The sequence below is a fragment of the Acinetobacter sp. UBA991 genome (assembly GCF_002292065.1).
Classification (GTDB): domain Bacteria; phylum Pseudomonadota; class Gammaproteobacteria; order Pseudomonadales; family Moraxellaceae; genus Acinetobacter; species Acinetobacter higginsii.
Window position 1 is genome coordinate 57,672 of record NZ_DBBF01000010.1, and the last position, 57,102, is coordinate 114,773.

Here is a 57,102-nt window from a genome sequence, read left to right on the forward strand (position 1 = left end):
CTCAATTTGAGCATTCTGGACATTTCAATGTTATTGGCCTACCAAGAACAGACCTCTTTTATCCGGGCATTTAAGTCATGGACTGGGATGAGTCCGTTACAATATCGGAAGAAAAAAATTTTAAATCATCGTTCTTGATTCTGGCATGTTCCTACTGCAATGTTGCTGTGTAGGAGGTTCAACTTTAGGCCATCTAGCCAATACTTGTCCTAATCATCACTTATTGGCTATATATCAAAAGCATCATAAGTGGGGCACAAATCAAATTCTGAAAATAGTTAATCTCTACTTCAATGATTGAAACAAAAACAATTGCAGTACAACGGATGAGAGCATTTTAGATGTCTTAAAAATTCTATCGATCCATTTACATTTATTTAAATGCAAGTGATAATCAATATTGTTTGTGTCGTTTTATTGAATTGAATGAGATACCTTCCCTCAATCCTCCTCGACAGCAGTTGATTCATCGTCGTTCTCCACAGAGCGACGTCATACTGCTGTCAGACGCTAGTCAATTAGGTTTGCAGTCTGAATGATTTGGCGTTTGCTGCAAGCGCTTTATTGAAGCTTAATTTTTATTATTTTTTATATCGTTAAGACGTCGATTATTTTAGGACCTCGTTTAGGTTGCTGATGATTTTTATCTTCTGGTGAAGTTTATGTCCCAATCTCCCTCTCAAACAAAGGTGATTAAGCCTCTTGTACTGGCTATTGCTTTATCTATGTATGCCTCGACCATACCTGTTTATGCAGATAATACCAAGGTTGTTCTGGCAAACACCGTCACAAAAGTACCGACCGTACAAGACACATTGTCTAAGAGCAATGCTCAGAATCAAATTTATCAAATGACGCCAATTGTTGTACAGGCGGATAAGGAAGATACCATCCAGTTTGGTCAGAGTGTGTTAAATCAAAAGGCCATTGACCGTTATCAAGCCAACAATGTTGCACAATTGCTGGACCATATGCCAAGTGTGGGTTCGGCAGGTTCACCGCGACCAGGTGGGCAAACCATTAATATCCTTGGTATGGGCGGGGTTGAGGATGTTCCGATTACCTTGGATGACTCGGTTAAAAGTTTCGATAAATATCGACAAGGCTCAGTGTTTATTGAACCCGAACTGTTAAAGAAAATTACGGTCGATAAAGGTCCACATAATGTTGAAGTTGGAAATGGTGGTTTTGGAGGGAAAGTCACCTTAGAAACCAAGGATGCCGCTGATTTATTGGTTGATGATAAAAATATCGGTGCTTTTTTGAAATATTCGCGATTCTCCAATAATTCACAAAATACCTATACAGGTGCTGTGTATGGAAAGAGTGAAAATGGTGTCATGGATGGGATGTTCTACTATACCAATCGAGATAGTGGCGATGTTCAACGCCCTGATGGCAGCAAGTTTTTGTATTCTGCGCAGCAGCAGGATACGTATTTGGCCAAACTCAATTTTCATCCGACAGACAGCCAAAAAATTAGTTTGAATGCGATGCAAAGTGGGCATAAGGGCTGGGAACCTTTTGCAGCAATGCGTGATCAAGATGCCGTTCCAACAGAAGCGGATATTAAAAAATATGGATATGAGGAGGCATGGAAACGTCGTTTGGTCTATCGCGATCAAAACGATAGCAGCTATTCAGTTGGATATGAATTAAATCCTGAATCAAATCCTTATGTAAATTTAAAAGCAACAGCATCGTATTCAAAGACCGATCAACATGATCAAAGATTACCGAGCGTGACTGGATCGGCGGCTACACTGGGCAATGAAAGCTGGGTAACTTATACCAATACAGCGTTTAAGCTTAGTAATATCAGTGATATTACAACTGACTATGGCACACATAAATTAAAAGTTGGGGCACAATATCAAAAGATGGAGCAGAACTCACTCATCTATGATAAGAACAACGCCAAAAAACCAGACTATAATTTTGGTTATTATGAGCCAAATTATATGCCTTCAGGCAAACAGCAAATGTTGAGTACATTTGTAGAAGATCAATACCAGATTGATAATTTCACGATTACCCCATCGCTTCGCTATGATCATATTACCAATACAGGTCATCCAAACCGAGCATCACGTTATAATGACCCAAGTGCAGGGCATGATTATTCCAGCAAGACCTATACAGGCTGGTCACCACGTTTGGCCTTGGCGTGGAAGCAAGCAGATTATCTCACTTGGTTTGCCAATATCAGTAAAACATGGCGCGCCCCTCGTGTTGATGAGCAATATTATGTGCAATCGGCAATGACCTCTGTGCCATCAACCAGTCGCTATTTATTGCCTGAAAAGATGTTGGCGATCCGTCTGGGCAATGAAATGAATTTTGATGATATTTTTTCAGAACAAGACCATCTGCAAGTCCGGTTGACTTATCACCATAATCGGGGGGGCGATGAAATTTTCCGCAATCGATCAACCTTTTGTAAGGCACAAGCGGAAAATAATGCCAATGGTGGAAATGGCAGCATTAATGACTGTAATGGAAACTATAAGCATGGCTTTTACCGTAATGTCACTGACTATACCATCAAAGCCTATGAGGCCGAGATTTTCTACAATCAGCCGACTTGGTTCACAGGTTTAACCTATTCTTATATCCGTGGTCAACGTGATAATTCACCTGTAAACCCATGGTTTGAACAAAAAACATGGATGACGGATATCCCTCCGAAAAAAGCAACAGCAACCTTAGGTGTGAATGTGCCTGAGCATCATTTAACAATGGGCTGGCGAGGGATATTTGTTGCTAAACAGGATCGTAGCCTGTCTGATAATGATAAATCGATTGCAGCATCCTCTTTTTCATTACCCAAAACTAAAGGATATTCACTGCATGGTATTTATGCGGATTGGCAACCTGTTGGAGAAAAAGGGCCTACTTTAAATTTCTCAATCGACAATCTATTTAATCGAGACTATAAAATGTATTTAGGTGAATATATGACCGGTACAGGTCGTGATTATAAGCTCAGTATTTCACAGCGATTCTAGTGGTCGTAAAGAGTCGTATTTAGCGTGAATTTTAGCATTTATCCAGCGGGTACAGATGTGAAGGAGTATCTAAGCATCTGTACTTTTCATTTAGAATATAACAATGTCCTAATATGATTAAATATTTAAATTTTCACTAAATGATAATTTTTTAATGCTTTGATGTTAATTTTTCAGTGAATGCTTTTTATACAATAAAGGGAGCTTTTTGCAGAGCATTGATAATGAAAAAATGGATTTGCTTGACCTGTGGAAAGTACAAAAAAATTGACCCAGATAATTTGAAAACAGGCCAAATTGTTTTCTTTTATCAGTTTAAAATTGATGCAGAAGAAATTCAGAAAATAATAAAACACGGCATTATCTTAAAACGGAAAAACAAAATTTTAACCATATTGGATGAAGGAGAAATTTTTTACTTACTTGATCGGGATGTATATCCGATCGATGCACCTGTTGATTTTATTTATAATATGTTCGGAAAATGTAGCTGTTCCCTCCATGACTAATAAGAATAATAGCATTTTGATATTAAATAACATTATTGGGGATGACTGGGATCAAAAAAGGAACTACTTAGTCGCTTAATGCTGGATGTAGTGTGTGCCGTAATCGCGGAATTGAAAAATCTAAAAAGAGTTTTGTTGCCAATAAAATATTTTCTCGTGTTGGTATAAGTGCATTCACTAAAGATGCTTGAGGTGACCATGGCGAATCAGGTTTAAAGACATTTACAAATTGGCCAGAATTCAATTCATGAGCACATAAATACCAGGGCAGAACAGCAGCTCCCATGCCTTGTTGCACAGCCGATTTAAGTACTGACATATTGCCACAACTGATATAAGGCTCGAGCAATACTGTATTTAAGTCATTATTTTGACTGGTGAATATCTGAGAAGTTAGGTTCTTTTGCACGCCTAAAGCAATGAAATTTAACTGTTTGAGTTGTTCTGGAAGCTCAATTTTTTCTTTATCACTCATATAATCCTGACTGGCAACCAGTATCATCGGTAAATCACAGACAGGGCGAATAATTAAACTCGAGTCATTGAGGAGTTTGGAAGAGATTCGAAAAACCAGATCGACTTGTGCACTGATCAAATCAATATTGTGATCTGATGTGTTGATGATCAGGCGTATCTTAGGATATTTTTGTAAGAACAAATCAAGAATAGGCAGCAATGCTTCTTGTGCAAATGTTGAGGAACATCCGATTCTTAATGTCCCTTTAGGGTCGCCAGCAAGGTCTGTTGCAACCGCAAAAGCATTTTGTGCAGCTTGTTTTAATGCTTTTGCATGAATATAGACTTCTTCACCTGCTGGCGTCAGAACAACATTTCGGGTATTGCGATGTAATAAACGGACACCAATTCTATTTTCCAGTTCTGCAATATGTCGACTGAGTTTAGAGCGCTGTACGCCTAAATCACGTGCCGCAGCTGAAAATCCAGCATGCTCGACCACCTCAACGAATAATAAGAGATCATCCAGTTTTTGCATGGCGGCCCAATCCATTATTGTTGCTAATTTTAGGACAGTATATTGTGGATTTTGTGGGTTTTGTCAGAGGCCTGAACTTGTTAGATTGATCTCCGTGAAATCTATGCAGGGTTTGTCGGTGAGCACGTTTAAAAATCAAATAATTAGGGTATTTTTGAGCTATAAATTTTTTGTAGCATTATTGCTGTCATTGCCTCTAAGCCCTGTTTTTGCGAAAGATAATGGGATTGCCGTAGATCAATCTATCTATCGGAATCGTGCTGTGTTAGCGGATTTTACCGCGGCATCCTGTCCAGATAATCCAAGAAGCTTAACGCAAGTCAGAGGTAATCTGTACCGACATACTACGGGTGCAGGCTTAGCCGTACATAGCGGTTTAGTTTTGATCACTAAAGAAGGTGCTTTGGTGATTGATCCAGCGATGACCTGCACATCGACATGGCTAAAAGATGAAATCAAGAAACGTTTTGATGTGCCTGTAAAATATGTGGTTTATACCCATGCACATGCGGACCATATCAGTGGTGGGCAAATCTTTAAAGCAGATGGTGCAACTATTGTTGCTAATCAACGTAGTCTTGAACCGATCGTGGGGGAGAAGTTAGCCACAGCATTACCAGATCGCGTTTTTGATCAGGACATGAAAATTAGTTTAGGGGGCGAGGAGGTTTTATTACATTACGTTGCACCGAGCCATTCAGACAGTATGGTCATGGTACTGTTTCCAAAATATAAAGCACTGCAATGTACCGATGTGTGTGAAAGTAAAAGCATGCCATACAATGATTTTTTAGATTTTTATTACACAGGCTGGATTGATAGCCTGGATTGGGTGATCAAGCAAGATGTCGATTTTATTGATGTTGGACATTATAGCCCTGCCACACGTGAAGATCAGATCGCATTGCGTCATTATATTGTCGACTTGCATCAACAAGTTTTGGATTTGGTTCGTGCAGGACAGTCGTGGGATCAGCTCTATCGTAATGTCAAAGTTAGCCCCGAAGTTCAGGACTGGATCGGTTTCAGTACGATGAAAATACCGAATATTCAAGGCATGTATCGTTGGGTAGCCAATCATCGTCGGGGGAACTGGTAGCCATATGGTCAGATAAAATAAGGGCTTTTCTGTTGAAGCAGGAGTTTGTATCGAGTCTGATGATTTGGTCTGAATAGGCAAATTCATGTGATGCATTATGCTGAAATGTAAAACCAGTGATGGAATTGATTTGGAACGCGTCTGAACAACAGATGAATGAGTGTTAAAGTGTTAGAAATTAAAGATTTAGAAACGTTTATATATGCTGTTGAAAACTCTTCTTTAACTGTAACTTCAGAAAAGCTAGGTATTGATCAATCTACGGTAACCAAACGCATCAATAATATTGAGAAAAAACTAAAAGGAAAGCTATTCAATCGTAAAAGCCGACCTTTGCAGCTTACGCATTTGGGAGAGCAGGTATACTTTAAAGGTCGTTATATCCTCGAGCAAATGGAACAATTAGAGTATTTTCATCAGCAAGAGGTTCTTCCAAATCAAGAAAAAGTGAGCATCGGTGTTCCAATTACCTTGGTGGATGATCTCTCTGAATATATTTATGAAAGGTATAAGCACGACCATTATTTGACAGGTGTTGAGATACAAAGTGGTTGGGGGCGAAGTCTAATTCAGCGAGTCGCTGAGAGTGAGTTACCGCTTGCCATTGTGATGATTCCTTCCAATCTTAATCTTGCGAACCATTTATCTTTCTTGAACATTGGGACTTTACCTTTAGTCGTGGTTTCGGCCAGAACTGGCGTGAAAGAACATACCAGTTTGGAGCGATGCAGTAAGAAAGGTTGGGTGATCCACCCTGAAGGATGTTGCTTTAGAGAATGCTTAAATAAAGAACTAAAGGAACGAAAGTTGTTCCTATATGCCAATAAAGAAATCTTCGGGATAGAACCGCAGTTACACAGTATTTTAAATGGAGATGGTTTGGGGATTTTTCCAAAGCCGTTTATAGATCAGCACTCGGCATTTAACTCTGACCTTGAAATTGTGGCGCTCGAAGATTTTAATGTTAGTGTTAATGTAGGCATTATTTATGCTGATCAGCGTCATTTGAAAGAAGTGAATTATTTCGCAAAAATTGTGAAAGAGCGATACTTCTAGCCAGTTAGCATGGCAAAGATTGGACTTGCTCTTTTAAGAAAAAAGCTCAAATGCTGCAAATTGGGGGATAAGATTTAAAGCAATAAGCGTAAGCACACATGTTAAGATAAAGCATCAAAATTAAAAACAAGCTAGGGCTTGAGCATGAGAAGAACATTAGGTTTGATGTCTGTTCTGATCGCATCAACGGGGATTTTTGCAACTGAACTACCAGTGGAACAGCAGGGTGAGCGAGTTGCTCCTATTCATTCAGCATTACAAAAAAGCAAGGATTCTCTGATTAAACAGTCTACGAAAAAAGCAGATATTGATGAAGAAGTTGATACTCAGGCTTTGAAATTAGGTGGGATTCATCGTCGAGAAGATGCTAGACAATACCTTGAGTTAAAAAATGAAATAGAAGAGAGCCGTGAACAGCCCGATGATAAAACCAAAAATCAGAAAGAAATATCCAATGTGATGACACAGAAGTAGATTTTATTTGATGTCTGGGGACAAATTAATTCTGTAGCTATCAAGCTGTTCACGCCAGTGCCATAATCACCAGATAATTTTTCATTTCGCTGATGCTGGAGTGTCCGATTAGCGCTGAGAAGGAACTCAAATGAGCAGAAATTATTGGGAAGAAGTGTATCAATCCAAACAAGCTGACCAAGTGAGTTGGTATCAGCAACACCCAAGTAAAACAATTGAGTTGATGCAATCTCTGGATGTGCCGTTGCATGCCAAGCTGATTGATGTGGGCAGTGGCGCCTCTCTCTTGATTGATCATCTGCTTGAAGCTGGATATCAATCTTTATATGTGCTTGATTTATCCGAAACTGCATTAGATATAACCCGTGCAAGGTTAACTGCAAAGAGCTTAGACAGTCGCCATGTGCATTGGTTAGTTGCAGATGTGTGTACGGTTGCACTTGCGTCTCAATTTTTTGATGTGTGGCATGATCGTGCGGTATTTCATTTTATGCTGACAGAGATACAACAGGAACAATATCTACACAATCTACGTCAAACATTAAAGCCAAGCGGATATCTGATTTTGTCTACTTTTGCTGAAGATGGGCCAACACAATGTAGTGGCTTAACGGTAGAGCGTTATAGTTTGGCTAAGTTGAGTCACAAACTGGACAAGGATTTTATATTGCTACATCACGAGATAGAGCTACATATTACCCCTTGGGGCACAGAGCAAAAATTTCTCAATACGATCTGGCAATTCAGAAACTAATATTTTAAAAGATCTACCGCTCATTTAAATGATGACGAGAGGTGAATTATTTTGAAACGTTTTAAACGTAAATGTAACTCGATGGTTAATTAAATATTAACGGAATTTATAAATTAAAAGTTAATTTCAATGGCTTAGCGGTTTAAACAATAAAAAGATAATACTTATAACTCTTGTTACAACGATTTTATCGACAAGTTATCGAAAATTTCCCATAGTCCTATGAACCTATAGATATTGGGAGAACTGTTATGGATAAGATTACAGTCATCGTCAAGGACCAAGAAGAAAACGAATCGATTGTCGTTGCACAGCTGAATGATTTAGAAGATCGTGATATTCCTTTTTTTAAACGGGTTGAACATATTGAAGTAGAAGGAAATATCATTTTTCCGAATATTGACTTACTTTTTGAAAGTGATACTGACGGTAAAATTTATAAGTTGGTTGCACCTGTGAATGACAAAAGATTTATCTGAATTTAAACCGATGATTCAACCTTATAAAAAGGCCCACTGATGCGATTGCAATCTGTGGGTTTTTATTTGAGAGTATTAAAATAATGTACAAGTTGAAGCGTATTTAAGTTGAAAATAAAGAGCTTGTTGAGTGAGATCATGGTACAAGCTCTTTTTATAGCGCAAGGTCATATTGAATCGATATGTTTTTATCAATGAATGGGGTTAAGACCTTTAACAATGTCATTAAACTCTGAACCATTTAACCAAAAAGATTTCTTTAAAAAAAGTGTGGTCATAATACTTTCTGCGGCTTCACTATTTTGGTTGTCACAAAATAGTCCGTAGCTATCACCTAACACAGTATTGTTCTCGATCAGGCGAATAAAGAAAGCATGTTGTTCGTCAGCATAACCAAGAATAGCATCACGTCGATTGTTCATTTTTCATGTCTCCACATCAAAAATATTTGAATAAAACTTAACTGCTGAGAGATCAAATAGATTAATGAATTAGATCAATGGCTTAACATTTTTGAGCTGAGTAAAAATAAGATAAGTCATTCATTTAAAACATTAATTTTAGTTTGTCTTATACATCCTTGTCTAAGTTAAACAAGCTAAAATCTGATCTATGGATTCATTGTTATGCAAAATTAATTGTACGTCAACTTGAATTTGTAACTTTTTCAAGTTAAATTATTTGAAAGTATTTTAAGCTTGGGTAGGGGGAAGTTATGTCCAAAAAAACTGAATTTGAGCATGGAGGGGCAAGAAGCAATGCTGGGCGGAAGGCACAGTTCACTGAGCCGACCAAAGTCATCCGTGTTCCCGAATCTCAAGTTGATTTCATCAAAAATTGGTTACTGAATAATGTCAAAACTGGTACTCAAACTGATTTGACGACATCAATGAAAATACAGAATGTCCAAGCTAAGAATGATCGACTTTATCACATTCCATTGGCAACGGAACGTGTTGCCGCCGGTTTTCCGTCGCCTGTCCAAGACCATGTTGAACAAGCTTTAGATTTAAATGAATTTTTAATTCGTAACGAAAATTCTACTTTCATTGTGAAAGCAAATTCACTTTCAATGTTAGATGCAGGCATTGATATCGATGATCCTTTGGTGGTAGATCGTAGTCTTCCTGCCAAATCTGGGGATATTGTAATTGCCTTGATTGACAATGATTTTACCGTGAAGCGTTTAATGGTTGATCACCATTTCAGCCCACCTAAAGTGTGGTTAAAAGCTGAGAATCCTGACTACCAGAATATTTATATTAGCGAGGGACAAGAGTTACTGATCTGGGGTGTTGTGACCTATAACCTGAAACCGATGAGATAAGCCCATGAGTCTGCCACAACGTATTTTTGCTTTGATTGATGTAAATAACTGCTATGTTAGTTGTGAGCGCGTGTTTAATCCAAAGCTGGAAAATCGTCCTGTGGTGGTGTTGTCCAATAACGATGGTTGTGTGGTTTCCCGTTCTTATGAGGCGAAACAGCTCGGTATTCGGATGGCTGTGCCTTTTTTTCAGATTGAAGAGATTATTCAACGGCATCAAGTCGAAGTTTTTTCAAGTAATTATGCCTTGTATGCGGAAATGTCGCGCCGTTTCATGAATATATTGGGCAGCTTTGTCGATCCATGCGAGCAGGAAGTGTATTCAATAGATGAATGTTTTCTAGAGTTAACCGCCTATCAACAAAGTTATGATCTTACTGCTTATGCGCATCAGATTTTAGATACCGTCAAAAATTGGTTAGGCTTGCCGTGCTGTATCGGGATTGGTTATTCCAAAACTCAAGCAAAACTCGCCAATAATCTCGCCAAAACCCATGCCTGTTTTAATAGTGTCTGTAATATCGTTGCTGAAGATCCCTGCGTGATTGAAGATTTGTTGCAGCATATGCCCGTAGGGGAAGTGTGGGGTGTGGGTCGTAAGATTCGACAACGTTTGGAAAAAATGAATGTCTACTCGGTGATGGATTTGCTGCAAGCAGATGCAAAAATGATGGGAAAGTATTTTTCAGTGCTGATGGAAAATACCGTCAAAGAATTACAAGGTATGGCTTGCTTAGAACTTGAGGATGTTGTGACAGACCGTCAACAGGTGTTGAGTAGTCGTTCATTTGGACAGCCGATTCAGGAGAAAAGTGATTTAAGTGGCGCACTGACTGAATTTAGTTTACGTGCCATAGAGCGCTTACGCCATCAGAAACTATTATGTAAGGCGGTTGGGGTAAGTATTCGTACTAACCGCTTTAATAAGGATCAGTATTATCGACCTTATACGGTCGTCTATTTGCCTGACTACAGTGATGATCGTTTAGAGATTATCAAAGCGGTACAGCAGGGGCTTGATCGCATTTTTCAAGCTGGGCATCGTTATAAAAAAGCGCAAGTGATCTTGTTAGACATCATTCCGCAACATAGCCATGCTGTGGATTTATTTCATGATACCGATGAACTGATTGCTCGTCGTAACCTCTCTACAACTTTCGATGGAATTAATGAAAAGTTCGGACGGGACACCATGACGTTGGGGCGTTTAATCACCCCTCATGGGAGGGCATGGCGTATGACGCAAAATCATAAATCACCAAGTTATTTGACTAATTGGGATCAAGTTTTAAAGATTGGATAATGATTTTTGTATAGATGGGTGGTTAATTGGCACTGAGCTGAGATGGGAATACCGCGACCAACAGATCAATGGCTAAACGCGTTTTAAGTGGCATATAGCTTAAAGCAGGCCAAACCACATGAATCGGGAAATCGACACTGGAAAACTCTGCCAATACCTGAACTAAACTGCCATCCTGTAGTTCTTTATGAATCAGCCAGTCAGGAAGCCATGCAATTCCTTGATCTAATAACACTGTATTTTTAATCGCCTGCATATCATTTAACAGCAATTTTGCTTTGGGTTTGATGGCATACAGTTGTTTGTTTTTATCTTGAAGATGCCATTTCGGTGGGGACCCAGAATAAGGATAAGCAATGGCCGTGTGCTGTTGTAGATCATCCAAGTCCTTCACTGTGCCTGATTGCTGTAGATATTTGGGTGTGGCACAGAGTAGCATCCGATGATCGCCTAGCTTTCTCGCAATCAAATGATGGCTATCTGGTAAAGCGCCGATACGAATAGCTAAATCAAAACCATCTTCGACCAAATCGACAGTTCGGTCATTAAAAGAGAGTTCTACCTGCAAATCAGCATGCTGTTGCGCCAGTTCAATCATCATTGGGGCAACATAGAGTTGTCCAAACAGAACTGGGGCCGAAATTCTTAATAAGCCCGTTGCACTGATTTTACCCTGATCCAACAAGCTTTCAGCGGCATGGATTTCTGCAATAGCACGCTGACTGTGCTCATAAAACAGCGTACCTTCGGCTGTTAAGCTGAGGGTTCGAGTAGTACGCTTAAATAAAGTCACGCCCAAACGTTGTTCTAAACGCGCAATGCTTTTACTCACAGCCGAGCGGGTCAGATGTAGTTGTTCAGCAGCATTGCTAAAGCTTCCTGCCTCGACCACCGTCACAAAGATTGAAATCGTACTCAGCTCAGTTTGCATGATTGTAGAATTTTTGGAATCAATTCACTGAAATAGTATCACTACTGGCGATTAAAATGTAATAGTAAGATAGCTCCATCAAGATATGGAGAACAAACATGGCGAAAGTGTTGGTATTGAAATCAAGCATTATGGGTGATCAATCACAGACGAGCCGTTTGATCGATGCATTTTTAAAACAACGTGCAGAAGCAGGCGTACAGGATGAAGTAATCATTCGTGATTTAACCACGCTTAACTTACCTGTACTGGATGCTGAAATTTTCCATGCACTGCGTGGTGCAGAACACGTTGCAGCGCCGATACAAAAGATTGTCCAGTTATCGGATGAGTTGATTGCAGAACTTAAAGCAACGGATCTATTGTTGATCGGCGCGCCGATGTACAACTTGAATGTGCCAACACAGTTGAAAAACTGGTTCGATTTGGTGGCGCGTGCCCGCCATACTTTTAGATATACCGAAACTTATCCTCAAGGTCTGGTTGAAGGTGTCAAGGCAATCGTGATGAGCAGCCGTGGTGGTATTCACCTTGGGCAAGTGACGGATGCAGTAACGCCTTATCTACAGTCTGTTTTAGGCTTAATGGGGATTCATGAAGTGAGCTTCGTTTATGCGGAAGGTCTGGATATTCCTGCTTTAAAGGTGGATGCATTAAAAGATGCACATCTAAAAGCCCAACAGGTTGCTGTTTAAAAAAATACCCCTTACTACCGAGACTTGGTAGGATCGGACACGCAGGGTGCCTGTTTGTCCGATTTTTTCATATTTAGATGAAATAAGGTTGATCGGCATCTGAGTGTGGTTTATTGAGCCCTAAGTTTTTTCTAGAGGCTAATGCTGGCGTTTGAATAATTTTCACCACGAAGGCAGCGACACTTTTACGTGAGATGACCGTGCCTTTAAAATGCTCATGGCGTTCCGTTGTTTCATAGTCAATTTCATCTTCATCCATGAGTCACGCCGCACGCAAAATACTATAATCCAGATCAGAGGCTTCTAATAAATCTGCTGCTTTACGATATGGGCCAAGGTATTTGCCGATTTCATTGCGATTCCATTCACCAAATTTACCTTTGACTTCATCATAAATGCCTAAGGAGTTGATCAGAATAATACGTTTAACGCCTGCGCCGTGCATAGCTTCAATGATATTCTGTGTTTGCTGTTCTAATTCACCAGCAAGGTTGGCATAAACAATATCTTGACCTTGGACGATCTGTTTTAATTTTTCCAGATCTAAAACATCCGCTTCAATGACTTTTGCATTGTTCGGCAAATCAGTGCCTAATTTTTTTGCATCACGGAGTAATAGCGTTTGAGTCAGTTCAGGCTCGTTGGCTAACATGTTAATGACCCATTGAGCAATTTGACCTGATGCGCCAAGAATTAATACTTTTTTCATTTTGAACTACCTTTATTTCACTTTTTCATTCAAGAAAACACATGTGAATGTCATTTTCTTGATCTTTGATGATTTTATTTAAGCTTAAAAATACGAAAAGGATTGACCTGAAATGCTCAGTTGTTTGCCTAATTTGATGAGCTTGTCGATTTTTGCAGTATCCATAAAAAAGCCCCATCGAAATGAGGCTGATATAACAATTATGATTGAATTAGCGAATATTCTTCCACCACTGTTTAAACGGTTGCTGTTCATTATCCAGCTCAACCAATTCTCCAATCATCGGCGTCGCAAGGCGATATTTTCTGCTTTTTGAATATTCAACAATACGGGTAATCGGTTCATACCAAGCATGCTTGGCCAAACTGAATTTTGAATGGTGTACAGGAATCATATTACGCGCATTCAGTTCTTCAGTGGCTTGGGCAACCTCATCAGGATGGCAATGTACTGAACGCCAAGCGGCGTCATATTGCCCATTTTCCATTAATGCCCAATCAAAGGGACCGTATTTCTGTCCAATCTCGACAAAGTGCTTGTCATAACCACCATCACCGGTGTAGAAAATCTTTTTATTCGGGGATTGAATCACGAAAGAAACCCATAAATTCTTACCACCATCAAAGGCACGTCGTGAATCATGATGGGTGGTTTCAGTGATAATGCTAATCCCATCATCAAACTCGATTCGATCACCCCAATCTCGCTCGATCAGTTTATTTTTGGGATAACCCCAGTATTCAAAGTGTTCACCGACGCCTAGACCAGTAATCACGTATTTAACTTTGTCTTTGAGTTTAAGTGCCGTTTCATAATCTAAATGGTCATAGTGATCATGCGAAATCAGCAAATAATCAATCTCAGGTAAATCCTCAACCCGATAGATATCAGTCCCTTTATAGGCGCGTGTGCCCCAAGGGAAAGGAGAGGCTTTGCCACTCATAACAGGGTCGATCAAAAAGGTTTTACCATGCAACTGCATAAATACCGATGAGTGTCCAAACCAGATCATGACATCTTGTTTTGGATCAAGAGCAAGTAGATTGGTTTTAATGGAAGGAATGGGATCAATCGGATTACGATGAGGAATGGTTTTAATAAAGGTTTTATAGAGTTCAACCGCAATACTAGAGCCTTCGCTCATGCCTGATTTTTCAATTAAATTTCGAAATTGACCTTGGCGATAGTTGGGAGAGCTTTCAATGACTTGTAGTCGTTCACCAGAAGGGATTCTACCGAATAAGGGTTGTTGTGCATATATAACACTCGCTGCAATAAGCAGGGCCACGGCGATCGCAACAAAAAGAATAAGCATAAATGGAGTCAACCTTTTCATTTGAGCATTCGATACGATATTAATAAAAACTAAAAGCGACAAAATGATGAAATATTGTCTAAAAGTCGATGAATGAAAACTTGCCTATTGTTATTGAATATTTGCCTAAACGAACGAGAATTGAATGTGTATTGATGTGATTGAGCAAAAGGAAGTCATTTAGCAGGACTTGGTTTATGCTAGACTATGCAAGGTTACAGTGTTGTAAATCACTGTGAGTCAAGACAACGAGTAGGTAGCATGATCGGGCAGCAAAGAAACATATTGGCAACTTTAGGAATAGATGTTTGGATTCCTAGAGAAGTGGTATGTCAAAAAAATACTGCACCGAACCTATGGCGAGATCAAATTGTTGAAGAAGCTTCGCAACCGTTGACACCGATATTAGATGTCGTACCAACGCCAAAAGAAATTCAAGTTGCATCGCGACCAACATTAGCGATCACTGAAAAAGAAATTCCTCAGCCTACAGAAATTATTGCCAAGCCTGTTGTAAAAGAAGCTGTTGTTGAAAAAGAACAGATTGTTATTACAACGCAGATTCAGGCATTTGAACTGCAAATGTATGTTTTAGAAAACTGTGCCATTTTGTTGGAAAGCAGTCAGCTCAGCGATGCACAAAGGCAGCTCTGGCAAAATATTCAAAAGGCACGATTGGGTCAATACGCAGAGTTGAAATGGCCATTTCCCTTGGCTGCATTTCAAGAGAGCAGAGGACTACCATCCTATATTCAAGGCTTTCTGGATGCTACTGCAAGCGGCAGAAAGATATTATGCTTAGGTCAACTGGACTTTATTCAGCATTCTAATATATTACATTTAGCGAGTTTAGAAGAAATGCTGGCTCAACCTGTCTTGAAAAGACGATTGTGGCAGCTCATGCAATAAAGAACGGAAATCGAATCATGAAGAAAGTCGTTGTATTCAGCCAAATAGATCAGGACGTGATAGCGCAGTTACAGCAAGATTATCAGGTGGTGGTGCTCAATCCTAAGCTTGGTGATATCAATGAACAGATTCGGGCCGAAGTCGTTGATGCCGATGCCATGATAGGTGCAGGGCGTTTACTCAATGAAAGCAACTTAGCACCTGCACAAAAACTTAAAATTATTTCGACCGTGTCGGTTGGCTATGATAATTATGATGTCGCCTATCTCAATCAAAAGAAAATTTGGCTTGCCAATACGCCACACGTTTTAACGGAAACCACAGCCGATCTAGCCTTTAGCTTGTTACTGAGTGCCGCACGTAAGATTCCACAATTAGATGCTTGGACTAAGCAAGGGCAGTGGAAGCGTACCGTTGCGACGGAACAATTTGGGGTAGATGTTTTCGGCAAAACCCTTGGTATTATTGGCTTGGGTAATATTGGAGCCGCGATTGCCCGTCGTGGTTTTTATGGTTTCAATATGAATGTTTTGTACCATAATCGCCGTGAAAAGATTGAGGTGGCTCAGGCCTTCAATGCACAGTATCGTGATTTAGATCAGTTATTGCAGCAATCTGATTTCATTGTAGTGGCCGTTGATTTGAATACTGAGTCTAAAGCACTGATTGGTGCAGAACAGTTTGATTTAATGCAGAAACATGCAGTGTTTGTGAATATTGCTCGCGGTTCGGTGGTGGATGAACATGCATTGATTGAAGCATTACAGCAAAATAAAATCTTTGCCGCAGGTTTGGATGTGTATGCCAAGGAACCACTACAAAGTTCTCCATTATTTGAGCTAGCAAATGCCGTGACTGCACCACATATCGGTTCGGCAACTGCTGAAACACGTCAGAAGATGGTCAACCTTGCCTATCAGAATTTGATTGATGCATTAGAAGATCGTACACCTCGCTATTTAGTGAATCCGAAGTTTGAATAATTGCTTACAATGCTGATCATTTGATTGCTGCATTATTGTGCGGCCTCATCTTTTTAAATTGATTAATATTGGTACACTTGCGCCCTTTGTGACTTCGTCTTGGGGTGTCTGGTGTTCGAGAAATTAGCTGAACAAAGTTTGGGTTTAATGGGCTGGGAAATTGACAATCATTGGGATTTAAATATTGACCAATGCGTCATGATTGCGGCCCCGCATACCAGCAATTGGGATGCTTTATATGCCCGTTTAGCATTGAAAGCCTTGGGTGTTAATGTGCGCCTGACCATCAAAGACAGTTATATGAAATTGCCATTTGGTCCTTTTGTGCGTGCAATGGGGGGGATCGGTATTGATCGTCGTGCCAAGCATGAAGGTCAAGAACGTCCAAGTATGGTTCAGCTGATGAGTGATTTATTTAAGACGCACCCTAAGTTAGTCATGCTAGTGACTCCAGAAGGAACGCGTGCTAAACAAGAGCAATGGAAAACTGGTTTTTATCATTTGGCAATAACAGCGGGTGTACCGATTGCACTTGCGTATATGGACTATGCCAAGAAAAAAACAGGTGTAGGAAAAATTGTTTATCCTACAGGGGATTATGAAAAGGATATGACCGAGATCATGTCTTTTTATGCCACGATCAATGCGAAATTCCCAGAGAAATTTAGTGTAGATCAGCGTTACGTCGCGGCAGAGTAATTCAGTCGATTTCAAAAATCATAAAGTAAGGCGGGATTTTCCTGCCTTTTATAACACTTTGTTGCAAATTTCTCCTTTTTTCAATGCTATATTAAATTTCTTTATTAAAATCATAGAGAAACCACTTGAGATCGTTCCTGCTCGCCTGTGGCCTTTTCGCCACAACTCAACTGAGTCACACTGAGGTTTTTTTGCCTGCGCATAGTGCTGGGCAAACAGAAGTGCCTGAAATTGGCAGCGGTATAGGTTTACTCGATCAACAAAAAGAAAAATTTATTGGCGAAAAAGTCTATCGTGAAGTACATCGTCAAATGCCAACGGTGCAAGATGCATGGTTGGAGGATCAGTTCTTGCAGGTCTTTTCAGGTATTTTAAGTCAGACTCAACTTGGTCAACCGATTGGCTTGGTGATTATTAAAGATCCTCAAATTAATGCCTTTGCCGTTCCTGGTGGTTTATTTGCATTGAATACAGGTTTGATTACTTCAGCTAAAAATCTGGATGAGATTGCTGGGGTTATGGCGCATGAGATTGCACACGTTGCACAGCGACACTATAGCCGCTCTCAAGAAGCATTTAAGGGGCAAGGTTTGCTTGCATTGGCGGGGATTCTTGTTGGGGCTGCCATTGCATCTCAAGCCGATGGCAATGCGGGTGCAGCGGTAATGATGGGGACCCAAGCGGCATTGATGGATAAGCAGTTGAGTTATAGTCGTAATCAGGAACGTGAAGCGGATCGTATCGGGATGCAGTTTATGTATGCTGCAGGTTATAACCCACAGAGTATGGCAGATTATTTTGAAACCATGCATCGTGCCACCAGTCGTGTTAGCTTTTTACCAGACTTCTGGTTTACCCATCCTTTAACCACTGAGCGGATGAGCGAAGCACGTTTACGTGCTAATCAATTACCGAAAGTGAAGTCAAAAATTTACGATCTCGATTTTGAAATTTTAAAACTCTATACCTTAGTGGTTTCAAGTCAGGCCACTGAACTTCAATTACAGTCAATGGCAAATCAAAAAAATACAGCTGCACAATTGGCATTGAGCAAGTTCTATCTTGAACAAGGTGACTACGCACAAGCACAGGCCAATTTGGATTTAGTAAAGCCGAAACTCAAGAATCATGTGCTGATTCCTTTGATCCAAACTGATATTTATTTGGGCCAAAATAAGTTAGATCAGGCCTATGCCACAATTAATCCGATTCAAAAGACCATGCCGGAGAATAGAGCCTTGTCCTATAAGTTGGCGGAAGTTTTGATTCGCCAAGGGCAAGTTGCACAGGCACAAACTTTGGTACAACGCTTTATCCACAAAAACCAGCGTGATATAGAAGGCTGGCAATTACTGCAACAAGCCACCAATTTAGATAAGAGTTCACCATTACAAGCAGTCAATGTATTGGGTTATCGTGCAGAGGCAGAGTATTGGTCGGGTTACGAAGAAAATGCAATTAAATCGATGTTACACGCACAACGGTTGGCGAAAGGGAATTTAGCCATGTCAGCCAAGATTGATGCGCGTTTAAAACAGATGCAAGATGAACGCCGTATGCGACTGTAATCGACTTCCTTAGTTGATATTTACTGAGACGTATTCAGTTTAGAAAGAGTAATAACGATATGGAAATCAAACTAGAAAAATTTCATAGGCATGACTTTAAGCTTTATTACCAACTGGTTGGAAATGAAAAAGTTATGGCGATGATTACAGAAAGAGCGATTCCTGAAGAAGAGGCGATGAAAGATTTTCAGTTGCTTATCGTCAATAATCGATTACATCCGAAATTTGGTCATTTTAAAATATTAGATGTGAATACTAATGAATATATAGGCTTAGCGAAATTGGAAATCAAAAACTTGAATGACAATGAGGTTGAGTTGGGGTATATGCTTTTACCAAGTTATTGGGGAAAAGGTATAGCTCGTAAAGTTAGTCAACAGCTACTGAGTGATGCCAAAAAGCAAAATTCAATTCATCGGATATTTGCGATTATTGACCCTAACAATATCGCATCACGTAAAATTTTAACAAGTCAGGGATTCATTCATACAGCGTTCAAAGATTATGATGGGCTTGCTGGTGAAATACTTGAACTAAAGCAGAGCCTTATTTAACTTATATCAAACCATAAAACTTAAAGACGACTTATATTTATAAAACTGAGGGGAAAATTGTTATGATCAAAGGGCAATGTTTGTGTGGTGCTGTGCAGTATCAATATCATGCAGAAATTGAAAACAGCATTTTATGTTATTGCAGTCATTGCCAACAGGCACAAGGTTCAATTGCAGGGTGGAACAGCCCGATTGAGCAAAGCAAATTTGAGTTAATTTCTGGGCAAGAGCAACTGAAAGAATATTTTCATACAGTTAACAAGGCGCGTGTATTTTGTCAAAATTGTGCCAGTCCGCTCTATTCTTATCGAAAGGATTTGCCTGATGTAATTCGTTTACGCCTAGGCACTGTGACAGAAGGTAATATACCCGCACCGAAGGAAGAATTTTTTCTGGAGCATAAACCAAAATTTATTGAATTAAGATAAGATGACGTGCGTAAGCAATTGCTGAGAAGTTAGAACATTTATGAAGAAAATTTTAGTTTTTATTTTTGCGATCAGCAGTGTGGGGATCAGCTCAGCAGCATCGATTGAGCAATATGCAAACTCAGTGGATAAAATTCGTGGTGTATATGCACAGGATATCCGCAGCTTTTTACGGAGTCTGAATCCACAAACGTCACAATTTACGCCTGAGCAGCAAGCAAAGTACTGTCAGATTAATCAGCGTTATATTCAGGATATGTCTGATGCGATTGAACAAAATCGTTCATCATTACCAACGCAATATGCCAACATGAGCAAGCAGGATTTAATCAAGCAGGTGGTTGAATCAAAAGAAATGCAAATGCTTGCGAAATATAATGTTCAGTGTGATTTTAAATAATATGGTGATATCAGAACAGCTTGAAAATATTTTTACAGAAGAAATTGTATTTAAAGATGTAAGAGGCCACTTGGTGGGTTTCTTAAAAGAATCAAAAGCGAAAACTATCGTTTTAAATTATGATGATGTGGGCGAAAAAGTCACAAATAAGAGTTGTATAGATGAAATAGATTTTAAGATTGAAGCGATTGTTTACCAAAATAATTGTCTACTTGGATATAGTACTGTCAGAATATATGTAGCTTTAGGTGAATGTCATATAGAAAAAGCGAGTGGAGTCGTATCTTCAGAATTGGGAAATTTAATTTTGTATTATAGTATGGACAGCGTAGAAGAAGGCGAAATATACGCATATTCTTCAGATCTTATTTATCAGTCTACTTAAATTTGCTGATCTGTAAGTAAATATAAATAGATCTAGTAAGACAAAAAAGTGTTTGGAACTAACACAAAAGTAAGCATTAAAATTTTGGCTTAGCTTAATTTTGCTTTAATTTTAGCAGATACTTGTGCAGGATCGGCACGCCCGGCTATGATCGGACGTAGAGAATTCATCACCTTACCCATATCTTTCATGCTAGTAGCTTCTTGAGCAGCAATCGTTTGCTCAATGATGGAATCAAGTTCTTCCTCAGTCATAGCTGCTGGTAGAAATTGAGAAATAACCTCAACTTCGGCTTGTTCCTTACTAGCTAAATCATCTCGACCAGCGCCAGAAAAGGCCTTGATCGATTCTTTACGTTGTTTAATTTGCTTTTCAATGACCGCAAGAACCTGAGCATCGTCAAGCTCAATGCGCTCATCGACTTCGATTTGCTTAATTGCTGCTTGTACACCACGAATAACCGTTACTGTTGCCATATCTTTGGCACGCATTGAATTTTTTAACACGTCAGTAATTTGGTTTTTTAAAGTATTCATAGTCTCTTCAGCAGTCAATCACAAATTAATTAGTAAAGGCGAGTAGTACGTACAGATTCGCGAGTCAATTTCTTTTGATAACGCTTAACTGCAGCAGCTTTTTTGCGCTTACGTTCTTGAGTTGGTTTCTCATAGAATTCGCGCTTACGAACGTCAGCTAAAACACCCGCTTTTTCGCATGAACGTTTGAAACGACGGATAGCTACGTCTACTGGTTCGCCTTCTTTCAACTTAACTTGTGGCATGTAAAATCCTCTAAGATGATGGATAAGATCTAACGCACTATTGCACTAGATCGCAAGTGAAGGTCAGTATTTTACTCATTTACAACTCAGATCACAAGTCTATAATAGCTCAGATATTACTTTTGATCGTTGTAAAGGCAGTTTAATGATTGTTTTGGGCTTAGAAACTTCGTGTGATGAAACTGGGTTAGCACTCTATGATAGCGAGCTCGGCTTACGTGGACAGGTTCTATATAGCCAGATTAAATTGCATGCCGAATATGGTGGCGTCGTTCCTGAATTGGCTTCACGTGACCATGTTCGCAAGATGATTCCTTTGATTAATCAACTGCTTGAGCAAAGTGGTGTCAAAAAACAAGAAATTGATGCAGTTGCCTATACTCGTGGTCCTGGACTGATGGGCGCACTAATGACAGGTGCTTTATTTGGCCGCAGTTTGGCATTTGCATTTAATAAACCTGCGATTGGTGTGCATCATATGGAAGGTCATATGCTTGCACCATTACTTTCGGAAACTCCACCGGAATTTCCGTTTGTGGCTTTATTGGTTTCAGGTGGGCATACTCAATTAATGGCGGCCTATGGCATCGGTCAATATGAATTGCTTGGTGAATCGATTGACGATGCAGCGGGTGAAGCCTTTGATAAAGTCGCAAAAATGATGAAGCTGCCTTATCCGGGCGGTCCAAATATTGCGAAGTTAGCCTTGCAAGGTGATGCAAAAGCATTTGAATTCCCAAGACCAATATTGCATCAAGGTTTGGATTTTTCTTTTAGTGGTCTTAAAACTGCAGTTTCAGTACAACTGAAAAAGTTAGGTGAAGAAAATCGTGATGCGGATGTGGCTGCATCTTTCCAAGAGGCAGTTGTAGATACACTCGCTAAAAAATCAGTGAAAGCTTTAAAACAAACGGGTTTAAAACGTTTGGTGATTGCTGGCGGTGTCAGTGCAAATCTGCGTTTGCGTGAACAATTAGAAACTTCACTGGCAAAGATCAAGGCACATGTTTATTATGCCGAGCCCGCATTGTGCACAGACAATGGCGCCATGATTGCCTTTGCTGGATATCAACGTTTAAAAGCAGGGCAACATGATGGTTTGGCGGTGACGACAACACCAAGATGGCCAATGACTGAGTTACAACCAACCTAAATGCAACGCATTCTTCTAAATTGATCCTTAGATTATGGATCAATTTAGACCATTCTTATATTTAAAAATCAAATTCTTGATTTATGTACATGGCAAAGAGTTAAAGTCGACGCTATCGTATTAGAGTATTGGATAAATTATTTATTTTTGATGAGCTAAAACTCATTGTGGAGTACAAAAGTTGAAAATTTCTTATATTTTTACATGTGGCCGATTAGAGTCTTTATTTAAGATTCTCTGCCTCACTCAACAAGGTGAGAAAAAGGTCGAGTCAAAAGAAAAAGTCGTTGAACAATATAGAAAAGATATCGCTTTAGGGCGTCCTTTTGAAGAAACTGAACTTTATCAAATAATTGAAAAAAGTGAAGAAAAAATTGTCATTAATCGCTTGAGCAATATTCTTCGAGAAAAACCTACTCAGCAGAAGAGTAGCTTTGATGCAGACGAATATAAGACAGGTGCATGGTCTGAGTTTAGTGATTATAAGCTGGCAGTTCGATTTTCAAATGCGAAAACTGAGTTAAGTGAAAAACACTTTGCGAAAACTGGTGAATACATGACCAGTCGTGGTGTCGCAAAATTGACAGGTTTCAATCCAAGCAACATTAAGAATATGTTGCATCATAAAAGAAGTGTAGTGAGAAAAATGCTCACCACATTGGAAAAATTAGCCAGAGAGTATTGATCTTTAAATCTTGAAATGGATGCAGAGGAAATCTATTGCTCTGCATCTTTTATAATTAATATTTTAATTATCAAATAATTATATTGTATTTTTTTAATAATATATAAATAAAAAGGAGTGAATCATGTGGGTGGTTAAAGCAGCCAATGGCTGTGCATGGTTAAGTATTCTGCTTATTATTGCGGCTACAGGCTTTTCAATCTATGTTCTCAGTATTCCATGTACAACGGATCGAATCTGTGAAATGCCCCCAATTCATTTATTCTTTTTTTTGGTACTGTTGGTCTCGACTGTTTGTAATCTTATTGGCATGGTACTGTCTGCGATAGCAAAGGATGGCGAGCAACCCGTTAAAGAATCAGCAAAAGCAGCATTGTTCTTTAACGGGAAAGTGATTGCATTTAACTTGGTATGTACAATATTCCTACTTTTTATTTTAATGGTCTAGAACATCTTTTAGCTGATTTGTTTTGAACGATCTGCTTTTGACAATACTGCCAGACAAACAAAAATCAAAGCCATTCCAATCCAACCAATCGGGGCGAGTTGTTCACCGACTAATAATACTGCAAACAAAGCGGCAACCAGTGGTTCAAACAAGGTCAGTGTGGTCGCGGTACTGGCTGAAATGGTCTTTAAAGCATAGCCAAATAACAGATAACCGAGAAACATCGGGATCAGCATCATATAGCCCACAACATACAAATTCACAGGTTCATCAAACAGGTTTGAACCCGTAAAAAATAATGTCGGTAGTAAGATTAAAGCACCAAAACCAAAAATTAATCCCATAGATGCTTTTGAGTCGACACCACGATCAATCATCTTTTTTGCAGCCCAAGAATATAACGAATAGGTTAGGGCTGCGATCAGTCCAAGAATAATGCCAATGCTTTTTTGGTCTGCCGCAATCGTTTGTGCAGATGCTTGGGAGTGTGACTCTCCTAGAGAGAGCAGCAAGACACCAGCGACGCCAAAGATAAAGCTGATAAACCACTTGCCAGACAGTGCTTTTTTATCAAAGAACTTCTCCAGTATTGCCGTAAATAAAGGGGCTGATCCGATTGAAACTACTGTACCAATGGTAATCCCTGCCATACGCATCGACGAATAGAAAGCCAGTGGATAAATCGCAACCGAGACCATGCCAATCAACAATAATGGATAGTAAGAGCGAATTTGAGGTAAATGACTGCGGATATTTTTATGGGCCAATAAAGCTTGTAATAAACCACCGCCGCCCATTGCAATTGCGCCAATCGCTAAGGGACTTAGATTTGGAGCATAAGAAGCGGCTGTGCCTGTCGTTCCCCATAAAATAGAGGCAATGAGGACGGCAATAAAACCAGAATGAGCACTGAGGCGAAAAGAGGTGCTACTCACTTTGAAACCTCTTGCGCTAATAGGCTCTGAACTATTTGTTTTGCAGCAAATACTTTGTCACTTGAACTTTCTAAACCGGCACGGGCAATCGAACCCTCCAAGATAAATGAAATCAGTAGTGCCAGTTCTTTGACTCGTTGTGGGTTGGTGCTGAGCTGCTGTAAATGACCCGCTAAAATCGCTTCAATTTCATCTTTATGCTGTTTAACCGCCAAACGTTCAGGACTATGTGCAGGGAATTCTGCGGCTGCATTGAGTAGGCCACAACCACGAAAGCCTTTTTCATAAGCAAATTCTGCGTGATCCTGATAAGCATCAAAAACCGCCAAAATACCGTCAATCGGGGTTTGGATTTGAGCTTTTCTCTTTTCATATAAATCCAGCCATTCTTGATGGCGAGCTTCGATGTAGCAGGTGATCAGATCTGATTTGGTGGCAAAATTATTGTACAGCGACATTTTTGCCACATTGGCTTTCTCTGTAATGCTATTGATGCCTGTATTGCTAATGCCATCGTTATAAAACAATGTAGAAGCTGCATCCAAGATTTTTTGTTTTGCTGATTTAGTGTTCATAGTAAAAAATTATTTATGTATACCGATCTACCTAATTTTATTGAAAAGTAAATTATTTGCAAGGGGAAATTGGAATTTCATTGAATTTAGATGAACAGGATGGCATCGATTAAAACGCTGACATTACGCTTTAATCGATAGATGGATTATTCAATATTTTTCTTACTGTGGATAAAAGCCAATCCATACACAGGCCATTTCTTCTCGGATTTAAGGTTATTGACCAACCATGCCACCATGACGAGTGCAATAGAGCCTAATAACACGGGGAAAAATAAGAAACTCCATTGGTATTGAATGGTATTGGCTGTTAGCAAGATCACCAATGGATTTGCGCCAGCAGGTGGATGAACACAACGCAGAAGTTGCATGGCTGCGATGGCACAACCGACAGAAAGCGCAATGCTCAAAGCTGATGTACCAAAAACTTTAAGAAACAGTAAGCCAATAAATGCTGAGACAAAATGTCCCAAAATTACATTGCGAGGTTGAGCCAAAGGCGATTGCGATACGGCATATAAGATGACACAGGTTGCGCCAAAAGGAGCCATGATAAATAGATTGTGGGTGAATTTACTGAGCAGGATTAAGATCAAGATGCTTAAGGTGCCGCCAATTAAACTTCTTATAATATCAATGGATTGGGGTAAGGGAGCAAGATGTTCTCTACCGTTGAATAAAGATAACATGGTGATCTCACGACTGGGTTGCTTTATGGCGATAATAGAACTAAAATTATAAATAGTACAGATCTGTACTATTTTAAATGAGTAAATCTTTATGTCGAAGTCTGCTGATAAAATTTTGCATACCGCAGAAAAATTATTTTATGGAAATAGTTTTGTTGGTGTCGGGGTCGACCTTATTCGAGATGAATCTGGCTGTTCAAAAACCACGATGTACACCTATTTCAAAAACAAAAATCAATTGGTGAAGTCAGTCTTAGAAGCACGTGATGAAAAGTTTAGGCAGCGTCTATTGGATTATGTGGCGGAGGCAACAGGGCGAGAGGCATTGAACAGGTTGATCGATTGGCACTTATTATGGTTTCAAGAAGATAACTTTAAAGGATGTTTATTCGTCAGAGCTGTGGCTGAGTCGCATTTGGGTGATCAAGACATCATCTCTGTGTCTAAAGAACATAAAGTTTGGATTAGAAACTTGATTACGGAATATTTGCAATCTTATTCAAAAACAGAGATGTTGGTTGAAGTGACGTATACGCTGATTGAAGGGCTCATTAGCCGATTCTTGGTCGAAGGTTATGATGCAAAGGTGGCAGCCGAGATCAAGGATTCAATTAACCAATTGATTGATACTTTGAACCCTCAGAGCAACTAGATTGCAAAGGGAAATGATGAGCCTTTGACGTTTTAGCAAAGACTCATCAACGTGTTCAGTTTATTTAATCCTTAAATGCATTCTGATCTTCTACATCCACATATTCGATATAACCACGGCCTTGAACAGGGGTATTTAAATATTCACCTGTGAAGGTATAAGCACTGGCATAGCCAATGCCATGACCATAACGGAATGGACTATCAATTTCTGCGGTAATATCTAAAACTTTCTGATCAGCATCATCCTTGACGGACCAAGAGAACAATTGCGGTAAGCGCATTTTCTTACCACTTGGTGAAACATAGTCATCGACTTGATGTGCAATCACCTTGAATTCGACATTGGTATAGACTTCAGCAGGCATGTCGGTATGTCGAACATGCAATGTATAGGCTGCTGGTTGACCCAAAATATCAGCTTTAGTGAGTAATAATTGGGTGCTATCCGTCAAATTGATAATTTGATAGGTAAAGAAATCGAGTGGTAATTTATACGGTTCAGGGAGTAGCTTTTTCACGACTCCGTGTGCACCTGTAGCGCGGGCATATTCATAGGTACATAAGCCTTCGGCAGGCGTGATTTTACCTTGATACTCAAGCTGACCTTTGAAGTTTGCCAATAAACTAAAATGATCATAAATCGGGGTTTTGATAAACCATGAGATTTGATTGGTGACATCTAAATCAAATTCAAAGCTGAGTCCATGGTAGGCACCTTTGAGATGAATATTCGGTAGAGTTCCTTGGATCGAAACTTCTTCACCGAGCTCAATAGTTGTCCCATTGTCTTGAATATTGGTCTGTTCTGGAATGATATAAGCTTTGAGTAGATGCTCATCTACCGCAGCAGTACTAGAGAAAAACGTTGCAGTCTTTCTTGGGTCACCTAAGGTAATATCATCATGGTCAAATGCAAGTGCCCCTGGTGTACCCAATAAAATCATAATATTTAAATAACGATGAGGCTCAGGCAGCAGAGGAAAGAAGATCCCATAATGTGTCCAGGTATAAAAAATCCCATCAGTGCGTGGGCGAATGATGTCTGGTTCTGAAAAGGGTGTTGTTGAATATTTTACCGCTTTATCAAGCGTACCTTGTGCCAATAACAGGCTTTTACCCAAAATTTTGCTGGTCAGGGATGTCGGTGGCAATTGTTTCTTCATCTTGTTTCCTAAACTCAATCCATGCTGTGACAGCTAGATTATGAGAAACAATTGCCAATGCTAAGCGGAAATAAGGACAAAGCTACGGCTTTTCAGGACATTTACGCAGAGGCTTTGTTCGACAATTTTTCTAGATTTTGTGAGCCAATCCAGTGCTTTGAGAACTGATAGGCTGCACGTCCAGAACGCTGACCACGAGCTTGGCACCATTTCAAACTTTCACCACGAACCAGATCGTTATATTCCAAGCCAGCTTTCACAATGTAGTGCTCTACAATTTGTAAATACAACTGTTGATCCATTGGATAGAAGGAGAGCCACATTCCAAAACGATCCGAGAGCGAAATTTTTTCCTCGATGGCTTCCTGTGGATGGAGTTCTGTATATTGCGGTACATCAACCTTACGTACCGGTGTGTTTTCGTGCATAAACTCAGGCAGTAAATGACGACGGTTACTGGTTGCATAGATAATAAAATTGCTTGAGCCTGATTGCAGTGAACCATCTAAGACGCTTTTTAAACTACGATAATTTTCATCTTCGGCATTGAAAGCCAGATCATCGCAATAAACGATAAATTTTTCAGGACGATGTTCAATCAGCTTTTGAATTTTGGGTAAATCAGATAAATCATCACGCTCAATTTCAATCAAGCGTAAACCCTGAGTTGAATACTCGGTGAGAAGCGCACGTACAATCGATGATTTTCCAGTACCACGAGAACCTGTCAGTAAGACATCATTGGCAGGTAGGCCATTCAGGAACTGTAGGGTATTTTGAATGATCTTGTCTTTTTGGCGCTCAATGCCTTTTAAGTCTTCCAAATGCATTTTCTTAGGTTGTTGTATGGCGACCAGCTGCTGATTTTCCCAACGGAATGCGATTGCTGAAAAGTCAGTGGGTTGCTTTGGTGCAGGGAGAACTTGCTGAAGCTGTGTTAAAACACTTGATAGCGATTGAAGAATAGATTCGGGTAAATCAAGGATAGCCATACATATAAACCAAACTCAATGATGAATAGGGATACTATCACTGCTATTACCGAAATAAAGAAAATATCATCAGAAATATCGAAATAAATCGATTTTACCCTTGATTGTTGTGGCTGCTTTTTGCATTGTATAGGTGCAAGAATATAAAAAATAAGCTGAAAATCAGGATCGCGAATGTTCAATAGAGTTCAAGAGAAAAAGAATACATATCAGACACATAGAGTTGATGTGTTGCAAGAACGCTTACGACATGCCAGTTCTTATGCCGAATGGAAAGAAATTGCACTTAAACTGGATGAAGAATCAGGTCATGAAGCATGGAAATATGACAATGAATCGCCTTATTATGATGCGGAAATTTTATCTAAACGCTATAACTTATTAAAAAAATATCGTATGCAGCATCGGACTTTAGATCTGATCTATGTGTTAAGAGAAGGCCTGTCTTATGACTTTGCCAACATTGGGCATCCGATGTTGTTTGCACAGACCTATATTGGTACTAAAAAAATCATTGAAAACTATGTTGAGGAAATGAGTGATTGCCTACGTTACTTGGCTTCGAGTGAATGTATTACCTTTCAACTAAAAGAAAAAATTCAGTTTTTTGAAGAATGTCAAAAGGCCTATGGTCAACCCGCTGTGATGTTTTCTGGAGGTGCGACGCTAGGTTTATTTCATACAGGGGTGTGTAAGGCATTAATAGAACAAGATCTGATGCCTCAAGTTTTATCGGGTTCAAGTGCAGGGGCAATCATGACAGGCATGTTAGGTGTTTCTACGCCAGATCAAGTTCATGAATTGCTGCAAGGGGAACATTTTTTTAGTGATGCCTTTAAATTTAGGAAAGTAACGGAATTATTGCGGGCGAATGGTGGTATTGCCGATGTGATGTATTTGAAAAAATTTCTGATGCAGAACTTGGGCGATGTCACGTTTGCCGAGGCCTATAAACAATCTAAACGTCATATTAATATCGTGATTGCACCCTATAACACAGCCCAAAATCCACGTATTATGAATGCACTGACCGCACCGAATGTATTGGTGTGGAGTGCAGTATTGGCTTCTTGTGCGGTGCCTGTGTTATTTCCACCTGTGCATCTGACCAGTAAGCGATATGATGGGCAACATACGCCATATCTCGCCAATACCAAGTGGGTGGATGGCAGTATGCGCAGTGATTTTCCGCAGGAAAAGATGGCTCGTTTATATAATATTAATTACACCATTGCCAGTCAGGTCAATCCGCATATTGTGCCGTTTATGCAAAGTGACACCGAACGTTTTCGTAGAGATGTACTCAGTTGGCCTGAACGGATTGTGCGCCGTCAAGGCAAAGCTATTGCAATGGAAGTCATGGATTTAACACGCAGTCATATGGGCAGTTTCTTCCCGATTCGTCGTGTATTGGATCATGGCTATGGCATTTTGGGGCAACGTTATTATGGTGACGTCAATATTATTGCCAAATATGGACTCCGACATTATAGCTATATGCTGAAAAATCCACGCCCAAAACTGTTTAAAATCTTGCAGCAAGAAGGTGAGCGTGCCACATGGCCGAAAATTGCTTCTATTGAAATACATGCACGAATTGGAAAAACCATTGAGCATTGTCTAATATCGTTGCGGAAGCAGGAAGAAAAGCAGCAGAATGAGTTTTACTACGTGGATCTCTAATCCGAAGATTCAACTTAACGATCTTAACTTAGTGACCAAAGCGCAAAGTTATGCCTTTGGGCGGCGTGTCTACACCTTTCAAGTTGATCAGCAGCGCTACTGGCTGAAATTCCATAACACCAACGATCAGCCTGTTTTGGCACAGGCTTTCCAACGAGAGTTAGCTTTTTATCAGCACTGTCAGCAGCATGAACAAGCGTTTTTATTACCATTCCAAATGATTCCATTACGTCATCTTATCAATGGATTAGATGAGGATGGCATAGGGATGATCACGGTTGATTCGCATGATTTTTTTGCTGAAGCTCCTATTTTTGAAAATATTGAGCAGATCAAACAAAAGATATTTTTGGCCTTAGATGCGCTGGATGCATTGCACCAATTCGGGTGGGTGCATGGTGATTTGAAAGCAGAACATTTTCGTTTCTATGAAAACTCATGTCGGCTGATTGATTTTGAGCAATCTTTTCGGATAGGGCATCCGATTCATACTTTAGATGCAACACCACATTATATGGCACCAGAGCTTTTTCAGGGGGCAGGGAAAAGCATTCAAAGTGATTTGTATGCCTTGGGGATTATTGTGTATGAATGGCTCACTCAATCTCGATTAAAAGTGAGTACTTATCACGATTGGGCAGTATTACATTGCCAGCAACTACACATTCAACTTCCATCTACATTGCAATGCTTTTTTCCTTTACTTAATGGCCTCACGCAAAAGCATATTAAACAACGCTTTAATTCAGTTTTAGTGGCAAAAGATTTCTTAAAACAACTTAATATGTTGTAAAAGTAAACATAAATGTGTGATTTGAATATTATCTGTTCATTTGAATGGTTTTTTTAATAGAAAGACTTGTCAGAGAGTATGTTTCTCACTAATATGCATACCCATCGGGGGCGTGGCGAAATTGGTAGACGCACTGGATTTAGGTTCCAGCGCCGCAAGGTGTAAGAGTTCGAGTCTCTTCGCCCCCACCATATTTAAGAAGCAAGAGTATCTTGCTTTTTTTATGATTAAACGAAATAGAGTTTAATCATGTGGTTATAGAGGATTGGTGTAATGGTAGCATGACGGTCTCCAAAACCGTTCGTCAAGGTTCGAGTCCTTGATCCTCTGCCAAATTCAAAGGAACTTTATATAAAGTTCCTTTTTTTGTGTCTGCTGTTTCTATCTGTATATTAAAAAAGCATTAGCTTTCATAAACATAGTTTTTTTATAAAAAGGGCTTGTCAGTAGAAACGTTTATCTCTAATATACACACCCATCGGGGGCGTGGCGAAATTGGTAGACGCACTGGATTTAGGTTCCAGCGCCGCAAGGTGTAAGAGTTCGAGTCTCTTCGCCCCCACCATATTTAAGAAGGTAAGCATTTCTTACTTTCTTATGATTGAGTCAAATATGATTTAATCGTGCAGTTTAGAGGATTGGTGTAATGGTAGCATGACGGTCTCCAAAACCGTTCGTCAAGGTTCGAGTCCTTGATCCTCTGCCAAATAAATAAAAAAGCCCTTGTGAAAACAAGGGCTTTTTTATGGTCTATTTCTTTTGGTATGCCAATTTTAAACTTAGAAGCGTACTGTGATTATCGCTAAAGCTTCCAACTAAATCACCATTCTGACGTTTTGCTTGAGCGTCGCCTAGCCATAAGTATCTTCCGCCCAGTGAAACTGCCCAGTTCGGTAGAAAATTATATTGGAAGCCGAGCCCGCCTCCCCAGTAACCATTGACTGGCCCAAGCGCATTAGCAGGATCACCAAGACCTGAATCCCAAATGATAGACGTTGAGACTGAAAATTTATCAGTAAGTTTCTGCGCGATTCCAATTTGTGCTGACCATTGATCTTCTTCATAACTGAGCAGAGAAAGTCCTGTTTTATCTGGACTGGCTGGAGCAGTTCGCTCTGCCAATTTGGCGGGTTTAAACTCAAAGTCTTTCCATGGTACCCAACGAATATTGGCGCTGAGTAAGGTTTGTTTACTTAAGCCTGTTTGAAAATCAAAATTTACTGATTCGGGTGAAGTAAATGTAACAGGCAGCGTGTAAAGATCATTACTTAATACTGAAAACTGCTCTGTGGTGCGTGTCTGATGTTTTATTTCGGAGCGATAAGTCAGTGCTGCTTTTAGCCCAATTTCGGGTTTTTTCAGGCTGAATCCTGTTACCCAACCCATTGCATAATCAGAGTGCAGTTCGGCATTGTAATTGGCGCTACCTTTATAAATTTGTCCACGCAGTTTGATGTTACCTTCAATTTCTTCTAAGGCAGGACCTGCGTAAACACTTAAATTTCTATTGATATTCAAACCGATAAGCCCTGTCAAATTATGGCTGTCTAGTTTGGCTTGAGTACCTTCAGCGGGTTTATTTTCAAATTGAGAAACAAAGTCGCTGTGCCCACGATGTTGAAGGTTAATATTGAAAGGTTGATCATAAATGAGTCCTAGACTTATTTTTTCATTTAAATCTGTTTTTATGCTGCCACGTAAAGCACTATTATTGGCACTAATATTAGGAATTTCATTGGGATTGCCTTGGCTACTCAGTCCTTTATCCTGCCCACTCACATCTGGCATAGAATAATTATAAGAGAGGGATGCATAGGTTCCATTTTGAAAAAAATCAGTAATGGATTGTCCAGAGCGATCAAGGCCTGCACTGTACCCAGTACTGATGATAAATGGTGTTGTGACTAAAGCTGATAAGGTGTGATGTTTGATGCGTGAATACATTGGAGCCTCCAAATTCCTTTTGGGGCATACAACACACAAGTTTTTATTATGTTCTTGGGTGTTGTATGGATTGGTTTTATTGATTATTTAAAGCAGGGATTAAAAATTTCGACTTGATTTGGCATTAGGTAGTTGGTTTTTGGCAGGTATTCTCCCATCACCGAAGCTAAATCTTTTTGCTGTTCGACATTGGCAATGGTGTGTTTAAAACTGCTTGATGCAAGCATGTGTCTGATCTGGACAATAGTCATATCTGGGTCAGCAGCACCGTCTCCATCTTCTGCCATAGGTAACCAACCGATACCACATTCTGGTTTGGCATTACGCGGACGGTCAGCGACTCGACTTACGACAACAGTGTAATAACCATTTTGATCAACCGGAATTTCTTCATCAAATAAGCAATCATTGACGCGTGTATTGGCAAAACCTTGGTTTGAACAGATTGACCAATAACGCAAATCGCCCTGCGTCAAAAGCCCTTTATTGTTGAAGGTCTTAGAAACAGTAGGTGCTTTTCCACGCAGGACAAAGACCTTGCCATATTTTCTATTCACAACTGTTCTAATGTATTGATTATCTAAATTTGGATAAAAGCCACCTTCAGAGCGTCTTGCTTGTTCATTGATCTTGCCCGTAAAGATCCCTAAAAGGCTTTCTCGATCAAGTTGAATAAACCATTGTGCTGGATTCTGTGCTGGCCATGTATCTGGCTTTCCTGCCTGATGGATCAACTGGCGATATTCATTGGAAGGAATACTGACTGCAGCAGAAGTCAGTTGTAATGGCTGATTGGCTTTGAGTTGTGCGCAGGCTTGATCACCCTCTAATACACGACCATCTGCAAGCGTTAATTGAGGTGTTGGTAAACTTACACCTCCTGTGACGCTTTGTCCGTGATCAGGTAAGTAGATTCGATATAAAACGGTTTGTTGTTGTTTTCCATAGGCTGGAGCATATAGCTGGTTAACACTCTGGGCTTGACCGAGCTGTCCAACCTTGCGCTGTGCTGTCACAGGGGTGGTAGATACGTTTAAGCTGTACTCACGTTGTGATGGACTCCGTTGTTGCCCATAAACGAAGGGATTGCCAGAGTTATTATTTGGCTTGATTAAATAGTCTGCAACGGACTCAACTGGTTTCCCAGCTTCGTCATAACTAATAAAAGACATATAACGTGAACGTGGAAATTCACCTTTAAGTTTAAGACTTGCTCCTTGAGGGATGGTGAAAGTACCTGCCCAATAATAAACATTGGCGTCTGGGTAGGCGATATTGATATATGGATCAGCACTGACAGGACCACGAGCCCAAAAACAGGAGCGTGGTCCTGGAATAGCCTCAAGTGTTTGAGGAGCTGCTTGGGCTATGGTTTCTTGTGCTTGTGTTGCAAACGGGGTGGAAATCACGACGCTGCTGATCAGTAGCGGAATTAAAGTGTGTTTCATTTTATATCCTTGCTCATATGACTTTAATTTCTGAATCGAAACAGAACGGATTAAAGGTGCTTAATCTAGAAGCAGCATAGGAAGTTTGACTTATATTGTGTAATGGATTTTTTGTATGGAAGTTATAGCTTTTAGATATACCTAATAGCATCTAAAATAATAAAATTAAGGTATATTTTTAGGCAAAGGCGAATGGAAATGTTTTTTTAGTATGTTTATGAATCACAATAAAATATTCAGGGATGAGAAATGATTAAGCCAAGACATCTACAGCAAATTATGGTGTTAACTGAAATTGGAACGATCAATCAAGCGGCTGAAGCACTTTGTATGACCCAGCCATCGTTAACTAACAGTATTAAAAAATTAGAACATGACTTGGGTGTGACCTTGTTTGAGCGAACCAGTAAAGGCGTTAAACCGACTTTATATACCGAACATATTCTAAAACAAGCCCCTCAAATTTTGCAGCAGTTAGATACCTTACATAAGGAGATTAAACTCCTTTCAAGTGGTCAAGTTGGTGAAATACACATAGGAACAGGGCCTGTCATTATGCATGCATTGATGAAAGATGTGATTCCTTTATTTTCAAAGCAATATCCTGAAATTGAAGTACATCTATATGTTGATCATCCTAAAACTATTATTGAGAAAATAGAAAATGGCATTCTAGATCTAGGGATATTAAGTACAGAGTATGTTGATCTTACTGATGAGTTTATCTCGATTCCATTGCTGCAAGATCCAACCGTTTTTGTAGTGCGAACTGGACATCCTTTGTTGGAAATAGAAGATCTTAAGTTTGAACATTTAATTGATTACCCATTTGCTTTACCAAGAGTTGCTAAGCAAAAAAAGCAATGGCTAAAAGCCCAAACACATGCAGGACGATCAGCTCATATTAGTTTAACTGTGAACGACTATGACTTATTGCTTCATTATGTCATGCATAGTGATGCGATTACGGCTGGGCCAAGCCATTTATTTCAGTCATTACAAGGGGAGCGGGATGTCACGGTCTTAAATTATCAAAATCCTACTTTTTCATGGCATGCATGTGCTGTTTATAAATCGATTAGCATTCATTCGATCGGCATGAAACTATTTTTAGATATGATTCGAGAATGGTTTGAACTGAAGAATACTTGATTTTACTTTAGACCCATTCCTAATTTTTTCATATTGTCACTGTCAATCAATAAAATGCTAAAAAACAGCTCATTTTTTGCTTAATTTTCAATTTTTTGTGCCAATTAGTTTTTGAATAATAGAGTAATCAGCTTAGCTGTTAATCAATTTAGATTATTCAAGTTAGATTTCAGCTTGATGAAATAAGTCACAAAAAAGGCTTAGATAAATAAAGCCAGCTCGATCATCAATGAGCTGATGCTAGGGAAAAATTTAAGAATTAAGGAATAACACATGTCGGGATTGTGCATGGTTCAGCATAGAAAAAATGAATTGGATGTCTTACTCAAGAGTACAATCAGCGCCTGTGTCTCGTTTGTTCTGATTGAAAATAAGGGGGAATAGACATGATGATGATTCGTTATATCAAACAAAAAGATATTCATGATCTTTACCACTTGGCACAAAAAGCAGGCTTTGGTTTGACCTCTTTACAACCAGATATGGAAATACTGGCCGCACGAATTGATCGGGCGATTAAAACGGTTGAAGGCAAACTGGATAAGTCGGAGCAGGGCTATTTATTTGTGCTGGAAGATACCTCACTGCATAAAGTAGTTGGTGTATGCGGAATCGAGGTTGCCTTAGGTCTAAAAGAACCTTGGTACAATTTTCACATCGGCACACAAGTTCATTCTTCCGAACCCTTGAATGTTTATAAATCATTGCCGACCTTATATCTGAGTAATAACCACACTAACTGTAGTGAGCTATGTACCTTATTTTTAGATCCCGATTATCGTTTAAATAAGAATGGCAAGTTTTTGTCTAAGGTTCGGTTTTTGTTTTTATCAGCGTTTAGACAGTATTTTGAAGAAACCATTGTGGCTGAAATGCGGGGTTTTTCTGATGAAAATGGCCATTCACCATTTTGGGATGCGGTCGGTCATAAATTCTTTGATATGGAATTTACCAAAGCAGATTATCTAAGTGGTACAGGCAAAAAAGCCTTTATAGCGGAACTCATGCCACGGCATCCACTCTATGTCGATATGCTGCCTGATGAAGCGAAGGCGGTGATTGGAGCAGTTCATCCTAATACAGAACCCGCGTATAACCTTTTGATTGAAGAAGGGTTACGTTATAAGGGCTATGTCGATATCTTTGATGCGGGTGCAACCTTGCAGGCAGATATCGAGAATCTAAGAGCCATCAAAGACAGCCATGTGTTAACTGTCCATATTGAACAATCTGATCTCATTATGCTCGGTGATGAACCTTATATTGTAGCCAATGATGATTATGAAAATTATCGCGCCATTTTGACCTATAGCAAGCCAGACTCAAACCAAGTGACGTTGAGTGTAGAACAAGCCCATCAGTTACATGTGAAAGAGGGTGCATCGGTACGTTTGCTCAATATCAATATTGCAAATCAGAACAAGCGTTGATGGGCTATGTATAAGTAGAAAATTCACAGATTTAGATGTTAATTCACAACACTTTTACTGTATTTTTTAGCCATATTTTTATTTATATCGATGCATAATTTTTACTATCCTCGATATTCATATCTTTCTCAGATGGAGTGAAATTAGGATAATAGAGCATATTTCATGTTAATTGGGTAATAATTGAGCGAAAATGAAAAGCATCATCTTCAACTCGTTTGGGGATGAGATATGATGCTTGCGGCTAAAATATCTTTGATCAATAACAACAGGTTTTAGTGTGTAGAACAGGGATCTAATACGAACCATTTACAAGTGAGGTGTGTTGATTAAGCTATTAATTTCAAAATAATTTTAGAAAAATGGAACTTTTAAATTAAAGCATTTTAAAAATATTTTATTTTTATTAAGCATTTATAACGGTTGCTGCAAACTGGAGTAAGGATGACATGAGTCAGAATAAAGGAACGCAACTTCTGGATGAAGATTTGCAGGAAAGTTCGCAAGACGAAGAAAAATTACAACGCTCGCTGACCAATCGTCATATTCAAATGATCGCAATTGGCGGTGCAATTGGTACAGGTCTATTTATGGGCTCTGGAAAGACCTTAAGTATTTCAGGTACTTCAATTGTTTTAACTTATTTAATTATTGGTTTTTTCTTTTTCTTTGTTATGCGGGCAATGGGTGAACTATTGCTGGCAAATACCAACTTTAAGACCTTTGCCGATTTTGCGACAGCCTATATCGGTCCTTGGGCGGGTTTTTTCCTCGGTTGGTCTTATTGGTGTAACTGGATTATTACTGCAATAGCCGATGTCATCGTGATTGGGGGATATATGCAGTTTTGGTATCCTGACGTACCTGTTTGGATACCTGCATTTACCTCGTTGGCTATTCTGACCATATTGAACTTTGTTGCTGTTCGAATGTTTGGTGAGTTGGAGTTTTGGTTTTCGTTGATTAAGATCTCCGCCATTATTTTGTTTATCCTTGCGGGTATTTATTTAATCAGTACTGGCTTTACTTCACCCAATGGTGTTAAGGCATCTATGAGCCATGTGTTTGAAACTCAGTCGATGTTTCCTTATGGCATCACCGGCTTTTTAGCAGGTTTCCAAATTGCAATTTTTGCCTTTGTTGGAATTGAATTGGTCGGAACTACCGCCGCTGAAACTAAAGATCCGCATAAATCTCTGCCTAAAGCGATTAACTCAATCCCATTACGTATTTTATTGTTCTATGTTGGCGCATTGATATGCATTATCGCGGTCACATCTTGGGCAAAAATTTCACCTGAAAAAAGTCCATTTGTTGAAATGTTCACGTTGATTGGTTTGCCGATTGCTGCTGGACTGGTTAATTTTGTCGTTGCAACTTCTGCCTTATCTTCTGCAAATAGCGGCATCTTTGCGACTAGTCGGATGCTCTATGGTTTGGCGTTGGATAATGATGCACCAAAGAGTTTTAGTAAATTATCGAAGAAAAAAGTACCTATTCGAGGTCTAGTTTTTTCAATGACCTGCGTCACCATTGGAACCTCTATTTTATTTATTGTGCCGAATGTCATGACGGCGTTTACGATTATCTCAGCATTGACCTCAATTCTATGTGTATTTACCTTCATGCTGATTATTCTTTCGTATATTGGCTATCGTAAGAAATTTCCAGAGTTACATTTACAGTCGAAGTTTAAAATGCCTGGCGGTTTGGTCATGGCATGGCTGACGATGCTATTTTTGATATTTACAATTGTGATCCTTGCTTTAGACCACGATACTCTTATTGCATTGGGGCTTTCACCAGTGTGGTTTATTGGTTTATTGATCGCCTATCGCTATAAAAAGAAAAAGATGCTGCAACTTGATCTGATAAAAACCAGAACAGTGGACTATGTTTAAGCTGGGTTGATTGGTGATTATAGATTGAGATACTTGTAAAAATAAAAAAGCAGAGCCGAAGCTCTGCTTTTTCGAGTCAATCAGTTTTAGATCTTGCTGATCAAATCATTGATTTGTTTTGCTTGTTCAGCTGCATTACCAGTATAAGTTGCAGGTGTTAATTCAGCTAGACGAGCACGTTCGTCTGCAGGAACTTGTGCAAGTTCATCGCCATTGACGAAGTTCACCATCATCTCACGTGTCATTGCCTGACCACGAGTAAGAGCTTTTAATTTTTCGTATGGCTTTTCAACGTTATAACGACGCATAACAGTTTGAATTGGCTCTGCAAGAACTTCTTGGGCTTGGTTTAAATCTTCATTTAAACGAGCAGCATTCAGCTCAAGTTTACCAACACCTTTTAAGCAAGCATCAAAAGCAATTAAGCTTTGCGCAAAACCAACACCCATATTACGTAATACAGTTGAGTCAGTGAGGTCGCGCTGCCAGCGAGAAACAGGAAGCTTTTCACCTAGGTGACCTAAAACAGCATTAGCAATACCTAAGTTACCTTCTGAGTTTTCGAAGTCAATTGGGTTTACTTTGTGCGGCATAGTTGAAGAACCAACTTCACCATCTTTTAACTTTTGTTTGAAGTAACCAAGCGAGATATAACCCCATACGTCACGGTTAAAGTCGATTAAGATGGTGTTGTAACGACGTAGAGCATCAAACAATTCAGCCATATAATCATGTGGCTCAATCTGCGTGGTGTATGGGTTGAAGCTTAGGCCTAAAGATTCGACAAATGCTTGTGCATGTGCAGCCCAATCAATTTCTGGATATGCAGAAAGATGTGCATTGTAGTTACCTACAGCACCATTGATTTTGCCGAGTAACTCAACATTTTCAAACTGCTTGATTTGACGGGCCAAGCGATATGCAACGTTTGCCATCTCTTTACCCAAGGTAGTAGGGCTTGCAGTTTGACCATGTGTACGAGACAACATTGGTTGTTCAGCATGTGTTGTTGCCAAAGCTGAAATCGCATTGAGAAGTTGCTTCATGCTTGAAACTAAAACTTCACGGCCATTTTTCAGCATAAGCGCATGAGACAAGTTATTGATGTCTTCAGAAGTACAAGCAAAGTGAATAAATTCGCCTGCATTTTGTAATTCATCAATGTTGGCAATTTTTTCTTTAAGGAAATATTCAACTGCTTTTACATCGTGGTTCGTAGTGCGTTCAATTTCTTTAATGCGGTTTGCATCTTCTTCAGAGAAGTTTGAAACGATTGCATCTAAAGCAGCATTGGTTTCATTTGAAAATGGCGCAACTTCAATAATTTCTGCACGATTTGCAAGTGCTTGTAACCAACGCACTTCAACCGTGACACGAGCGTGGATTAAACCAAACTCAGACAAAAAAGGGCGTAGGGCATCGCATTTGCTAGCGTAACGTCCATCAAGTGGCGAGAGTGCGGTTAAAGCATTCATACAGATTCCTTAATTTTGGAATAAACATAAAAATAAATTCGTTGTAGCATCGGTCTATACCACCTGATACTGCAAACGAGCGAGAGCTTGAATATCTTGCAATAATTTGCGTTTACTAAAGATCATACTCCAAGAGCTTCCACCGAGCTGTTTCCATAAATGCGCAAGTTGTAAGCCTGTAAATAAGCATGCACGAATACGGTTGGTATGATTGATGTCTTTAAATGCTTCGGCATTACCACGTACTAAAATACGCGGATTAATCTGTCCTGCCGTTTCTACATAGGTTTGTGCAAGGTTGGCAATGATACTTGGGTGTAAATAGTTATTATCGAAAAAGGAGAGTTGCTTTAAGATTTTTTGTTGCGAGCTTTCTATAATTTTTACGTATTCAGGGTTACTGTAGACTTTCTTTTCCAACTGCAACAGGGCCATCGCATAGGACATGGGTAGTTTTGCTGTCGACATTTTTGGAACACGGGATTTTGGTGCGGTATTAAAAGGCTGAGTAATACAGCCTTCTAATGTTTTTAATCCGAGTGAAATGTCTGCAAGTTGATTAAAAAAATCTAAGGTCTGAGTGGCATTGTTTGCCGCAGGACGAATATTTAGACTGGCTTTAATCAATAGTTCAAAATAGAAATTACCACTATCACCAATGCTTTGCTGACCAGCCATCGCAGTCATATGTGTTAACTGAGTTGCCTGAAAGACTGCGGCCAATGCTAGAGCACGGTTCTGTCTAACATTCAACGCTTGAGTGTGCTGAAAGGGTAACTCGACCATGCTTCGCTTCCAATTTCCTTAAATAAAATCTGGTTCAGGTGCATTGGTATGATGAATAACACCACCACCTAAGCAGACCTCTCCAGAATAGAACACCACGCTTTGTCCTGGAGTCACAGCGCGTTGCGGCTCATCAAACTCAACACGGATGCCATGTTCAGTCTGTTCATCGCGATAGATGGTACACGCTTGATCTGGCTGACGATAACGGGTTTTCGCTGTGCAGCGGAATCCAGCCGATGGAATGTCCTGTTCACCTGCAACCCAATCAATTGACTCACTCCAAAGCTGCGTACTTTGCATCAGTGGGTGTTCATGTCCTTGACCAATCACCAAGCGATTATTGGCAATATCTTTATGTAATACGAACCATGCACCTTCTTGTACACCTTTCATACCACCGATACCGATACCACCGCGTTGACCCAGCGTATAGTACATCAAGCCATGATGTTCACCAACTTCTTTACCTGATTCCAAAACAATTTTTCCGGCTTGTGCAGGTAGGTATTGTTTAAGGAAGTCAGTAAAGCGACGCTCACCAATAAAACAAATACCCGTTGAGTCTTTTTTCTTGGCTGTTGCTAAATCAAGTTGTTCTGCGATGCGACGAACTTCTGGCTTTTCAATTTCACCGACAGGAAACAGGGTTTTGTTAATTTCACGGCCATGAACTGCATGTAGGAAATAGGTTTGGTCTTTATTGTTATCAACACCACGGAGTAATGGTGCATAGGTTTCGCCACGCGAGTTTTGCATGCTCGCACCACGACGTGCATAGTGACCTGTTGCAATAAAGTCTGCACCCAAAGTCATGGCATGATCGAGGAAGGCACGGAATTTAATTTCTTTATTACACAAGATATCAGGGTTTGGTGTGCGACCTGCAGCATATTCAGCCAAGAAGTGCTCAAAGACACGATCCCAATATTCCATTGCAAAGTTGGCAGTATGCAGTTTGATGCCAATTTTATCTGCAACGGCTTGAGCATCTGCCAAGTCTTCCAGTGCTGTGCAGTAATCCGTACCATCATCTTCTTCCCAGTTTTTCATGAAAAGGCCTTCAACTTGATATCCTTGTTGAAGTAATAATGCGGCAGAAACGGAGGAGTCTACACCACCAGACATACCGACGATGACACGTTGTTGCATCTAATTAAGCATCCAAATGAGAAGTTAATGAGGGAGAAAAAGGGTGCTCATAAATAAGCGATAAAGGATATTTTTTGCCAGCTAGGGCATCTTCAACGGCTTTTAAAACCAATGGGCTACGTGCACGTGCTGTTTCTTGTAACTCATCCAAGTTCATCCATACAGCACCAACAATACCTGTATCCAGTTGCGCATTTTCTTCAACTGCCGTGACATGGGCCAAGAAGCAAAAACGGTAGTAGGTACGATCAGGAAACATTGGTGGGGTATAGGTATAGATCCCAAGCAGATGATCAATTTCAACATGATGACCTGTTTCTTCTAAGGTCTCACGGATCGCTGCATGAATAATGGTTTCGTCGCATTCGACATGACCTGCCGGTTGATTAAACACAGTATGTACAAAGCCTTCGCTGTGTTCTTCAACAAACAGAAAACGTCCGTCTTTTTCGACAACAGTGGCGACTGTGACATGAGGTGTCCAAGCGGTCATAGAAAGCACCATGATTTTAAAAAACGTATTCTACAAAATTTGACTGTTTTTGGCTACATAGGAAGGTTAATTGGCTAAAGCGGAAGAAAAATATTTGTTGTGATCCGTGTGTATTTGATGTGTTGAGAATCGAAAAGGAATTGCTTCAAAAAAACAGAATGTGCTAGTGTGTTTTTTGACCGCAAGGTAAAAATAATAATTCCGTCTAAGCGATGTATTATTTGCTTAGGCCTTTCAATAATTTAGAAGTAGAACAGATGAAGAATTAGGCTCATATACAGCACACGGAGTTGAAGTATTATGCAACATATTAAAATTAAACCTGGTGTCGCTTTAGCAGAACAAGCAGAGATTGGCCATAATCGCTGGCATCCAGATATTCCATTTTTAACATCGGTGAAACCAGGGGAAGAAATTCTCATTGAAAGTCTGGATTTTCTGGACGCTCAAATTAAAGATACCGATGATGTGTCTGATGTAAAACATGTTGATCTCACTCGAGCACATCCTTTGACAGGACCTTTTTATGTCGAGGGTGCTGAGCCAGGCGATTTATTGGTGATCGATCTTTTGGATATTCAACCGATCTCAGCAGTTGGTTTTTCAGGTGTGTTTGCGAAAGAAAATGGCGGTGGCTTTTTAGCGGATTATTTCCCTGAAGCAGATAAGGCAATTTGGGATTTAAAAGGATTATTTGCAACATCACGTCATATCCCTGGTGTTCGTATTGCTGGCTTAAAACATCCTGGATTAATGGGGACGCTTCCTTCACATGAGCTTTTAAAAGAGTGGAATCGTAGAGAGGCGTTATTGGTACCTAAGGGACAGGCAAATCCACCTGATCCAAGAACTGCGGTGTTACGAGGTGTGACAGGGGCAGAGTTTGATCGGATGGCAGTTGAAGCTGCTCGTACAGTGCCGCCGCGTGAACATGGCGGTAATACCGATATTAAAGATCTAGCTGCGGGCAGTCGTATTTATTTTCCTGTGTATCAGAAAGGCGCTGGCTTCTCGATGGGTGATCTACACTTCTCACAAGGTGATGGCGAAATCGGATTCTGTGGTGCGATTGAAATGGATGGGGTAACGCGTGTTGGTTTTGACCTGATTAAAGGAGGAATGGAAAAATATAATATTGATTCACCGATCTTTGTTCCAAGCAATGTCAGACCTAATTACGATCAGTGGCTAACCTTTGAAGGTATTAGCGTGGAAAATGGGGTAAATCATTACTTGGATGCCACGGTTGCTTATCGTCAGGCCTGTTTAAAAGCGATTAAATATCTTGAGAATTTTGGATTTACGGGATCTCAAGCCTATATGTTGCTGACCGCTGCACCTGTTGAAGGGCGTATCGGTGGCATTGTGGATATTCCAAACTGTGCCTGCACAATTTCTTTACCAACTTCTATCTTTGAGAAGAATATTTTGCCGCAAGGTGCCTTAAACGAAAATAAGTTTTGGGGATATCGTTAGTCTTGGGTGAATGCAAGATTGATCGCTAAAGAAGGATTTTAAGATGCCACTGTATGATTTTAGATGTGAGTGTTGTGAAGGGATTTTTGAGCAGAGTGTCCCAATGGCCAGTATTGCAAGGGATAACACATCTTGCCCGTATTGCCAGAAATCCATGTTGTTGAAACCAATGATTACAGGGCATCAAAAGATCTCAGTCAAAAATAAATGGCGACCCTCATCGAGTGCCGAGCAACTGGCAGGGCCCTTGGTTGAAGGGCCTGGGACCAGCAAAAAAAGTGCTCGGACTTCAGTGTTGCATAACTGCCGAGGTGTGAATTGTTCTTTATGTGAGCTTTAATATCTCACTATTTTAGTGTTTAAGACACATATTTAATCAGCATTTAACACCTGTTATATGCTGATTTTAAAATTACTTCTCTTGATCTAAATAATTATTCTTCACTTTCACATAATGACGTGCTGAATAAGGAAGGAATTCCATTTCTTTTTCGGTCAACGCACGAACTTGCTGTACTGGGCTCCCGACATAAAGATAGCCACTTTTTAAGACTTTGCGTGGCGGCACCAGACTACTTGCACCAATCATCACATCATCTTCAATAACAACATCATCTAACACCACGGTATTAATCCCGATCAAGACACGATTACCAATGGTGCATCCATGTAAAGTCACATGATGCCCAACAGTTACATCTTCTCCAATGACCAGCGGAGAACCATTCGGTTTAGATTGATTTTTGTGGCTGACATGCAACATACAGTGATCTTGCACATTGCTGTTTTTGCCGATTTGAATCGAATTTACATCACCACGAATCACAGCAAAAGGCCAGACGGAAACATTCTCTGCTAATTTGACATCACCAACTACAACTGACATCTCATCTACATAGCAGCTTGAATCAACGTCAGGTTTTTGGTCTAAATAAGGACGGATGTTCTTTGGCATAATGGCTTTCGATCGGAAAATTTAAAGGAATTATAAAATAAAAAAGCATCCATGCCCAAGAGCATGAATGCTTAATCGTACTCTTCTAAAATTTAGAATAAGTTACTGAAGAACATTTTGATATGGTCAATCATACGTGCAAAGAAGCTAGCTTCTTCAACAGGTTTTAATGCAACCAGTGGTTTTTCAGCAATCACTTTGCCATCGAGACTCGCGACTAATTTACCAACCACTTGACCTTTGGCTAAAGGTGCATTCAGTTTTGGTTGAACCACAAGCTGAGTTTTAATCTTGTCTGCTTGGCCTTTAGGCATGGTGACATTGAAGTTTTCAGCTAAGCCAATTTGAACTTCGTCTTGTTTACCAAACCATACTTTTGCTTTAGCAAGAACTTGGTTAGCAGGTTGAACGTTTGCAGTTTCAAAGTTTGCAAAGCCCCAAGCCAATAATGTACGTGTTTGGCTGGCACGTTCATTCATGCTTGGTGTACCAAAGATCACCGAGATCAAACGCATTGGACCGCGTTTACTTGACGTGGTTAAGCAGAAACCTGCTTCATTGGTATGACCTGTTTTTAAACCATCAACACTTGGATCTGTATAAAGAAGGGCATTACGATTGCCTTGCTTAATCCCGTTGAAAGTAAATTCTTTTTCAGAATAGATTGGGTAGTATTTAGAGCTATCTTTGATAATGTGCTGAGCAAGAATTGCCATATCTTTTGCTGTTGAATAATGACCATCAGCTGGCATACCTGTTGAGTTGATGAAATGCGTATTCACCATACCCACACGTTTTGCTTCTTGGTTCATCATGTGGGCAAAAGTACCTTCATTGCCCGCAATGTGTTCGGCCATTGCTTTAGATGCATCATTACCTGACTGGATAATAATACCACGTAGCATTTCTAAAACTGTTGCCGTGCCATTTAAAGGAACGTACATACATGATTCAGAACTGCTACCACGACACCACGCAGATTCATTCATGCGTACTTGTTCGTTTTCAGTCAATTCACCCTTTAAAAGTTTCTGCTCAATGATGTAGCTTGTCATCATTTTTGTCATTGAAGCAGGTGCAAGTTTTTCATCTTCGTTTTTAGCAGCGAGAATCTGTCCAGTCTCGTAATCCATCAATACATAAGATTTATTATTTAATTCTGGTGGAGCAGATAGGACAGTTGCTGCATATGAAAAGCTTGGCAAAAGGAGTAATGCAGCAAGAGCGCTTTTTTGAGTCATTCTAGGTGGTTCCAATATCTTGTATGAAGCAGACGAGCCTAGCATTTTAGGACAAAGCAAAGCCGACTTCTACGGGGGAAGTCGGCTTTTTCATACAGTATTGTAACCTGAAGCTTAATTGGTCGGATTATTTCGAGTAATAATTACGAACATCATCACAAATCTGGCGGTTATCATCATCAGAAGCTGCTTTTGCGTCAGCACGCGCTTCTTTTAATGCCTCTTGGTAGTCCTTGCCTTTGACGCGTTTATTAAGGGTTTCAACGGCATTCGCTTCATTGTTTAAATAAGCTTTAACGAGGTTGTCATAGGCTTTATTAAATTTTAAATCTTTGCCAATTAAACTTGGACAAATTTCAGAAAGAACATAGATAGCAGCAAGTTCTTGCTTGGTCACACTATCAGACATAGGCGTGACTTCAATCTTTTCAGGTTCTGACTTTTTTTCAGCTGCAAATGCTGTTGGCGCAAGTGCACTTGAGGCGATGAGGAATGATAAACCTAGTGTTTTAAAAACATTTTTCTTCATAACAAATCAAACTCAAAAACAAGACTTAAAGAATTTGAACAACTTATAGCACAAAAGCATGTTAAAAAATGTATGTTTGCTGTAGGAAGCGTGGAGAAAATGTGGGTATAGATATACAGAATATAAAACGTAGTGATCTTTTTGAGGTTTGATGAGCCATGTTTTGACATGCTTGCTTGTACATGGTTTGCTTTAAAAGTAGGCGATTTAAGATGAGTTTGTTTTAATAGGGTTGCGATGAGCATGGATGAAGCCACTGCGCCACAAGAGAGGCACGCAAAGTAAATAAAAATGTGAGAGAAAATAAGAAATCTGTAGATAGTAGGAGTAATAAGATGAAAGCAAAATTCACAGGCGGTGTTGATATTGCACTTAAACTTCCACCACATCAATTTGAAGCTACCGTTAAGTTTTATCGTGATGTGATTGGCCTTAAACAAATTACAGATAAGCTGCCTGATATAGGCTTTGAACTTGGACCCGTTAAATTATGGATCGCTGCGGCACCTGAGATGAGTCAAGCTGAGCTTTGGCTTGAATTGTTTACCGATAATTTCTCCGAAGCTGCTGAATATTTGGAAGCGGCGGGTGTAATTCGTTGTGATGCAATTGAACCCTTAACAGAGGGATTTCGAGGAGGGTGGATTACTAGTCCAGCTAATATTATTCATATGGTTCGTGAACCGGATGCTTGGTAAGTATTATTCGAGCAATATCAGAACTTTTATCAATTAGATACAGCGAAGTGGTTTTAACTCATTTAATCGTTAAAACCACATCAGATTTCTAAAAGTGATTAACCTTCAAAATTAATTACTTCTTCACATACTGATTTTTGTTCGGCTTTATCCACTTCAGATGCTGCTTCACGAGCATCTTTTAGCAAAGTTTTAAATTCAGCATCTTTCTGTAAGCTGTCCAAAGAAGCAGATTTATCAGAATAATTACTTAAATATGAACCCATCATTTTTTTGATATTTTGGTCAAATTTAGCATTTTTACCAATCAAGTTCGGGCACATTTCAACCAGTACTTGTGCATTGGCGATATCATCTTTAATCAATGCATCTGCTTCTTTTACAGAAACCGCTTCATCAGCAAAAACAGTAGGTGCTGCTAAAAGTGTGAAACTCACCCCAAAAATTCGGATAAAATTAGATAAATGTCTCATGGCTGTATAAATTTCTAATACTATGAAGACCTAAATATATATAATTCAAGGAATAATTCAATTGGAAAAACTGTTGAGTAAGCTGAGGTCAGTTGACAGTTCAACGATGTTGATGGCATGGGTCGTATTCAGTTTATCTTCTCAACTTTGTTGAACGTTCAAATCAATTTGTGTCAGGTTCTTCGCGCACAGTTTATTAGAATTGTCTCTAATTTGAGGATGAAACTTGACAAGGGCAGTGTCATTGCCTAGGTTTCATGCCTGATTTAAATTATGTTGGCCTAAACACAGGGAGTGGCTGAAATACCAGTTATCCCCAAATAGAGAATAGATTCCAGTGAATATCTTAATAGCAAATGATGATGGTGTGTTTGCACCTGGGCTACAAGCTTTAGCGCAAGCATTAAAACCTTTGGGCCGCGTTGTGGTGGTTGCGCCAGAAAGTGAGCGCAGCGGTTATTCTAGTGCTTTAACACTTGATCGCCCTTTACGACCAATACAAATTTCTGAAGATGTGTGGGCAGTCAATGGAACACCTGCGGACTGTGTTTATTTATCCATGAATGGGCTGTTCGATTTTGAATTTGATCTTGTCGTGAGTGGCATCAATAGTGGTGCAAATCTTGGCGATGATGTTTTATATTCAGGTACGGTGGGTGCAGCTTTTGAAGGGCGCTTGATGAAACATCCTGCGATTGCCGTTTCTTTAGCAGGATCAAATGTACGTTCTTATGAACACCCACAACATTATGCAGTGGCAGCGCAGTGGGTTCATGATTTTATTGCCAAAGGGCTCCCTGTTTTGCCACCACGTCATATCTTTAATATTAACATTCCAGATATTGAACAGCTTAAGGGCGCACAGGTAACCTATCAGGGGCGACGTGCTCAATCCAAGCCGATTAGTAGTCATGTTGATCCGCGTGGTCGTCAGGTGTATTGGATTGGGTTGGCAGGAGAGGCGATTACCGATCCACAAGCGGTATCCAGTGATATTCAGTCCGATTTCTTTGCGGTTTCGAACGGTTATGTCAGCATTACTCCAATCCAGATGGATGCAACCAACTATGCTGTGCTTGAAAATTTGCATGCTCATGTAAATGGTTAGCCGTATGAATGTTATAACTTTGTGAATATAGAAAGTGAGAACTCGTTTTTTCTCACTTTTTTGGTACTCTTAGGCGCAAATGTAATAATGAATTAAGGTTTTTTTCGATGAGGGCGAAGATGCACTTAAACCATGTCTCGGTTTTTCTATCACAGAAAACGATTAAAACAATCGTTTTGTCTATGGCGGTTGCAACAGTGGCAGTTATGACGGGTTGTGCATCTAAACCGCAAGTAAATGGTGGCGCGCGTTATGTGCAAGCACCAAATTATTATACGGTTCGCTCTGGCGATACCTTAAGCGCGATTTCAAATCGTTATGGCTTGAACTACTTAGATGTTGCAGCTTTGAATGGTATTGCGCCGCCGTACCGTATTTATGTCAATCAATCTCTACGTTTAAAAGGTTCTGTCGCACAACGTACAACCTCTACGCAAGCAATGACACAGACCGCACCAATTCAACGTCAAAGCATTAATTTACCGACTCAGCAACCTGTGGCTCCAAAAACACAGCCTGTGATCCCAAGACCAGTGGTTCCAGCAGTGCCTGTTAATCCATCTACGACCTTAGCATCAAGTCTACGTTGGGTGAAGCCATCGAATGGACCAATTATTCAAAGCTATAATATGGCGAGTAATGTAAAAGGAACGCGTTACGGTGGTAATGAAGGGGATCCAATCTTCGCAGCAGCAAATGGGCAAGTTGTCTATGCCGCAGATGGTTTAAAAGAGTACGGTAATCTTGTTTTAGTCAAACATATCGATGGTTATATCACGGCTTATGCGCATAACAGCAAAATGTTAGTCAAGAGTGGCGATACCGTGACTGCGGGGCAAAAAATTGCAGAAATGGGTTCATCGGGCGCTTCACGTGTCATGATGGAGTTCCAAGTCCGCTTAGACGGAAAACCTGTGAATCCAGTCACAGTTTTACCAAATTAACCTTAGGATTATTAACAATATTTCAATTATTTATTAATAATCCTCTAGTGCGTAAATAGACTTCCTTGTATACTGAAATGAGATTGCTTTCATTAGAACAATAAGCATATTAATAAATTAAGGTAAGAGGGAAGTCTATGCTAGATCAATTGCGTGCAATGGGGGTGTTCGCCTGTGTTGTGGAAAAAAGCTCTTTTAGTGGTGCAGCAAGAGACTTAGGAATTACAACCAGCGCAGTCAGTCAACAAATCCGTTCTTTAGAACAAGAAATGGATGTTACGTTACTCCATCGCTCAACTCGAAAACTCAGTCTCACTGAAGCAGGACAAGCATTCTTTTTAAGTTGCCAAGAAATGTTAGCTGCGGCTGAACGTGGCAAAATCAGAATCAATGAATTACGGGACGATCTCGTCGGAGATTTACGTATTGCAACTACGCCAGAGTTGGGTGCACTACATGTCATTCCCGCACTTTCTCATTGGATGTCAGCGCATAAAGGCTTAGCCATCCATTTTGAAGCGGATCACCGTTATATTGATTTAATCGAAGAACGTATTGATATTGCGATTCGTATGAGTCTGAAAGTTGATGATCATCAATTAGCAGCTGTACCTTTGGCTCGTGTAGATCAGGTGTTAGTTGCTTCACCAAGTTATCTCAATCAAGCTCAGCCGATTACTCGTCCTGAAGATTTACGTCACCATGAATTACTGCCAATCACGTTAATGCAAGGCTATCAACATTTTGCATTCCGTCATGGTACCAGTGGTGAAGTTGTCAATGTGGATATGAAATCACGTTTAGGTACGAATAATGTCTTTGTCGCAAAATCACTATGCCAACAAGGGCATGGCGTAGCACGTATTTTGTATATGGATATTCAAAAAGAATTGATTAATGGTTCTTTAGTTGAGGTATTACCCGATTGGCAATTGCCAGCGTATACCTTGCATGCTTTAACCTCTAAGCGTGAGCAATACCCAATGAAAGTACATCGTTGTATTGATGCGCTGAAGCAATATTTTGCTCAACTTCCTGGTGGGCGTTCCTTGCAGGGCGTAGCCTAATAAAAAAAGCCATGTTCCGTCAGGAACATGGCTTTTCCTTTAGCTCTATTTTCGTTTCTTTTTGCTGAGTGGTTTTAAGCTCTTTGCTTCAACAGCTGTTTCTTCAGAAGTTTTCGCCGTAACTTCATCCTTCTTGGTTTTTTTTCGCTTCTTCTTTTTCTTTGGTTCCTCGTCTTCAACGGCTTCGCCATCCTCGATCGCTTGCCAATATTCAAGTTGCTCCATCACCGCAGCATAGATCGAGTTTTTGCTATAGCGACCTTTTTTATCAAGGGTTCCGACTGGGCGTGCCATTAAAATTTCTAAAGCTTGATCAATGGTATCAATCGCATGAACATGGAATTGTCCTGCTTGGACAGCATCGCTTACATCCTGACGTAACATCAAGTGCTGCATATTTTGACGTGGGATAATGACACCTTGTTTGCCAGTTAAGCCTTGCAATTTACAAGCGTCATAGAAGCCTTCAATTTTGGCATTGACACCACCAATTGGCTGTACTTGACCCAACTGGTTCATCGAGCCTGTGATTGCCCAAGACTGATCAATTGGAATTTGGCAGATCGCAGAGATAAGCGCTGAAAGTTCTGCAACCGTAGCACTATCACCATCGACTTGCCCATAGCTCTGTTCAAACGCTAATGCAGCAGAGAAGTGTAAAATTTGCTCACGACCAAAATGAGCTTTTAAGAAGCTCGACATCAGTAAGACGCCTTTGGCATGCAGTGAACCACCGAGTTCTACACTACGCTCAATATCGAGGATATCACCGCCACCTTGATACACAGATGCGGTCAGACGAGAAGGTAGACCAAACTCAACATCAGCATAGTGAATCACAGAGAGGGCATTGATCTGACCAAGACGATGTCCTGAAGTCTCAATCAGCTGTGTTCCACGAGACAGGTCTTGCCAATACAATTCACGTAAATAGCCTAAGCGGTATTGACGATGATGTAAGGCCTGATTAACGTGCTGATCAGTGACGATCTTGTCATCCGCTTTAAAAGCATGATGATGCGCTTCACGAATTAAATCACCCAGCGTTGAGGCATGGAGTGATAGTGAACTTTGATCTTCGGCTTGGCGACTTGAATCGGTCAGTAAAGCTGCGAGCGCAGAGCGATCAAATGGAAGGAGCTTGTCAGCTTGTACATAATCGGCAATCAACTGCATGTACGCTTGTTCGTTACTGTCATTACGTTGTAATGTATCGGTAAAGTCAGCACGGATTTTAAAGACACTGCCTAGCTCTGGCTCAACTTCCAGAATTTCATAATAAATTTCAGGTTCGGCCAATAAAATGACTTTAATATCAAGCGGAACTGAAGCTGGCTCAATTGAAATACTCCCTGTTAAGGTCAGCATGTGTTCGAGTGATGAGAGCTTAAGTTGTCCTGATTTTAAGGCACGCTTTAAACCTTGCCATGCATACGGCTGCTCAAGCAATTGTTCAGCTTCAAGCATGAGAAAGCCGCCATTGGCTTGATGCAACGAGCCAGGACGAATCAAAGTGAAGTCAGTCGTGATCGTACCATTATGTGTGAGTTGCTCAACATGACCCAATAAGTTGTAGTGGGTTGGAAAGTCTTCAAAAATAACGGGAGCACCGCTATTCGGTTTATTGGCAACAATCACATTGGCTTGATAACGTGACGGGACACGATTAAATAAGGCAGGGGTAAAGTCATCTTCTTCTTGCTCTAAGATCAGCTCAACATTGTCAATAATGTCTTCAGCATAGTGTTTTAGGAACAAATCTAAGCCTTTCACCTCTTTATTTTTATTTAAGATGGACTCAATGCGTGGCATGACCACTTGCGTCGCAATATCTCGATTGAGGCTCGAAACTTGATCGCGTGCATCATCTTCTAAATCACCTAGATGTAAACCTAAGCGCTCTAGCTTTTTCTCCATATAACGAATATTAGAATTAATTTCTGTGCGTTCTTTGGTTGGGAGTGCATTGAGCTCATTCTGCGTTAATTCATGATATTCATCATTTCGTAACTGCATTGCTATAAAGACATGTTTGTCATTGCGAGAAACTAATTTTAAATCGAGTTCTTCGCCTTCTTTAGTGAGTTCAACCAAAGCTTGCTGTTGTACATCTCCGGTATCTTGACGAATACGCTCAATACGGTTGTGATAGCTTTCTGCACTAAAACGGCGTTCCAATTGTTTCAAAATGATTTGCCATGCTTGTTGCAATGTATTTTGAAATTTGGTGCCTTGTCCAGCAGGAAAGTGCAGCGCGATTGGTTGTCTTGGATTTTTGAAATTGTTTACGTAGACCCAATCATTTGGTGTCGGCATGGTTTTGGCGTGTTGCTGCAGCAAACGCTTGATCATGGTACGTTTACCCAATCCTGCCGTGCCAACAGCAAAAATATTATATCCTGAGTAGGGTAATGAAATACCAGCTTCAACAGAGGCACGTGCGCGATCTTGCCCTAAAAAATTATTGAGCGGCTTGATGCGTTTGGTCGAACTTGGTATTTCAGCTAGGTCTGGAATATGAGTGAGTTGGTCTGCACGTAGTGCGGTTTTAATCAGTGTTGCTTGTATGTCCGTCTGGTCAAATGCGCTTGGTAAAGAGTTTATATTTGCGGTGATAGTGTTTGTTGGTGTTAATGATAAAGTTGTTGCAGTCATTTGATCGAGTTTTTGGGTCACTGTTGCTATCCAACAAATAAACTAAAGTTGAGTAATTAAAGGTATACAGTTTTAGCCCTAAAGATCAAGCGAACTTGTGTTTTTTATCGACAAAACAAAAGAATGATTGCATAAAGCAACTTGCAAGCAAGGGCAAGAAACGATTGAATAAGCACATTCACGCATGTTCATGGAAAATAATAACCAATGACAACTCAAGCCTCTGGTTGGGCATCGGCATTTAAAGCATTTTTAGATCGCCGTGCTCTGATTATGTTATTTCTTGGTTTCTCCGCAGGGATTCCAATTTTATTGATTTTTTCTAGCTTGTCGTTATGGCTAGGTGAGGCTGGTATTGATAAAAGTGCGGTCACTTTTTTTAGTTGGGCCGCCTTGGGTTATTCCTTTAAATTTGTTTGGGCACCGTTAATTGATGAATTACCCGTCCCATTTTTAACCAAGAGTTTAGGTCGTCGCCGTGCTTGGTTGCTCATTGCACAATGTTTAATTATCTGTGCAATTTGTATTATGGCTTTTTCAGATCCTGCGCTTGGTCAAAGCTATTTAATCCAAATGGCATTTGGTGCAGTATTACTGGGTTTCTCAGCTGCAACACAAGATATTGTGATTGACGCTTACCGTATTGAGTTAGCTGAAACTGAAATGCAAACTGTGTTGGCTTCAACATACAATGCGGGCTATCGTATTGGGATGATTGTTGCTGGTGCAGGAGCGTTATTCCTAGCAGCCTATTTGGGAACGGCCAAAGGTAATTATATCTACGAAGCTTGGAAATATACCTATTTAACCATGGCCGCAGTGATGGTGGTGGGTATTATCACCACCTTATGTGTTCGTGAACCGCAAGTGAATCGCGTTTATAAGCATTATAAAACCACGGATTATTACCGTTTGGTGTTTGTGTTTTTTATCGCGGTTGCAACTTTTGTGGTGAGCTATATTTATTCAGGTAACGTTACTGAAGCCATTGCCAAGGCAGCAGCAATTAAAGACACCGCTGCATTATTTGGTTTAGAAGCGCTGCGCTTTTTAACTGCAACCGCAACTGCCTTATTGATCGGTTTTGGGCTGGTTAAAATGGGTGTTGTCAATCAGCAAATGGCGAAAGAAACATGGGTTGCCCCGATTCTGGATTTCTTTAAGCGCTATGGCGTTAAACTGGCATTGGTTTTATTACTGTTAATTGGTTTCTTTCGTATCTCTGACATTATTGCAGGGGTGATTTCAAATGTGTTCTATCAAGATCTAAACTTTAGTAAAGAGCAGATTGCTGAAGCAGTCAAAATTTATGGTGTAATATTTAGTTTGGTCGGTGGCTTCTTAGGTGGCCTGTTGGCGCAACGTATGAACATTATGAAACTCATGTTCGTTGGTGCGGTATTGGCAAGCTCAACCAATTTGATCTTTATCGGTTTAGTTAAATCTGGCAAGCCATTGGATCAGGTTGAAGTCCAAGTGGGCGCTCAGCATTATCAAGTGCAGACCGATGAGGTGGGATATTGGAAGTTACAAGTTCCAAATGAAGTATTAGCTAAAGCAAATACGGTTCAGGTCAGTACTCAATATCAAAACCAAGCAGACTCGAAGGCTCAGTTTGAAGTTCCTTATCTGGTGAATGCGCAACACGCCCAGATTCAACTGCTACCAATGAGTGGTGATGATCAACTCACGCCGAAAGAGTTAAAACAAAGTCTGGTAATCAAAGGTCAGTTAGCCGGTGTAAAAGCTGAGCAACTCAATGCAGAAAGTCCTGTTGTTTTAACATTAGATGGGCAGGAATTTGTAGCGAAAGTGGATCAAAATGGCTTATTCACAGGCGTGATTGATGGCAAAATTTTGCAAGCATCACCGACCAAGACCATTACGGCTTTGGCTAATTTAACCAACAATACGGGCAGTGAATTGTTGGCAACCAGACAATATCGCGTCGATACGGCATCTCATGCAGAGACGGATTTAAATGTGGATATTCAACCGATTACTGTGGTTGATCCAGCTCAATCAGGTATGGTTGAATTGTCTGGTAAGGTGATTAAAAGTTATAGCTCGTTATGGTTATATTTTGCCATTATTGTCGATAATTTAGCCTCAGGTTTAGCTGGTGCGGCATTTATTGCCTTTTTATCGAGTTTAACCAGCGTATCATTTACCGCAGTTCAATATGCGATTTTCAGTTCATTAATGACTTTAACACCAAAATTATTGGGCGGTTATTCAGGAACGATTGTCAGCAATATTGGTTATCCGAATTTCTTTTTAATGACGACTTTAATTGGTATTCCAATTTTAGTTTTAGTGGTATGGGTTGCGAAACTGTTGCGCGATCATGAAAACCAAACAACTCAACAGACAGGTGAATAACTATGCGCATGTTACATACGATGCTACGAGTAGGTAATTTAGAACAATCTTTGAAGTTCTACACTGAGGTACTTGGTATGAAATTGCTACGCCAACGTGATTACGAAGAAGGGCGTTTTACCTTGGCTTTTGTTGGCTACGGCGATGAAGAAAACAATACTGTGCTTGAGCTCACGCATAACTGGGATACAGCCAGCTATGATTTAGGTAATGCTTATGGTCATATCGCTATTGGTGTAGATGATGCTTATAAAGCATGTGAAGAAATCAAAGCACGTGGTGGAAAAGTCGTACGTGAAGCGGGTCCAATGAAAGGTGGTGTTACAGTGATTGCCTTTGTTGAAGATCCAGATGGTTATAAAGTTGAATTGATTCAACAGGATCAAAACGCACGTAATAACTAGGGTCTGTTGACATTTCACTTTACGAGCTATAGCTCTCATTGCGACAGAGGATGTTTTTTAGACGGTGCAAGGCTGGTTTTGTGAAACCTAGTTATTCTAGGTAAGCAAGATCTAACACACTAGTGGCAAAAAACATTCCTGTCCCGTAGGGTTATGGCTAAAACTTCCATAAACCGCGTTATGAAACTTGACAAGGGAATGCCATTGCCAGCGTTTCATGCCTTGTTTATGTCATTTTAGCCGATAACGCAAGGCATGG

57 protein-coding genes, 4 tRNA genes and 2 pseudogenes (1 of these 63 cut by a window edge) are annotated in these 57,102 nt (G+C 40.0%); 40 read left to right on the plus strand and 23 right to left on the minus strand.

Going from position 1 to position 57,102, the window contains the following annotated elements:
• The 3 genes and pseudogenes from B2727_RS19980 to B2727_RS03525 all read left to right on the plus strand — a co-directional run.
• Nucleotides 1-138: pseudogene (locus tag B2727_RS19980) on the plus strand (AraC family transcriptional regulator ligand-binding domain-containing protein) (it extends 879 nt beyond the left edge of the window).
• A 524-nt stretch (nt 139-662) separates the two neighbouring features.
• The gene (locus B2727_RS03520) at nt 663-3,008 is read left to right on the plus strand and encodes a TonB-dependent hemoglobin/transferrin/lactoferrin family receptor (RefSeq protein WP_005202557.1); all 2,346 of its coding nucleotides are present in this window, start codon (nt 663-665) and stop codon (nt 3,006-3,008) included.
• Nucleotides 3,009-3,232: 224 nt separating this feature from the next.
• Nucleotides 3,233-3,517, plus strand: coding sequence for a hypothetical protein (locus B2727_RS03525; RefSeq protein WP_005202559.1), 285 nt, complete (start codon nt 3,233-3,235; stop codon nt 3,515-3,517).
• A 67-nt stretch (nt 3,518-3,584) separates the two neighbouring features.
• On the opposite strand, the gene B2727_RS03530 is transcribed toward B2727_RS03525, so the two are convergent.
• Entirely contained in the window at nt 3,585-4,511 is a 927-nt protein-coding gene (locus B2727_RS03530; RefSeq protein ID WP_005202560.1) for a LysR family transcriptional regulator, read from the minus strand.
• A gap of 118 nt (nt 4,512-4,629) precedes the next feature.
• Between B2727_RS03530 and B2727_RS03535 the strand changes: the two genes are divergently transcribed.
• The 5 genes from B2727_RS03535 (at nt 4,630) to B2727_RS03555 (ending at nt 8,373) form a co-directional block, all read left to right on the plus strand.
• Nucleotides 4,630-5,610: an MBL fold metallo-hydrolase gene (locus B2727_RS03535; protein ID WP_026057490.1), complete on the plus strand. Its 981-nt coding sequence runs from the start codon at nt 4,630-4,632 to the stop codon at nt 5,608-5,610.
• 156 nt (nt 5,611-5,766) lie between these two features.
• The gene (locus B2727_RS03540; protein WP_005202562.1) at nt 5,767-6,666 is read left to right on the plus strand and encodes a LysR family transcriptional regulator; all 900 of its coding nucleotides are present in this window, start codon (nt 5,767-5,769) and stop codon (nt 6,664-6,666) included.
• Nucleotides 6,667-6,810: 144 nt separating this feature from the next.
• Entirely contained in the window at nt 6,811-7,140 is a 330-nt protein-coding gene (locus B2727_RS03545; protein ID WP_005202563.1) for a hypothetical protein, read from the plus strand.
• Between the two features lie 130 nt (nt 7,141-7,270).
• Complete coding sequence (locus B2727_RS03550) at nt 7,271-7,894, plus strand: class I SAM-dependent methyltransferase (protein ID WP_005202564.1); 624 nt, start codon at nt 7,271-7,273, stop codon at nt 7,892-7,894.
• 251 nt (nt 7,895-8,145) lie between these two features.
• Complete coding sequence (locus B2727_RS03555) at nt 8,146-8,373, plus strand: hypothetical protein (protein WP_005202565.1); 228 nt, start codon at nt 8,146-8,148, stop codon at nt 8,371-8,373.
• A gap of 191 nt (nt 8,374-8,564) precedes the next feature.
• Here the strand turns inward: B2727_RS03555 and B2727_RS03560 are convergent, their stop codons facing one another.
• Nucleotides 8,565-8,795: a hypothetical protein gene (locus B2727_RS03560; RefSeq protein WP_004652770.1), complete on the minus strand. Its 231-nt coding sequence runs from the start codon at nt 8,793-8,795 to the stop codon at nt 8,565-8,567.
• 293 nt (nt 8,796-9,088) lie between these two features.
• On the opposite strand from B2727_RS03560, the gene B2727_RS03565 reads away from it, so the two are divergent.
• Together B2727_RS03565 and B2727_RS03570 are read left to right on the plus strand one after the other, a co-directional pair.
• The gene (locus tag B2727_RS03565; protein ID WP_005202567.1) at nt 9,089-9,700 is read left to right on the plus strand and encodes a LexA family protein; all 612 of its coding nucleotides are present in this window, start codon (nt 9,089-9,091) and stop codon (nt 9,698-9,700) included.
• 4 nt (nt 9,701-9,704) lie between these two features.
• Entirely contained in the window at nt 9,705-11,003 is a 1,299-nt protein-coding gene (locus B2727_RS03570; RefSeq protein ID WP_005202568.1) for a Y-family DNA polymerase, read from the plus strand.
• A 22-nt stretch (nt 11,004-11,025) separates the two neighbouring features.
• Here B2727_RS03570 and B2727_RS03575 read toward each other — a convergent pair whose 3' ends face one another.
• Nucleotides 11,026-11,934 carry a LysR family transcriptional regulator gene (locus tag B2727_RS03575; RefSeq protein ID WP_005202569.1) on the minus strand — a complete coding sequence of 303 codons (909 nt, stop codon included), beginning with the start codon at nt 11,932-11,934 and terminating at the stop codon, nt 11,026-11,028.
• 98 nt (nt 11,935-12,032) lie between these two features.
• Here B2727_RS03575 and B2727_RS03580 point away from each other — a divergent pair, with 98 nt between their 5' ends.
• Nucleotides 12,033-12,629, plus strand: a complete 597-nt coding sequence (locus B2727_RS03580; protein ID WP_005202570.1) for an FMN-dependent NADH-azoreductase — start codon at nt 12,033-12,035, stop codon at nt 12,627-12,629.
• Nucleotides 12,630-12,702: 73 nt separating this feature from the next.
• On the opposite strand, the pseudogene B2727_RS03585 reads toward B2727_RS03580, so the two are convergent.
• Nucleotides 12,703-13,338: pseudogene (locus B2727_RS03585) on the minus strand (SDR family oxidoreductase).
• A 211-nt stretch (nt 13,339-13,549) separates the two neighbouring features.
• Entirely contained in the window at nt 13,550-14,653 is a 1,104-nt protein-coding gene (locus tag B2727_RS03590) for an MBL fold metallo-hydrolase (protein ID WP_005202573.1), read from the minus strand.
• 261 nt (nt 14,654-14,914) lie between these two features.
• Here B2727_RS03590 and B2727_RS03595 point away from each other — a divergent pair, with 261 nt between their 5' ends.
• The 8 genes from B2727_RS03595 to B2727_RS03630 all read left to right on the plus strand — a co-directional run bounded on the left by B2727_RS03595 (nt 14,915) and on the right by B2727_RS03630 (nt 20,579).
• On the plus strand, nt 14,915-15,562 hold the full coding sequence (locus B2727_RS03595) for a hypothetical protein (protein ID WP_005202575.1): 648 nt from the start codon (nt 14,915-14,917) through the stop codon (nt 15,560-15,562).
• 17 nt (nt 15,563-15,579) lie between these two features.
• Nucleotides 15,580-16,545: a 2-hydroxyacid dehydrogenase gene (locus B2727_RS03600; protein WP_005202578.1), complete on the plus strand. Its 966-nt coding sequence runs from the start codon at nt 15,580-15,582 to the stop codon at nt 16,543-16,545.
• Between the two features lie 111 nt (nt 16,546-16,656).
• Complete coding sequence (locus tag B2727_RS03605) at nt 16,657-17,244, plus strand: 1-acyl-sn-glycerol-3-phosphate acyltransferase (protein ID WP_005202579.1); 588 nt, start codon at nt 16,657-16,659, stop codon at nt 17,242-17,244.
• A 170-nt stretch (nt 17,245-17,414) separates the two neighbouring features.
• Nucleotides 17,415-18,812, plus strand: coding sequence for a M48 family metalloprotease (locus B2727_RS03610; RefSeq protein ID WP_374755509.1), 1,398 nt, complete (start codon nt 17,415-17,417; stop codon nt 18,810-18,812).
• 59 nt (nt 18,813-18,871) lie between these two features.
• Complete coding sequence (locus tag B2727_RS03615) at nt 18,872-19,366, plus strand: GNAT family N-acetyltransferase (RefSeq protein ID WP_005202581.1); 495 nt, start codon at nt 18,872-18,874, stop codon at nt 19,364-19,366.
• Nucleotides 19,367-19,428: 62 nt separating this feature from the next.
• Nucleotides 19,429-19,794 carry a GFA family protein gene (locus B2727_RS03620; RefSeq protein ID WP_005202582.1) on the plus strand — a complete coding sequence of 122 codons (366 nt, stop codon included), beginning with the start codon at nt 19,429-19,431 and terminating at the stop codon, nt 19,792-19,794.
• Nucleotides 19,795-19,834: 40 nt separating this feature from the next.
• A complete protein-coding gene (locus tag B2727_RS03625) occupies nt 19,835-20,194 on the plus strand; it encodes a hypothetical protein (RefSeq protein WP_005202584.1) in 360 nt (119 codons plus the stop codon).
• Nucleotides 20,172-20,579: a hypothetical protein gene (locus B2727_RS03630; protein ID WP_005202585.1), complete on the plus strand. Its 408-nt coding sequence runs from the start codon at nt 20,172-20,174 to the stop codon at nt 20,577-20,579. The genes B2727_RS03625 and B2727_RS03630 overlap by 23 nt, the downstream gene beginning before the upstream one ends.
• A gap of 89 nt (nt 20,580-20,668) precedes the next feature.
• On the opposite strand, the gene B2727_RS03635 is transcribed toward B2727_RS03630, so the two are convergent.
• Nucleotides 20,669-21,115, minus strand: a complete 447-nt coding sequence (locus B2727_RS03635) for a GatB/YqeY domain-containing protein (RefSeq protein WP_004808327.1) — start codon at nt 21,113-21,115, stop codon at nt 20,669-20,671.
• 29 nt (nt 21,116-21,144) lie between these two features.
• Complete coding sequence (gene rpsU / locus B2727_RS03640; protein WP_004652785.1) at nt 21,145-21,360, minus strand: 30S ribosomal protein S21; 216 nt, start codon at nt 21,358-21,360, stop codon at nt 21,145-21,147.
• 145 nt (nt 21,361-21,505) lie between these two features.
• Between rpsU and tsaD the strand changes: the two genes are divergently transcribed.
• From tsaD to B2727_RS03655, 3 genes are all read left to right on the plus strand, one after another.
• Nucleotides 21,506-22,513 carry a tRNA (adenosine(37)-N6)-threonylcarbamoyltransferase complex transferase subunit TsaD gene (tsaD, locus tag B2727_RS03645; protein WP_005202586.1) on the plus strand — a complete coding sequence of 336 codons (1,008 nt, stop codon included), beginning with the start codon at nt 21,506-21,508 and terminating at the stop codon, nt 22,511-22,513.
• Between the two features lie 181 nt (nt 22,514-22,694).
• Entirely contained in the window at nt 22,695-23,198 is a 504-nt protein-coding gene (locus B2727_RS03650; protein ID WP_005202589.1) for a hypothetical protein, read from the plus strand.
• Nucleotides 23,199-23,322: 124 nt separating this feature from the next.
• On the plus strand, nt 23,323-23,646 hold the full coding sequence (locus B2727_RS03655) for a hypothetical protein (RefSeq protein ID WP_005202590.1): 324 nt from the start codon (nt 23,323-23,325) through the stop codon (nt 23,644-23,646).
• An 8-nt stretch (nt 23,647-23,654) separates the two neighbouring features.
• Here B2727_RS03655 and B2727_RS03660 read toward each other — a convergent pair whose 3' ends face one another.
• The 3 genes from B2727_RS03660 to B2727_RS03670 all read right to left on the minus strand — a co-directional run bounded on the left by B2727_RS03660 (nt 23,655) and on the right by B2727_RS03670 (nt 25,845).
• Nucleotides 23,655-24,581, minus strand: a complete 927-nt coding sequence (locus tag B2727_RS03660) for a DMT family transporter (protein WP_005202591.1) — start codon at nt 24,579-24,581, stop codon at nt 23,655-23,657.
• On the minus strand, nt 24,578-25,156 hold the full coding sequence (locus B2727_RS03665) for a TetR/AcrR family transcriptional regulator (RefSeq protein WP_005202592.1): 579 nt from the start codon (nt 25,154-25,156) through the stop codon (nt 24,578-24,580). The genes B2727_RS03660 and B2727_RS03665 overlap by 4 nt, the downstream gene beginning before the upstream one ends.
• A 146-nt stretch (nt 25,157-25,302) precedes the next feature.
• The gene (locus tag B2727_RS03670) at nt 25,303-25,845 is read right to left on the minus strand and encodes an HPP family protein (protein WP_005183342.1); all 543 of its coding nucleotides are present in this window, start codon (nt 25,843-25,845) and stop codon (nt 25,303-25,305) included.
• A 91-nt stretch (nt 25,846-25,936) separates the two neighbouring features.
• On the opposite strand from B2727_RS03670, the gene B2727_RS03675 reads away from it, so the two are divergent.
• A complete protein-coding gene (locus B2727_RS03675; RefSeq protein WP_005202593.1) occupies nt 25,937-26,497 on the plus strand; it encodes a TetR/AcrR family transcriptional regulator in 561 nt (186 codons plus the stop codon).
• Nucleotides 26,498-26,561: 64 nt separating this feature from the next.
• On the opposite strand, the gene B2727_RS03680 is transcribed toward B2727_RS03675, so the two are convergent.
• Together B2727_RS03680 and B2727_RS03685 are read right to left on the minus strand one after the other, a co-directional pair.
• Nucleotides 26,562-27,662: a DUF6670 family protein gene (locus B2727_RS03680; protein WP_005202594.1), complete on the minus strand. Its 1,101-nt coding sequence runs from the start codon at nt 27,660-27,662 to the stop codon at nt 26,562-26,564.
• 101 nt (nt 27,663-27,763) lie between these two features.
• The gene (locus B2727_RS03685) at nt 27,764-28,654 is read right to left on the minus strand and encodes an ATP-binding protein (protein ID WP_005183333.1); all 891 of its coding nucleotides are present in this window, start codon (nt 28,652-28,654) and stop codon (nt 27,764-27,766) included.
• A gap of 174 nt (nt 28,655-28,828) precedes the next feature.
• On the opposite strand from B2727_RS03685, the gene B2727_RS03690 reads away from it, so the two are divergent.
• From B2727_RS03690 to B2727_RS03715, 6 genes are all read left to right on the plus strand, one after another.
• On the plus strand, nt 28,829-30,337 hold the full coding sequence (locus B2727_RS03690) for a DUF3336 domain-containing protein (RefSeq protein WP_005202595.1): 1,509 nt from the start codon (nt 28,829-28,831) through the stop codon (nt 30,335-30,337).
• Complete coding sequence (locus B2727_RS03695) at nt 30,312-31,130, plus strand: protein kinase domain-containing protein (RefSeq protein WP_005202596.1); 819 nt, start codon at nt 30,312-30,314, stop codon at nt 31,128-31,130. The genes B2727_RS03690 and B2727_RS03695 overlap by 26 nt, the downstream gene beginning before the upstream one ends.
• 106 nt (nt 31,131-31,236) lie before the next feature.
• Nucleotides 31,237-31,321: transfer RNA gene (locus B2727_RS03700), tRNA-Leu, on the plus strand.
• Between the two features lie 68 nt (nt 31,322-31,389).
• A tRNA-Trp gene (locus B2727_RS03705) sits at nt 31,390-31,463 on the plus strand.
• A 147-nt stretch (nt 31,464-31,610) separates the two neighbouring features.
• A tRNA-Leu gene (locus B2727_RS03710) sits at nt 31,611-31,695 on the plus strand.
• Nucleotides 31,696-31,762: 67 nt separating this feature from the next.
• Nucleotides 31,763-31,836: transfer RNA gene (locus B2727_RS03715), tRNA-Trp, on the plus strand.
• Nucleotides 31,837-31,880: 44 nt separating this feature from the next.
• Here the strand turns inward: B2727_RS03715 and B2727_RS03720 are convergent.
• Both B2727_RS03720 and B2727_RS03725 read right to left on the minus strand, forming a co-directional pair.
• Nucleotides 31,881-33,074, minus strand: coding sequence for an OmpP1/FadL family transporter (locus B2727_RS03720; protein WP_005202597.1), 1,194 nt, complete (start codon nt 33,072-33,074; stop codon nt 31,881-31,883).
• A gap of 83 nt (nt 33,075-33,157) precedes the next feature.
• Entirely contained in the window at nt 33,158-34,522 is a 1,365-nt protein-coding gene (locus tag B2727_RS03725; protein WP_005202601.1) for a hypothetical protein, read from the minus strand.
• A 249-nt stretch (nt 34,523-34,771) separates the two neighbouring features.
• On the opposite strand from B2727_RS03725, the gene B2727_RS03730 reads away from it, so the two are divergent.
• The 3 genes from B2727_RS03730 (at nt 34,772) to B2727_RS03740 (ending at nt 39,005) form a co-directional block, all read left to right on the plus strand.
• The gene (locus tag B2727_RS03730; RefSeq protein ID WP_005202602.1) at nt 34,772-35,674 is read left to right on the plus strand and encodes a LysR family transcriptional regulator; all 903 of its coding nucleotides are present in this window, start codon (nt 34,772-34,774) and stop codon (nt 35,672-35,674) included.
• Nucleotides 35,675-36,060: 386 nt separating this feature from the next.
• Complete coding sequence (gene astA / locus B2727_RS03735; protein ID WP_005202603.1) at nt 36,061-37,104, plus strand: arginine N-succinyltransferase; 1,044 nt, start codon at nt 36,061-36,063, stop codon at nt 37,102-37,104.
• A 449-nt stretch (nt 37,105-37,553) separates the two neighbouring features.
• Nucleotides 37,554-39,005 (plus strand): amino acid permease, encoded by a 1,452-nt coding sequence (locus B2727_RS03740; RefSeq protein WP_005202604.1) that lies wholly within the window; start codon nt 37,554-37,556, stop codon nt 39,003-39,005.
• An 86-nt stretch (nt 39,006-39,091) separates the two neighbouring features.
• Here the strand turns inward: B2727_RS03740 and purB are convergent, their stop codons facing one another.
• The 4 genes from purB to B2727_RS03760 are packed head-to-tail and all read right to left on the minus strand — an operon-like array spanning nt 39,092 to nt 42,911.
• The gene (purB, locus tag B2727_RS03745) at nt 39,092-40,480 is read right to left on the minus strand and encodes an adenylosuccinate lyase (RefSeq protein WP_005202605.1); all 1,389 of its coding nucleotides are present in this window, start codon (nt 40,478-40,480) and stop codon (nt 39,092-39,094) included.
• Between the two features lie 54 nt (nt 40,481-40,534).
• Entirely contained in the window at nt 40,535-41,266 is a 732-nt protein-coding gene (gene hflD, locus B2727_RS03750; RefSeq protein WP_004652818.1) for a high frequency lysogenization protein HflD, read from the minus strand.
• 18 nt (nt 41,267-41,284) lie between these two features.
• Entirely contained in the window at nt 41,285-42,418 is a 1,134-nt protein-coding gene (mnmA, locus tag B2727_RS03755) for a tRNA 2-thiouridine(34) synthase MnmA (protein ID WP_005202606.1), read from the minus strand.
• Between the two features lie 4 nt (nt 42,419-42,422).
• On the minus strand, nt 42,423-42,911 hold the full coding sequence (locus B2727_RS03760; protein WP_017402020.1) for an NUDIX hydrolase: 489 nt from the start codon (nt 42,909-42,911) through the stop codon (nt 42,423-42,425).
• Between the two features lie 300 nt (nt 42,912-43,211).
• On the opposite strand from B2727_RS03760, the gene fmdA reads away from it, so the two are divergent.
• Both fmdA and B2727_RS03770 read left to right on the plus strand, forming a co-directional pair.
• A complete protein-coding gene (gene fmdA / locus B2727_RS03765) occupies nt 43,212-44,387 on the plus strand; it encodes a formamidase (RefSeq protein WP_005202608.1) in 1,176 nt (391 codons plus the stop codon).
• Between the two features lie 43 nt (nt 44,388-44,430).
• Nucleotides 44,431-44,727, plus strand: coding sequence for an FmdB family zinc ribbon protein (locus tag B2727_RS03770; RefSeq protein ID WP_005202609.1), 297 nt, complete (start codon nt 44,431-44,433; stop codon nt 44,725-44,727).
• 72 nt (nt 44,728-44,799) lie between these two features.
• Here the strand turns inward: B2727_RS03770 and B2727_RS03775 are convergent, their stop codons facing one another.
• The 3 genes from B2727_RS03775 to B2727_RS03785 form a co-directional block, all read right to left on the minus strand.
• Nucleotides 44,800-45,342 (minus strand): gamma carbonic anhydrase family protein, encoded by a 543-nt coding sequence (locus B2727_RS03775; protein ID WP_005202610.1) that lies wholly within the window; start codon nt 45,340-45,342, stop codon nt 44,800-44,802.
• Nucleotides 45,343-45,434: 92 nt separating this feature from the next.
• A complete protein-coding gene (dacC, locus tag B2727_RS03780; RefSeq protein ID WP_004808276.1) occupies nt 45,435-46,583 on the minus strand; it encodes a D-alanyl-D-alanine carboxypeptidase PBP5/6 in 1,149 nt (382 codons plus the stop codon).
• 127 nt (nt 46,584-46,710) lie between these two features.
• The gene (locus B2727_RS03785; RefSeq protein ID WP_004808275.1) at nt 46,711-47,112 is read right to left on the minus strand and encodes an MCR_0457 family protein; all 402 of its coding nucleotides are present in this window, start codon (nt 47,110-47,112) and stop codon (nt 46,711-46,713) included.
• Between the two features lie 335 nt (nt 47,113-47,447).
• On the opposite strand from B2727_RS03785, the gene B2727_RS03790 reads away from it, so the two are divergent.
• A complete protein-coding gene (locus B2727_RS03790) occupies nt 47,448-47,810 on the plus strand; it encodes a hypothetical protein (protein WP_005202618.1) in 363 nt (120 codons plus the stop codon).
• A 98-nt stretch (nt 47,811-47,908) separates the two neighbouring features.
• Here B2727_RS03790 and B2727_RS03795 read toward each other — a convergent pair whose 3' ends face one another.
• Nucleotides 47,909-48,283, minus strand: a complete 375-nt coding sequence (locus B2727_RS03795) for an MCR_0457 family protein (protein WP_005202620.1) — start codon at nt 48,281-48,283, stop codon at nt 47,909-47,911.
• Between the two features lie 337 nt (nt 48,284-48,620).
• Here B2727_RS03795 and surE point away from each other — a divergent pair, with 337 nt between their 5' ends.
• The 3 genes from surE (at nt 48,621) to B2727_RS03810 (ending at nt 51,402) form a co-directional block, all read left to right on the plus strand.
• Nucleotides 48,621-49,391, plus strand: coding sequence for a 5'/3'-nucleotidase SurE (gene surE, locus B2727_RS03800; RefSeq protein WP_005202622.1), 771 nt, complete (start codon nt 48,621-48,623; stop codon nt 49,389-49,391).
• A gap of 119 nt (nt 49,392-49,510) precedes the next feature.
• Nucleotides 49,511-50,335 (plus strand): peptidoglycan DD-metalloendopeptidase family protein, encoded by an 825-nt coding sequence (locus B2727_RS03805; protein ID WP_004808269.1) that lies wholly within the window; start codon nt 49,511-49,513, stop codon nt 50,333-50,335.
• 137 nt (nt 50,336-50,472) lie between these two features.
• Entirely contained in the window at nt 50,473-51,402 is a 930-nt protein-coding gene (locus tag B2727_RS03810) for a LysR family transcriptional regulator (RefSeq protein WP_004808267.1), read from the plus strand.
• A gap of 45 nt (nt 51,403-51,447) precedes the next feature.
• Here the strand turns inward: B2727_RS03810 and B2727_RS03815 are convergent, their stop codons facing one another.
• On the minus strand, nt 51,448-54,078 hold the full coding sequence (locus B2727_RS03815; RefSeq protein WP_005202623.1) for a Lon protease family protein: 2,631 nt from the start codon (nt 54,076-54,078) through the stop codon (nt 51,448-51,450).
• Between the two features lie 186 nt (nt 54,079-54,264).
• On the opposite strand from B2727_RS03815, the gene B2727_RS03820 reads away from it, so the two are divergent.
• Together B2727_RS03820 and gloA are read left to right on the plus strand one after the other, a co-directional pair.
• Entirely contained in the window at nt 54,265-56,439 is a 2,175-nt protein-coding gene (locus tag B2727_RS03820; RefSeq protein ID WP_005314422.1) for an AmpG family muropeptide MFS transporter, read from the plus strand.
• 2 nt (nt 56,440-56,441) lie between these two features.
• On the plus strand, nt 56,442-56,843 hold the full coding sequence (gene gloA / locus B2727_RS03825; protein ID WP_004808260.1) for a lactoylglutathione lyase: 402 nt from the start codon (nt 56,442-56,444) through the stop codon (nt 56,841-56,843).
• Nucleotides 56,844-57,102 lie beyond the last annotated feature (259 nt).

Bases quoted from the DNA above. Each gene is read 5' to 3' on its own strand.
- B2727_RS03520 (WP_005202557.1), top strand. From the start codon at position 663: ATGTCCCAATCTCCCTCTCAAACAAAGGTGATTAAGCCTCTTGTACTG.
- B2727_RS03525 (WP_005202559.1), top strand. From the start codon at position 3,233: ATGAAAAAATGGATTTGCTTGACCTGTGGAAAGTACAAAAAAATTGAC.
- B2727_RS03530 (WP_005202560.1), bottom strand. From the start codon at position 4,511: ATGCAAAAACTGGATGATCTCTTATTATTCGTTGAGGTGGTCGAGCAT.
- B2727_RS03540 (WP_005202562.1), top strand. From the start codon at position 5,767: ATGAGTGTTAAAGTGTTAGAAATTAAAGATTTAGAAACGTTTATATAT.
- B2727_RS03545 (WP_005202563.1), top strand. From the start codon at position 6,811: ATGAGAAGAACATTAGGTTTGATGTCTGTTCTGATCGCATCAACGGGG.
- B2727_RS03550 (WP_005202564.1), top strand. From the start codon at position 7,271: ATGAGCAGAAATTATTGGGAAGAAGTGTATCAATCCAAACAAGCTGAC.
- B2727_RS03555 (WP_005202565.1), top strand. From the start codon at position 8,146: ATGGATAAGATTACAGTCATCGTCAAGGACCAAGAAGAAAACGAATCG.
- B2727_RS03560 (WP_004652770.1), bottom strand. From the start codon at position 8,795: ATGAACAATCGACGTGATGCTATTCTTGGTTATGCTGACGAACAACAT.
- B2727_RS03565 (WP_005202567.1), top strand. From the start codon at position 9,089: ATGTCCAAAAAAACTGAATTTGAGCATGGAGGGGCAAGAAGCAATGCT.
- B2727_RS03570 (WP_005202568.1), top strand. From the start codon at position 9,705: ATGAGTCTGCCACAACGTATTTTTGCTTTGATTGATGTAAATAACTGC.
- B2727_RS03575 (WP_005202569.1), bottom strand. From the start codon at position 11,934: ATGCAAACTGAGCTGAGTACGATTTCAATCTTTGTGACGGTGGTCGAG.
- B2727_RS03580 (WP_005202570.1), top strand. From the start codon at position 12,033: ATGGCGAAAGTGTTGGTATTGAAATCAAGCATTATGGGTGATCAATCA.
- B2727_RS03590 (WP_005202573.1), bottom strand. From the start codon at position 14,653: ATGCTTATTCTTTTTGTTGCGATCGCCGTGGCCCTGCTTATTGCAGCG.
- B2727_RS03595 (WP_005202575.1), top strand. From the start codon at position 14,915: ATGATCGGGCAGCAAAGAAACATATTGGCAACTTTAGGAATAGATGTT.
- B2727_RS03600 (WP_005202578.1), top strand. From the start codon at position 15,580: ATGAAGAAAGTCGTTGTATTCAGCCAAATAGATCAGGACGTGATAGCG.
- B2727_RS03615 (WP_005202581.1), top strand. From the start codon at position 18,872: ATGGAAATCAAACTAGAAAAATTTCATAGGCATGACTTTAAGCTTTAT.
- B2727_RS03620 (WP_005202582.1), top strand. From the start codon at position 19,429: ATGATCAAAGGGCAATGTTTGTGTGGTGCTGTGCAGTATCAATATCAT.
- B2727_RS03625 (WP_005202584.1), top strand. From the start codon at position 19,835: ATGAAGAAAATTTTAGTTTTTATTTTTGCGATCAGCAGTGTGGGGATC.
- B2727_RS03630 (WP_005202585.1), top strand. From the start codon at position 20,172: ATGTTCAGTGTGATTTTAAATAATATGGTGATATCAGAACAGCTTGAA.
- B2727_RS03635 (WP_004808327.1), bottom strand. From the start codon at position 21,115: ATGAATACTTTAAAAAACCAAATTACTGACGTGTTAAAAAATTCAATG.
- rpsU (WP_004652785.1), bottom strand. From the start codon at position 21,360: ATGCCACAAGTTAAGTTGAAAGAAGGCGAACCAGTAGACGTAGCTATC.
- tsaD (WP_005202586.1), top strand. From the start codon at position 21,506: ATGATTGTTTTGGGCTTAGAAACTTCGTGTGATGAAACTGGGTTAGCA.
- B2727_RS03655 (WP_005202590.1), top strand. From the start codon at position 23,323: ATGTGGGTGGTTAAAGCAGCCAATGGCTGTGCATGGTTAAGTATTCTG.
- B2727_RS03665 (WP_005202592.1), bottom strand. From the start codon at position 25,156: ATGAACACTAAATCAGCAAAACAAAAAATCTTGGATGCAGCTTCTACA.
- B2727_RS03670 (WP_005183342.1), bottom strand. From the start codon at position 25,845: ATGTTATCTTTATTCAACGGTAGAGAACATCTTGCTCCCTTACCCCAA.
- B2727_RS03675 (WP_005202593.1), top strand. From the start codon at position 25,937: ATGTCGAAGTCTGCTGATAAAATTTTGCATACCGCAGAAAAATTATTT.
- B2727_RS03680 (WP_005202594.1), bottom strand. From the start codon at position 27,662: ATGAAGAAACAATTGCCACCGACATCCCTGACCAGCAAAATTTTGGGT.
- B2727_RS03685 (WP_005183333.1), bottom strand. From the start codon at position 28,654: ATGGCTATCCTTGATTTACCCGAATCTATTCTTCAATCGCTATCAAGT.
- B2727_RS03690 (WP_005202595.1), top strand. From the start codon at position 28,829: ATGTTCAATAGAGTTCAAGAGAAAAAGAATACATATCAGACACATAGA.
- B2727_RS03695 (WP_005202596.1), top strand. From the start codon at position 30,312: ATGAGTTTTACTACGTGGATCTCTAATCCGAAGATTCAACTTAACGAT.
- B2727_RS03720 (WP_005202597.1), bottom strand. From the start codon at position 33,074: ATGTATTCACGCATCAAACATCACACCTTATCAGCTTTAGTCACAACA.
- B2727_RS03725 (WP_005202601.1), bottom strand. From the start codon at position 34,522: ATGAAACACACTTTAATTCCGCTACTGATCAGCAGCGTCGTGATTTCC.
- B2727_RS03730 (WP_005202602.1), top strand. From the start codon at position 34,772: ATGATTAAGCCAAGACATCTACAGCAAATTATGGTGTTAACTGAAATT.
- astA (WP_005202603.1), top strand. From the start codon at position 36,061: ATGATGATGATTCGTTATATCAAACAAAAAGATATTCATGATCTTTAC.
- B2727_RS03740 (WP_005202604.1), top strand. From the start codon at position 37,554: ATGAGTCAGAATAAAGGAACGCAACTTCTGGATGAAGATTTGCAGGAA.
- purB (WP_005202605.1), bottom strand. From the start codon at position 40,480: ATGAATGCTTTAACCGCACTCTCGCCACTTGATGGACGTTACGCTAGC.
- hflD (WP_004652818.1), bottom strand. From the start codon at position 41,266: ATGGTCGAGTTACCCTTTCAGCACACTCAAGCGTTGAATGTTAGACAG.
- mnmA (WP_005202606.1), bottom strand. From the start codon at position 42,418: ATGCAACAACGTGTCATCGTCGGTATGTCTGGTGGTGTAGACTCCTCC.
- B2727_RS03760 (WP_017402020.1), bottom strand. From the start codon at position 42,911: ATGACCGCTTGGACACCTCATGTCACAGTCGCCACTGTTGTCGAAAAA.
- fmdA (WP_005202608.1), top strand. From the start codon at position 43,212: ATGCAACATATTAAAATTAAACCTGGTGTCGCTTTAGCAGAACAAGCA.
- B2727_RS03770 (WP_005202609.1), top strand. From the start codon at position 44,431: ATGCCACTGTATGATTTTAGATGTGAGTGTTGTGAAGGGATTTTTGAG.
- B2727_RS03775 (WP_005202610.1), bottom strand. From the start codon at position 45,342: ATGCCAAAGAACATCCGTCCTTATTTAGACCAAAAACCTGACGTTGAT.
- dacC (WP_004808276.1), bottom strand. From the start codon at position 46,583: ATGACTCAAAAAAGCGCTCTTGCTGCATTACTCCTTTTGCCAAGCTTT.
- B2727_RS03785 (WP_004808275.1), bottom strand. From the start codon at position 47,112: ATGAAGAAAAATGTTTTTAAAACACTAGGTTTATCATTCCTCATCGCC.
- B2727_RS03790 (WP_005202618.1), top strand. From the start codon at position 47,448: ATGAAAGCAAAATTCACAGGCGGTGTTGATATTGCACTTAAACTTCCA.
- B2727_RS03795 (WP_005202620.1), bottom strand. From the start codon at position 48,283: ATGAGACATTTATCTAATTTTATCCGAATTTTTGGGGTGAGTTTCACA.
- B2727_RS03805 (WP_004808269.1), top strand. From the start codon at position 49,511: ATGCACTTAAACCATGTCTCGGTTTTTCTATCACAGAAAACGATTAAA.
- B2727_RS03810 (WP_004808267.1), top strand. From the start codon at position 50,473: ATGCTAGATCAATTGCGTGCAATGGGGGTGTTCGCCTGTGTTGTGGAA.
- B2727_RS03820 (WP_005314422.1), top strand. From the start codon at position 54,265: ATGACAACTCAAGCCTCTGGTTGGGCATCGGCATTTAAAGCATTTTTA.
- gloA (WP_004808260.1), top strand. From the start codon at position 56,442: ATGCGCATGTTACATACGATGCTACGAGTAGGTAATTTAGAACAATCT.